Genomic DNA, 49,744 nt, shown 5'->3' with positions numbered 1-49,744 from the left:
ACGGGGGGGGGGGGGGGGGGGGGGGGGGGGGGGGGGGGGGGGGGGGTTTCCCCCCCCCCCGACGTTGTTCCGCCCCAGGGCCTCTCGTTCGGATCATGCCGGGCTCGCGGGGTCCGGGATCCGGCCTGATCCGAACGAAAGACCTTAGGGCCGGCGGCCCGCGATGAGGCGCAGGCCGAGCGCCCGGTCCTCCCACCCTATGCGGATGTGGCTCAGGCCCGCCTCCCGCAAGGTGTGCGTCACCTCGTCGTCGTTCGGGGCGGTGGCGTCCGTGACGGTGAGGGCCAGGTGCAGGGCGGCGGCGCCCAGGGGGCGCTTGGGGGCGAGGGGGCAGGGCAGGACGAGCCAGCCGCCGGGCACGAGTGCCCGGGTCGCCGACATCACGGCCTTGCGCAGGGCGTCCGTGGTCAGGCCGCCGACGGGCAGCCAGGCCAGGGCGAGGCGGTCGGCCCGGGCGAGGTCCGTGTCGTCGAGCACCGGCACGAACGGGATCTGCCGGGTCAGCTCGGCGGCGGACCTGCCCTCGTCATCGGCCGTGCAGCCCACCCACGCGCCGGGGCGGTCGAGGGCGACGGCCAGCCCCTCCAACCGCCCGAGCAGGGAACTCACCAGCACGTCCGCGAGCACCGCCGCCTCACCCCCGCACCCCGGCACCGACTCCCGCCCCACCCCTCGCACCCCGGCCCGCAGCAGGGCACCCCCGGCCAGGGCCCGTCGCAGACGCGCGGCGAACGCCAGGGTCCGCCCGCCGCCCACGACGACCCGTTCCAGCCCCGGGGCGAGGACGTAGCGCTCGTCGTCGCTCCGCGCGTCCCGCCGTACGACACCGGAGTCCGCCAGCAGTGCCAGCAGTTCCTCGGTGAACGGCTCGGGCAGATCCGCGGCCGCCTCCCGCGCGGTGCGCGCCCGCAGCAGCCGTGTCAGCAGCCCCGACTCGTACGCCACGACACACGCGACGAACCTCCACGCCCCGGCGGCCACCTTCTCGAGCTGCCCTTCGAACAGCCCCTCCGGCCCGACCGGCAGCACCTCGGGAGCCCGCCCGGCCCGGACATCGGCGACCAGCGCGTGCGCACGGTCGAGCAGTGCGCCCACCCGCGTCCGCGCCTCCGCCTCGGTCGCGGGCAGGCGCGCCGCCTCCAGCAACGCCGCCACAGGCCCGGCGAACTCTTCCGTTCCTTCCCCCGCCGCCACCGCGTGCAGCACCCACCACTGGTCCGCCCGTACGGTGACGGCCCGTTCCGCCGCCTCCTCGCGGACGCGGTCACCCTCCAGGGCCGTGATGGACCGCTGGCCCAGCTGGATCAGGAGGGTCTCCTGGGAGCCCTGGCCGGAGACGAGGCCGAGGACGTCGCGGGTGAAGCGTTCCCAGGGGAAGGTGGACATGTAGGCCTCGCCGCCCTGGAGGCCCATGACGAGGTGGCTGATGCGCAGCGCGCAGTCGGCGGCCTGGTGTTTGGCGACCGTGGCGAACTCGTCGAAGTGGGGGTCGCGGTCGGGGGAGCGGGTGCCGTCGAGGGCGCGGTAGACGCTCGCCCGGGCGCTCTGGAGCAGCATCCGCATCTCGCCGACCGACCGCTCGACGTTGGTGTACTCCAGCACAGGCCGTCCGCCCCGCCGCCGCGCGGACAGCGCCTCCACGCACGTGTCGACGACGCCGTCCAGCGCGCCCAGCACCCCGCACGCGCTCATCGTGCGGCGGATCCGTGCGTAGGTGTTGAGTTCGCTGAGCGCGTCCGCCCGCCACACCAGCCGCCACTGCGGCAGCCGTACGTCGTGCAGCAGCACCTGACCGAGGCCCATGGTGTGCAGGCCCATGGTGTCCATGGGGAGCGCGGTGACCCCCGGGTCGTCCTTCTCGACGGCGAAGGCCAGCATGTCGTTGGAGGCCTCGTCGCGCAGGAAGAGCAGGAACAGGTCGGCGAACCTGGCCCCGGCCAGGAACCGTTTCGCTCCGTTGAGCACCCACGCGCCGCCCTCCAGGCGGGCGGTGGAGCGGTAGTCGTAGGGGTCGAGGTTCTCGTAGGCGCCCTGGACCCCGAAGCGGCGCCCGGCCATGAGGTCCGGCACGTACCGGTCGATGAGTTCGCGTCGGCCGCTCGACAGGAGCAACTCGGCGATCTCGACGCTGATGTCCAGCAGGACGGCGAAGCCGGGGTCGCGGGAGAGGCGGGCGATCTCCTCGACTACCACGCCCCAGGCGAGCTTGTCCCGCCCTTCGCCGCCGACCTCCTCGGGCAGTGAGAAGCGCAGCAGTCCGAGCTCGCCGGCCCGCTCGAACAACCGTCTGTCGAGGGACCGCCGGGTGTGGTTGCGGAAGTGGGTGCCGGGGTTGGCGTCCTCCAGCACGAAGCGCGCGAACCGCTCGCGGGCCTCGCGCCGGGCCTCGCTGACCTCCGCGTCGAGGGTGCGGTGCCCCGGGACGCCCCGGTTCATGATGTCGACCGCATGGGCCCGCGTGGTCACGCCGTCGCCTCCCGGACCGCGCGCGTGAGGTCGGCCAGGGTCTCGTCGCCGAGGAAGCGTTCCAGCGGGATGTGGGCGCCGGTGCGCTCCTCGACCTCCACGGAGAGCTGGGCGGCGGTGAGCGAGTCGAGGCCGAGTTCGGCGAGCGTGCGCTCCAGTGGCAGTTCCTCGTCCCAGCCGAGGAGTTCGAGCAGGAGCGGGACCAGCCAGTCGTCCACGGGCTCGACGGCGTGGTCAGCGGCCTTGGCGGGTGTCGTGGTGATGGCGTACTCCTACGAGGTCGGTGCCCGGTGCTGCGGCGCGAGCCGCAGGGGTACGAGCGAGAACGCGCGGTCGGTGTCGTCGAGGTCCTCCAGTCGGCGCACCAGCAGCTCCTCGGCCGCCGGGTCGGGCTCGACGGGCTGCCCGAGCCGGGCGAGGACCCGGCGCAGCGCGACCGAGAGCCAGGCGGGCTCCGCCGCGAGGCCGCCGAGCGCGGTGCGGCGGTGCAGCCAGGTGTGCAGACAGCAGGCGGCCGCGTGCACCAGGCAGTGCCGGCGCGCCGCCTCGTACGTCTCGTCCGTGCGGTGGGCGCCGCGCGCGTGCAGCACGGCCCGTGCCTCGTCGCGGACGGGCAGGAGACGGCGGGCGAGCTTGGCCGACTCCGCGTCGTCGAGGGCCTCGACCGTCTCGTCGAGCAGGTCGACCACCTCGTCGGCGCCGCCGAAGGTGAGCGAGGGGCGCTGTTCCCGCGGTGCGGGGGAGGTCACCGGGTCGCCGAAGCCGTACAGCAGGGGCAGGGGCAGCTTCGCGGACGCCCCGCGCCGGCGGGCCGCGCCGCTCACCTGCGCTCGCACGGTGTCGAGTTGGACGAGCTCTGTGCCCTCGAACACCGGCGTCACCGCCAGATCCCGGCGCAGTTTCTGGAAGGCTCCGCCCGCGACGCCCTCACGGAGGTAGGCGCGGGCGCTGAGCACCTCGGCGCTCGCGGCCACGCTGTCCACGCACAGGCCCGGTACGACGTACTTCGCCACCGCGGACCACAGGGCCGTCCGCTGCCTTGCCACGTCGAGGGCGCGGGCCGCCGCCAGTTCGGTGCACTCGGCCACCAGCAGGTCGGCGAAGCCGCGCGCGAGGAGCGCCCGCACCGGGGGCAGCGCCAGCGCGGGCCGTCCGTAGAGCATGCGGCTGCGGGCGTGGCGCAGGGCGATGCGCAGGGCGGTGTCGGCCGCGCCGAGACCGGCGGCGCCGACGAGGGTGCGGGTGAACTGGAGCATCCCCGAGACCATCTCGATGCCACGGCCAGGTCGGCCGAGCACGGCGTCGGCGCCGACGCGGCACCCGTCGAGGACGAAGCCGCTGAGGTCGTGCCCGCGCAGACCCAGGGTGCGCACCTTGGGCAGCCTGCGCACGCCCGTGTCGCGGAGGGTGTCGAAGTCCAGCAGGAACAGCCCGTACGAGGGGTCGGAGGCGGCCAGGACGGTGGCGAACGACGAGCGGCTGCCGTTGCCGACCAGCCACTTGCGCCCGTTCAGCACGTGTCCGTCGGGGTGCGGGACGGCGCGGGTGGCCGTGGCCAGCAGATCGCTGCCCGCGGCCTCCTCGCTGATCCCGGCGGTGCCCCAGGCGCGGGCCAGGACCAGCTCGGCGACCCGGCGCCGCTGTCCCTCGTCGCCCCAGATCCACACCGGCGCGGCCGCGAGGAACGTGGAGCCGAGGCCGATGGAGACGGCCAGGTCGCGCCGGGAGACCGCGCGGACCACGGCGGTCAGCCACTCGAAGGAGTCGAGCCGGCCGCCGTCGGAGACCGGGACCAGGTCCCGGTGGAGTCCCGCGGACCAGGCCGCCTCGTACGCCTCGGTGGGCTCGCTCTCGGACTCGTCGGCGCGCACACCCCCGGCCAGTGACATCCCGGTGTCCGGGTCGAACGGGCAGCCGAGCGCCTGCTCCAGCGCCTCCGCGCGTTCGAACGTGGAGGTCATACCCGCTCCACCACGATCGCGTACGGCTCCCCGTCGGCCTCCCCGTCGGGGGCGATCTCGTGGACGAAGGCCAGCTCCTCACCGTGCCGGTACGCGGTCGTGCGGACCTGGAGCAGGTCCCACAGCTGACCGGCGCGCAGCCAGGTGACGTCGACGCGCCGGATGCCGTCGGCCAGCGCGCGGCGCAGCAGCGGGGCCTCGCCGCCGTGCCGGAGCACGAGTTCCTCCCGGGCGCCGCCGGCGAAGCCGAGGGTCTCGGCCCAGTACCACTGGTCGGCGACCTCGCACTGGTGGCGGTGGACCCGTACGGGCACGGTGCCCTCGGCGAGCTTTTCGCCGTCGCGCCGGAGGGTGGCCCACAGCGAGCGGACGGGCGAGAGGTGCGGGGTGCGCTCCACCTCGTCGTCGCGGAAGGCGGCGACCACGGTGTCCGGCAGCGGGGCGGGCGCCCCGGAGAGCGCCTCGTCGCCGCTGAGCCGCAGGGGCACGGAGGCGGCCCGGCTGCGCACCGCGACCCCGGCGGGGCCGGTGAGCGTCATCTCCACCTCCAGCTGCGACGAACGTGGGCCGCGCACCCGCGCCCGCACGTCGACGAGGGCCTCGTCGGCGTCCAGGAACCGCAGCGGCCGGTCGTACTCCAACTGCCAGGACCACAGCACGAATCCGACCCGGTGCTCACGCACCAGGACGCGGTGGCTGCACACGTGGTCGCGCAGCCAGCGGGTGCCCGCCTGGAAGGCCAGCCGCGCGACCGAGACGGTCTGCAACTGCGTCGGAGTGAACAGGCTCGCGTCGAGCACGGCCTCGAACGTGGAGCTGCGCGGCATCAGTCCCTAGCCTCCGGAGATGGCGGTGACGATGTCGACGCGGTCGTCCTCGGTGGCCTCGTGGTCGAGTTCGTCCTGGGTGAGCCGCTCGCCGTTGAGGGCGATCAGATGGGTCGCGCGCACGGCGCCCTCGCGGTCGAGCAGGACCTCGCCGAGGTTCGGGTAGCGCTCGGTGAGCCGGTCGAGTCCGGCGCGCACGGTGTCGCCGTCGACCTCGATCTCGGTCCGGTAGTCGGTGAAGCGGAGCAGGATGCCCCTGACCTTGACGATCATCGCCCGGCCCCTTCGTAGATGCGGTCGTCCCGTCTGCCCGCGGGCCGGGTCTGCTGCCGTCGCGCCAGCTCCTCCAGCTCCCCGGCGAGGTACTGCCGACGGGCCAGCCACCGCTGCACCTTGCCGCTGGAGGTCTTCGGCGTCGTGCGCGGCCGCACCAGCACCACGGCGTACGGCGCCACACCCACCTCCGTCGACACCGCCCGCCTGATGCCGTCGAGCACCGCCGTGTACCGCTCCTCGTCGGCCGGGTCGGCCTCGTAGATCACCACCACGCGTTCGGGCTCCCCCGCCGCGCCCTCTACGGCGAACGCGGCGCCGCAGTTGCGCCGGATCCCGGGGACCGCGGCCTCGCAGGCCCGCTCGATGTCGACCGGGTGGTGGTTGCGCCCGTTGACGACGATCAGGTCCTTCAGCCGTCCTGTCACGAACAGCTCCCCGTCCGAGAGGAACCCGAGGTCACCGGTGCGCAGATACGGTCCGTCGCCGTCCACCGTGGTCGCGCCGAACGTCTCGGAGGTCTCCTCGGGCCGCCGCCAGTAGCCGTCGGCGACACCGGGGCCGGCGACCCAGATCTCGCCGACCGTGCCGTCCGCGAGCGGCTCCCCGCTGACTTGATCGACGATCAGCAGCCGGGTGTCCGGGCCGGGCGGTCCGCAGCTGACCAGCGTCCGCGCGTCCGTCCCCGGGGCGGCGCGTCGGGCCTCGCCCCGCGTCTCCAACGCGTCGCGCCCGATGCGCGCCTCGCGCCACCCCTCGCCCGGCGTGCCGCCGGTCACGAACAGGGTCGCCTCGGCGAGCCCGTAGCACGGGTAGAACGACTCGGCGCGGAATCCCTGCGGGCCGAAACGCTCCACGAACCGCGCCATCGTGTCCGCCCGCACCGGCTCGGCACCGGTGAAGGTCAACTCGACCTGCGACAGGTCCAGCCCCTCGGCGTCGGCGTCCGTCACACGGCGCAGGCAGAGGTCGTACGCGAAGTTGGGGGCACCGGTGACCGTCGCGCCGTACCGGGAGACCATGCGCAGCCAGGCGGCCGGGCGGCGCAGGAACGTCACGGGGGACATCAGCGTCATGGGCACGCCCATGAACAGCGGGGTGAGGATGCCGCCGATCAGCCCCATGTCGTGGTAGGGCGGCAGCCAGAGGGCGCCGGTGGTGTCCGGGCGGATCCCGAACCCCCGCGCGATCTCACGGCAGTTGCCGAGCAGCCGGTCGTGACCGAGCATCACACCGCGTGGCAGCGAGGTGGAGCCCGAGGTGTACTGGAGCAGCGCGAGACGTCCCGGAGCAGGGGCGGTCACGGACCCGGCGCCGTCGAGCGTGTCGGTGGCGAGCAGCCGGGGGGCTCGATCCTCGACCGCGGTCGCCAGCCAGTCGGCGATGAGCGGGGCGATGCCCGACGTGGTCAGGACGGTGTCGGCGCCGGCGTCCTCGATGATCGCCGCGAGCCGGGGCAGGGTGCGCGCCAGCCGGAACGGGTCCGGCGGGAAGGCGGGGACCGCGGGGACCGCGGCGTAGAAGCAGCCGAACAGCCCGGCGAGGTAGTCCAGGCCGGGCACGTAGAGCAGCAGGGCGGGCTCGGGCCGGTCCTTCGCGCGTGACAGGAGTCCGGCAGCCACTGCGCGGGCCCGCTCGTCCAGTTGCGCGTAGGTGATCTCCTGGGCGCTCTCGTCGTCGGCGACGAACCGGTAGGCGAGGGCGTCCGGCGTGCGCAGGGCCCGCTCGTGCAGCAGGTGCGCGAAGCTGTGGCCGGTGATGTCCGGGGCGTCGAAGCTCGGGGCGTCGAAGCTCGGGTCAGGGACAGCTGACATGGGGAGCCTGTTCCTCCGCGAGAGTGCGCCACTTGTCCGGCCGGCCGACCCACTCCTCGCCGTCGGCGAGCGGTGCGACGTCCGTGGTGGCCAGGGGGAGCCGCGTGGCCAGGCGGGCGTTCCACTCGAGGGCCGGCTGGAGCTCCGGGGGGAGTTCCTCCTCGGGGTAGATCGCGTCGGCCGGGCACGCCTCCACGCAGTTCCCGCAGTCGATGCACTCCTCGGGGTCGATCACGAGGAACGTGTCGCCCTCGCGGAAGCAGGCGACGGGGCAGTAGGTGATGCACTCGGCGAACTTGCAGCGCACGCACTGCTCGGTGACGACGTGGGTCACGCGACGCCCTCCTGGTGTCCGGTCGGTGCGGCGAGCAGCCCGGGGTGCCCGTCCACGAAGCGGTGTCCGGCGTCGAGCCCGATCTCGTACGCCTTGGCGAGTCCTTCGGCGGTCGCGGTGGCGTAGTCGACGCCCAGGCTCTTCAGGTCCTCCTCCGGCTTGACGACGAGGACGCGGGCCCCGTCGAGCTCGGAGCCGTCGACGATCTCCTCGGACGCGTAGAGGTCGCGGAAGAGCGGGAACGGGTCGGAGCCGATCGCGATCAGCACGCCCACGCCCCGGGCGGCGACCTCGCGGGCCGGGCAGGAGCAGGTGTACGAGGCGTCGACGTACGGCTCGCCGTCCACCTCGGCGGGGATCGCCCAGGCGTGCAGCATGCGTGTCGAGGCGTAGGCGACGGCGTCGTAGTTCTCCGGTGTCAGGCGCGGGCGGCCGTCGCCGGGCTCGGCCTGCGTGGAGAAGACGACCGGGGCCAGGTTCTGCTCGACCCAACCGCGGTCCCCGGTGAAGACGTTGCGCAGCAGCTGCCTGCCGAGGGCCTTCGCGCCGGGGCCCTGGGTGGTCTCGGCGGCGGCCGCGTCGGTGACCTTGCTGGTGGCGAGCAGGTACTCCGGGGCGCCGGGCCCGAAGAGGCCCTCGCGCAGGGTGGGCCCGTACTCCGCGATGCTGTCGAGCACCACGCTGCTCATGCCCTTGTCGACGGCGGCAGCGGCGGCGCCCAGCCAGTAGTCCACGCCGACCTGGCGGGCCCGGCCGACAGCGGCGAGGCCGCCGGACAGCCCCGAGGACGAGGCCGTGCCGTAGACGTCCGCGCGCAGTCCGCGCTCCTCGAAGGCGGACAGCACACCGTGGCCGTAGACCCCCTTGAGCATGCCCGAGGCGACCGCTATGCCCAGGCGCGGTGGGGTGTTCGTGCCGGTCATGGCCGCGCCCCCTTCCCGGGGGCGGGCGTCTCGGCGGTCTCGGTGGGCCAGTTCTTCAGGAGCTCGGCGTCGATCACCGAGCCCAGGGAGTCCTTGATCCACTGGTTCGGGCCGGGCTGCCGGTCCGCCACGGTCTGCGTGGGACGGGGGGCGGGATACGAGAGCGTCATGTCGTCCTCCAAGCGGGAGTGCTGACGGTGGCACATTAGCACGACCGTGCGTTTACTTTTCTAGACCCATGCGCCAGACTGATCCATAAATATGAGCGAACGATCGTGCTAACATCTCGCTCCCACTGAACCATCTGGAGGCTTGCCATGGATCTCGCTACGGCGGCCGTCGATCCGGTCCTGAGCGCCGAGGGGGAGAAGATGTTCGATCTCTTCCGACGGCCCCAGGGGCGCAGCAGGCCCCGGCCCGACGAGCGGGCGGTCACCGAGAGCGCGCGGACCGGCGAGTTGGGCATCGACGGCAAGACGGTCGTCACCTACGCCTGGGGCAGTGGAGAGCGCCCGGTGCTGCTGGTGCACGGCTGGGAGTCGCGCGCCTCCCGCTACGCCAAGCTCATCACCCGGCTCGTCGAGCTCGGCTACAGCCCGGTGTCCTTCGACGCGCCGGGGCACGGGGCGTCCGAGGGCGACAGCACGACCCTTGTGGAGTACCGCGCCATCATCGCCCGACTGCACGCCGCGCACGGCGGCTTCGAGGCCGTCGTGGGCCACTCCTTCGGTGTCCTCGCCACCTTCCTGGCGCTGCCGGAGGGGCTGCGCACCGACCGGATCGTGGCGATCAGCTCCGTGCCGGACTTCTCGTACCTGGTCGACTCGTTCTGCGCCCACATGGCGCTGGGACCGCGGCTGGAGGACGAGATCCGCCACCGTCTGGAGCGGGACCTGTACCCGGGCGAGGACATGTGGACGCGTTTCTCGCTCCTCCACCACGCCGCGCAGGTGCGCGTCCCGCTGCTGCTGATCCACGACGAGAACGACGAGGCGGTCGGCGCGGAGCAGGCGGAGCGGATCGCCGGGGCCTTCGAGGGGCGGGCGCGCCTGGTCGTCACCCGCAGGCTCGGACACCGGCGGATTCTCGGTGCCCCCGTCGTGGTCGACACGATCTCCGGCTTCCTCACCGGTGAGGAAGCCGCATCCAACGGGCGGAAGGTCGAGGTGACGGCAGGATGAGCAGCCTTCTCGCGGGCAAGCGCGTCCTGGTGACGGGCGTCCTGATGGAGTCCTCGATCGCCTTCCACGCCGCCCGGCTCGCCCAGGAGCAGGGCGCCGAGGTGGTCCTCACCGGATACGGCCGGCTCGGCCTCGTCGAGCGGATCGCCCGGCGGTTGCCGCGGCCGGCCCCGCTCATCGAGCTCGACGTCCAGGACAAGGGCCACCTGGAGAGCCTCGCCGGCCGGATCCAGGAGCAGGTGGGCGGCGACGCGCGCCTCGACGGCGTCGTGCACTCCATCGCCTTCGCCCCGCAGGACGCGATGGGCGGCAACTTCCTCGCCACCGGCTGGGACTCCGTCGCGACCGCGGTCGAGGTGTCCGCGTACTCCTTCAAGTCGTTGGCCATGGCGTGCCTGCCGCTCATGGAGGAGCGCGGCGGGTCGATCGTGGGCCTCGACTTCGACGCGAGCACGGCCTGGCCGGCGTACGACTGGATGGGCGTGGCGAAGGCGGCCCTGGAGGCCACCTCCCGCTATGTCGCCCGTGACCTCGGCCCGCGTGGCATCCGCTGCAATCTCGTCGCGGCCGGCCCGATCAAGACGATGGCCGCCCGGCACATCCCCGGCTTCGAGACCTTCCGCGAGGTCTGGGAGACCCGCGCCCCGCTCGGCTGGGACCTCTCCGACCCCGAACCGACGGCCCGCGCCGTCGTCGCCCTGCTGTCCGACTGGTTCCCCCGCACGACGGGGGAGATCGTGCATGTCGACGGCGGTGTGCACGCCGTCGGAGCGTGACGGCGAGCGCGGGGCACCAAGGGCGGAGGCCCGCTCGGGTGAGCGGGCCCCCGCCCTGTTTCCGGCTCGCGCCGGGGCGTTATGGAGTGGCCGGCAGCAGTGACCAGTCGGTGGCGGCGGTCCGCAGACGGTTCAGCACGGCCTTCTCCGCCTTCTCGTAGCAGGTGAAGTCGTCGTGCAGGACGGACTCGGCGTTCGCCATCTCCAGGAACGCCACGAGCTCGAAGACGAGCTGCGGGACGTCGGTGTCCTCCGCGAGCTCACCCGCCAGCTGGGCCTCCCGCGCGGTCTGTTCCAGGTACGAGAACCAGTTGGAGCGTGCCGCGGCGAGCGTGTCGTGAACCTTCCCCTCGCGGGCGTCGTACTCGGCGGAGACCGAGTAGAAGAAGCAGCCGCCGGGGAAGACCCGCTCTCGGGAGTACGTCAGCCACGCCGTGCACAGACGCCACAGGCGGCCGATGCCCGCCGGCAGATCGCGCGCGGGCTGGACCACGTGCTCCAGATACACGGTGATGGCCGTACGGATCGTCGCGAGCTGGAGGTCCTCCTTGGAGCCGAACAGCGCGAACACACCGCTCTTGCTCAGGTTCAGCTCGCTTGCGAGCTGTCCCATGGACAGCGCCGCGAGACCCTCCACCGAGGCGATCTCCACCGCGCGTCTGAGGATCAGTTGACGGGTCTGGTTGCCGCGCGCGATCCGGCCGTCGGCCTGCGTTCCTGCCACGCCCATGTGCACCTACTCTCCTGGGGCCGGGCTTTCTCGGCACCGTTGAGGCGTCAACATTGTAGCGAATGAGCGGACGTTCGTGCGGTTATTGATCGCAGAACCGGAATCGCTCAGTCCATGACGGCCGCGTGCGGGTCCGTCTCGCCGGCCGGGCTCGGGCCCTGGGCGACGAAGTCCAGGACGGTCCGTACGACCTCCGCGTCACCGAGGATCCGCCGGTGCCCCAGTCCGCTCGTGACGATCAGTCGTGCCTGGTCACCGAAGGCCTCGGCGATCCGGCGGCCCTGCGTCACCCTGATCCTGGTGTCGTCCTCGTCGTGGATCACCAGGAGCGGTGCGCGCACGATCCCGGTCATGTTCGTGAGGGAGAACGGCACCTCGTCGAGAGGCATGTCGGGGAAGAGATTCGCGCGGATCTCGTCGTGCAGCCGCGCCTTGAGCCCGTCGCGGACCTTGAGCTCGGAGGAGAACTCCTCGACCAGGTAGTCGAAGTCGCAGACCCCGCTGATGGTCACGATCTTCTGTGCCTTCACCCCGTGCTTCAGCCCGTAGAACGACCCCAGCACCCCCATCGAGTGGGCGATCAGGCACTCGAACGTGCCGTACTGGTCGTGCAGCGCGGCGACGATGTCGCGGTACTCGAGGATCGTGGTGCTGCGGCCCCCGGCGTCGCCGTGGCCCGGGGCGTCGAAGGTGACGACGCTGTGGCCGCGGTCGAGCAGCCCCGGGACGAAGTCGGACAGCCGGGAGGCACGCGACTGCCAGCCGTGCACCAGCAGCACGGGGCGGCTGCCGTCACCCCAGCGGTAGGTCACCGCGTGCTTGCCGCCGCCGACGTCCACGCGGTCGACACTCGCCTTCTCGAACAGCTCGCGCTCGGAGGACCGCAGCCCACTGCGCACGAGCGGCATGTGGAACAGCGTGAACGCGCCCTTGCCCGCCAGCCGTCCCGAGACAAGGGAGGCGGTGTTGAGGACGGTGCTCGCAACTGCCTCGGTGGGTTTCATGCTCGCTGCTCCTCGATCAGGCGTCAGAGACCTGATATATTAGCACGACCGACCGTACAGTTTTAGGTGTCGTGTGCGAGGAGACGCCATGCCGGCCCCGATCTGGTTCGCCCCGTGGAAGTCCGGCCCGGCCGAGCGCACGGCGCTCGGCGACGACCGCCCCGGCGACGGCCTGGGCGGCGCGGCCGTCGTGAGCGTCACCGACTTCGCCCCGCACCGCCCCTGGACCGCCGTCGGCGTCAACATCGCAGGCGTCGCACTGCGCCGGACCTGGGACGACGTCGAGGGCGCGGTCGGACTCTGGCTCTGGTCCGTCCCCGGCCTCCTGCGCTCGCGCTCCGGGTCGGTCTCCGTGTGGCGCGACGAAGAGGCGCTGCGGGGCTTCGTCGCCCGCCACGACCACGTACGCATCATGCGCACCTACCGGGACCGCGGCGACCTGCGCTCGACGACCTGGCACACGGACCACTTCGACAAGGACGCCACCCAGGAGGCGGCGCGCGGTGTCATCGCGGGTTGGTGCGCGCGGGCGGCTTCCTAGAGTCTGCGCCGGGGGCCTCCTCCGGTGTTCTACGCGCGCCGGTGGCCGAGTTCGATGTCGTGGTCGTCGACGCCGTGGCCGTTCAGGGTCAGCGCGGTGGCGACCGGCGGATATCCCGTGGCGATGACCGTGTACGCGCCCCCGTCGAGGTCCGTGAAGGCGTACGCCCCGTCCGTGCCGGTGGTGGAGGTGCCGACCACGTTGCCCACCGCGTCGACGAGCGTCACGCGCGCGTCGGTCAGCGGCCCGTGCGAAGTGCTGACGACACCCTGGACCCGGGCTCCGGCGTCCAGGTCGACCTCCACGCGGGTGAGCCCCGTGGCGCCGATCTCGACGGGCAGGGCGCGCGGCCGGTGCCCGGCGGCGTTGACGGCGACCGTGAGGGGGCCCGGGACCAGGTCGGCGAAGGTGAAGTCGCCCTGGTCACCGGTGGTGTGGGTGGCGAGCAGGTCACCGCGCACGTCGGTGACGAGGACCAGGGCGTCCTTGACGGGCAGCCCGGTCCGCGCGGCCCGCACGGTACCGGTGAGACCGCTGCTGCCGCTCAGCAGGACGTCGTACGCGACCGGCTCGTCGTCGCTCACCACGACCGTGGACGCGCGCGGCTGGTGGCCGTCGGCGGAGGCGATCAGCACGTAGCCGCCGGGGCCGGGCGCGTCGACGACGAAGGAACCGTCGGAGCCGGCGGTCGTACGGGCCAGCTGGCGGCCGGTGAGGGAGATGAGGGTGAGAGCGGCGCCGGGGACGGGACTGTCGGTGGTGGCGCGGATGTGGCCCTGGATCGGGATGCCGGCGCTTGGGGTGCCGTCGCTTGGGGTGGGCGTGGCGGCTTCGGTCGGTGACGCGGGCGCCGGGGCGGGTTCCCCGGCCGGTGCGCCCTTGGTCCGAAGCGGGACCTCCTTGATGAACAGGCAGAAGAACAGGGAGACCAGGGCGAAGGGCGCGGCGTAGAAGAAGATGTCGGCGATGCCGTGGCCGTAGGAGCTCTCGACGAGTGCGCGCAGCGGGCCGGGCAGGGTGTGGACGTCCGGGATGGTGTCGGAGCCGGAGGAGCGGAGCGCGGTGGCGTACTTCGGGTCGAGGTCGGCGAGGCCGTCGGTGAGGTAGTGGCGGATGCGGTGCGCGAGGACCGCGCCGAGCGCCGAGGTGCCCAGGGTGCCGCCGAGGGAGCGGAAGAAGTTCACCGTGGAGCTGGCGGCGCCCAGGTCGCCGGCCTCCACCTGGTTCTGCGCGGCCAGGACCAGGTTCTGCATCATCATGCCGACGCCGAGGCCGAGCAGCGCCATGAAGATCGCGACGTGCCAGTACCCGGTGTCGTAGCGGACGGTGCCCAGCAGGCCGAGACCCGCGGTCACCAGGGTGCCGCCGGAGAGCAGCCAGACCTTCCAGTGGCCGGTGCGGGTGATGATCCGGCCGGAGACCGTGGAGGCACCGGCGAGGCCGACGATCAAGGGGATGGTCATGATGCCGGACATGGTCGGCGACTTGCCGCGGGCCAGCTGGAAGTACTGGCTGAAGTAGAAGATCCCGACGTACATCGCGACACCGACGAAGAGTGAGGCCAGGGCCGCCAGGGCGATCGTGCGGTTGCGGAACAGACGCAGCGGGATGATCGGCTGGCTCGCCCTCGTCTCCCTGAGCAGGAAGAGCGCGAGCAGCGCGAGCGTGCCGCCGACCATGCTGTACGTCTGCCAGGACAACCAGTCGTACTTGTCGCCGGCGAAGGTCACCCACAGGAGCAGCAGGCAGACCCCGGAGGTGATGAAGAAGGCGCCCGCCCAGTCGACCTTGACCTCGCGGCGGACCACGGGCAGACGCAGGGTGCGCTGGAGGACGATCAGGGCGAGGACGGCGAACGGTACGCCGATGTAGAAGATCCAGCGCCAGCCGAGCCAGCTGGTGTCGGTGATGACCCCGCCGATCAGCGGTCCGCCGACCATCGCGGTGGCGAACGTGGCGCCGAGATAGCCGTTGTAACGGCCGCGCTCGCGCGGAGGGACCATCGCCGCGAGGACGATCTGCGACAGCGAGGTCAGACCGCCCATGCCGAGGCCCTGGACCGCGCGGCAGGCGATGAGCATCCCGGGGTTCTGCGACAGGCCGGCCACCGCGGAAGCGCACACGAAGATCAGCAGCGCCAACTGGACCAGCAGTTTCTTGGAGAACAGGTCCGCCAGCCTGCCCCACAGCGGGACGGTCGCCGTCATCGTCAGGAGGGAGGCGGTGACCACCCAGGTGTAGGCGCTCTGGCCGCCGCCGAGGTCGCTGATGATGTGCGGCAGCGCGTTGGAGACGATCGTCGACGACAGGATCGCGACGAACATGCCGAGCAGCAGGCCGGTCAGCGCTTCCATGATCTGCCGGTGTGTCATCGGCGCCTCGGCGGAGGTGGACCTCGTCGTCATCGGCGGCATCGGCTTCCTTCGCTGTCGTGCAGCTGTTGTGCATGCACGGGGCAACTGAATACTTCATTCAGTTAGTTGCTGTAGGCAAAGGATTTTGCCGAGGGTTGGCTCAAAAACTGCGTAAAAGAGATGGGGGGCGTGCGAGCGCGATGACGGGGAAGTCGGTTGACGGGTGAGGGTTGTGTGATGGGGAGGAGCCCCGGCTGGGACGCCGGGGCTCCTCTGCGTGTCGGCTCTGTCTCGGCTGCCGGGTATGTATCGGGGTTGTATGGGGGCCTGTGTCGCGGCCTGCAACGGAGTCTGTGTCGCGGCCTCTCGGGGTTTTCCACAGCTGCGGGGTTGTCCACAGGGTCTGACGCGTTTCGGCCACGGGTTGTACGGTCGGCACGAGTTGATGTTCGCGTCGCGGTTGATGTCCGCTTCGCGCTGATGTCCGCGTCGCGGTAGGCGCATGTTCGGGGGAGGCGGTCGAAATGACCGAGGTCGGTGGTACGGGAGTGTCGGAGCCGGGGCGTCGGCTCCCGCGGGTCGGAGGGTTCGCCGAGTGGCCCGCCAAGGGATCGCACAAGGGAGAGGGGCAGGGCTCGCCCAGTTCGCCCAGCTCGCCCGGCTCGCCCAAGGAAGAGGGAAAGGCGTTGCGGCGGCGCGTCCCGCGCGGGTCGCACAGCACCCTCGACCTGGACTCCTCCCGCCCGGACGCGGTCGCGGCGGTGGCGGAGTCCAGCCAGGGCCGCCTCCCCGAGCTCACGCCGATCCGGGTGGGCCGTATGGCGGCCACCCCGTTCGCGTTCCTGCGCGGCTCCGCGGGCCTCATGGCGTACGACCTCGCCCGCACCCCCATGACCCGGATCCGCGCCCAGATCTGCGGTGACGCCCACGCGGCGAACTTCGGCCTGTACGGCGACGCGCGCGGCGACCTCGTCATCGACCTGAACGACTTCGACGAGACGGTCGACGGCCCGTGGGAGTGGGACCTCAAGCGGCTCGCCGCGTCCCTCGTGCTGGCGGGCCGGGAGGCCGGCGCCGACGAGGACACCTGCCGCAAAGCGGCGCACGGCACGGTCGGCGCCTACCGCCGCACCATGCGGCTGCTGGCCAAGCTCCCGGTCCTCGACGCGTGGAACGCCATCGCGGACGAGGAGCTCGTCTCCCACACCGACGCCCACGATCTGCTCGGCACGCTGGAGCGGGTCTCCGAGAAGGCGCGGGCCAACACCAGCGGGCGCTTCGCGGCGAAGTCCACCGAGCCGACCGGGGACGGCGGCCGGCGCTTCGTCGACGCCCCGCCCGTGCTGCGGCGCATCCCGGACGCGGAGGCGGCCGCGGTGGCCGCGTCCCTGGAGTCGTACCTGACCACGCTCTCCGAGGACCGCCTCCCCCTCCTGGCCCGCCACGCCGTGCACGACGTCGCCTTCCGCATAGTCGGCACGGGCAGCGTGGGCACCCGCTCGTACGTGGTGCTGCTCCTCGACCACCGAGGCGAACCGCTGGTGCTCCAGGTGAAGGAGGCGCGGGCGTCCGCCCTGGTCCCGCACCTGTTGAGCGCCGGTTTCGAGGCGCCGTCCGTCGACCACGAGGGGCGCCGCGTGGTCCTCGGCCAGAAGCGTATGCAGGTGGTCAGCGACATCCTGCTGGGCTGGACGACGGTCGACGGCCGGCCCTTCCAGGTCCGTCAGTTCCGCAACCGCAAGGGCAGCGTCGACCCCGCCGCCCTCGCCGCCGACCAGATCGACGACTACGGCCGCATGACCGGTGCCCTCCTGGCCCGCGCCCACTCCCACAGCGCCGACCCGCGCCTGATCGCCGGCTACTGCGGCAAGAGCGAGGAACTCGACGAAGCGATCGCCGACTTCGCCGTCGCCTACGCCGACCGCACCGAAGCCGACCACGCGGAACTGGTGCAGGCGGTGCGGGAGGGAAGGATCGCTGCGGAGATGGGCGTATGACGAGGAGGGTGATCGGCGGGGACGGTCGACACTCTGAGAGGCGACTGTGGCGACTCGAGTGGCGACTGTGGCGACTCGAGTGGCGGCTGGAGTGGTGGCTTGAGAGGCGGCTTGCGATGAGGGGCGCCCTGTGAAGTACGTCGACCTCGACGCGTTGCTCGGCGGGATGAGGGGCGGCATCGATCCCCGCCCCTACCTGGAGCGGCTGCCCGTCCTCGCGGACCGCCTGCCCCCGGGGGCGCGCGCGTTCGCCACCGACCCCGACCACTACGACTTCGGGGGCAAGCGGTGTGTGAAGGACCTCAAGCCCCGGGAGGCCCGCCGCACCGGCGACGACACGATAGAGATCCACTTCGGCCACAACTGCTGGAAGCACGACGAGGACCTGGTCATCCGGTACACAGGCGTCTCCCGCTTCCAGGCGGACGTCCTCGATGTCTGCGACCTTGCCGACCTCGGGGACGTCATCCTCGACGAACTCCTGCCCCACCCCGACGGCTGCACCCACGAGATCGCCTGCCGCCCCGGCAACCTCCTCGTGGCCTGCCGCGACCTCACGGCGGAATGGGTGGCGGTGGACTGCCCTGAGGCACGGGAGGCGTGAGAGAGCAGATGACACGACAGGCGACACGGCGCCTCGGCTCGCCGTGACCGGTGGACTTGGGTGGTCGCCGCGGCCGTGGCCTACGCTGTTCGAGTGACGACCCCGGAAGCTGAGCAGTCCCGTCCCGAGGAGCGGCTGGAGCGGGCCGTGCGGGCCGCGGAACAGGCGTTGATCGAGTACGAGATCGCGGTGGAGACCTTCCGCGTCGAAGTCGAGAACTTCTCGCGCCTCCACCACCAGAAGCTCGGCCCCATGTACGCCCGCCTCGACGAGCTGGACGCCCAGATCGCCGAAGCCAGGGCCGCCCGCACCGGCGACCCCGAGGACCGCCGCAAGGCGGACGAGGCCCGGGCCCGGGTGCTGCCGATGCCCGGCGTCGACGAGCTGTTCCACGGCTGGATGGACGGCGAGGGCCTGTACCCGGAGGCCGTCGCGATGCTGACGGACCAGCCGGTGCAGCCCCCGCAGCGGGTGCGGCCCAGCGAGGAGGCCCGCAAGCTCTACCGCGAACTGGCCCGCAAGGCCCACCCCGACCTGGCCCAGGAGGACGCGGAACGCCGACGGCGCGAGGAGTTCATCACCCGCGTCAACGCCGCCTACGCCCGCGGCGACGAGGCCCTGCTGCGACAACTCGCCGAGGAGTGGGCGGCCGGTCCCGTGCCGAAGGAGTCCGGCCCGACACCCAGCGAGGAGCTCTACGCCCGCCTCGAATGGCTGGCCCAGCGCAAGGAGATGCTCACGCTCGTCGCGAAGGAACTGGAGGAGGGCCCGATCGGCGGGATGCTCCGCCTGGCCCCGGACGACCCGGACCGTCTCCTGGACGAGATCGCCGACAAGCTCCTGGCCGAGGTCGCCGAGCGCGAGGCCGAACTGGCGGCGATGCTTCCGTAAGCCCCTCCCTCGGGCTTTTCCGTCAGGCGTTTCCCTCGGGTGTGCCTCGGGGAGCAGGTCGGCCCGCGCCGTGCTCCCCGTCCGTCGGGTAGCGTCGGAGGCATGAGTTTCGGAGCTGGTGTGCCCACGGTCGAGGTCGGCGACCTCAAGGACGGCGACTTCCTGCTGGACGTCCGCGAGGACGACGAGTGGAAGGCGGGGCACGCCCAAGGCGCCCTGCACATCCCCATCAGTGAGTTCGTGGCCCGCTACGGCGAGCTGACCGAGGCCGCCCCGCAGGACGGCCGCGTCCATGTGATCTGCCGTTCCGGCGGCCGCTCGGCCCAGGTCACCATGTACCTCGTCCAGCAGGGCATCGACGCCGTGAACGTCGACGGCGGCATGCAGGTGTGGCAGGCCGCAGGCCGCCCCGTCCTCACCGACGACGGCCAACCGGGCCACGTGCTCTGAGGCTCGTCAGCCGAGGGGGTGGGCCGCGAGCAGGTCGCCCAGTGCTTCCTCGTACGCCGCGGCCGGGCCGAGCGCCAGCTCCAGGTGTTTGGCCCAGGCGTGGTACCGGTGCAACGGGTACTCCACGTCCGCGCCGAACCCGCCGTGCAGATGCTGTGCCGTCTGCACGACCCGCCGTACACCTTCCGCCGCCCAGATCTTCGCCACGGCGACGTCACCGGAGGCGGGCAGTGCTCCCGGCGCCCCCGAGGCGATCCGCCACGCGGCCTGCCACAGCGTGGCCTCCATCGCCCGCAGGTCGATGTACCGGTCGGCGGCCTGCACGGCGACGGCCTGGAACGTCGCGACGGGGAACCCGAACTGCTCCCGCTTACCGGTGTACTCACCGGTCATCCGCAGCACGTTCTCCCCCAGCCCCAGCGCCAGCGCACACGTCCCCGTCGTCAGCAGCTCCCGCAGCCACTCCCACGCCCCGTCGGCCTCGATGACGTTCCGGCCCGTGATCCGCGCGGACTCCAGCCGCAGCTCTCCGAGCCGCTCGCCGGTCGTGGAGACCTGCTCGGCGACGACGACCCCTTCGTGGACCCGCGGAACCAGGGCGAGAACGCTCCGGTCGGCGCCCGTGTGCGCGGGGACGAGGACGAAGTCGGCGTTGTGGGCCCACGCCACCGCCGTCTGCACCCCGTCCAGCACCCACACCCCGTCCTCCTGCCGCGCGGTCACCGCCCGCTCGGCCGGGTCATGACCGGTGCGGCCGTGCGCGGCGACGGTCAGCACGACCTCACCCCGCCCCGCCCGCGCGAGCAGTTCCTCCCTCAACTCCTCGCCCGCGTAGGCCTGTACGGCCGCGGCGGCCGCGCTGCTCTCCAGCAGCGGCACCCGTGCCAGCACCTTCGCCGACTCCCGCAGCACCAGACACAGCGCGATGGCGTCGAGACCCGCCCCGCCGAACTCCTCCCCGAGCAGCAGGCTCAGCAGATCCGCCTCGGCGAGCCTGGCCCACAGCGCCCGGTCGAAGTCGTCGGCCACGGCCCCCCGAGTCAGCGAGGGACTGGGCACGCCGTCGGGCGCGACCCCGGCGAACACCCCCCGCGCCGCCTCGGCCGCCGCCTGCTGTTCCTCGCTGAAGGTGAAGTCCACGGTCCTGTCCTCCCGGCGGATCCACTGACCTGACGGCCCGTCAAGATAGAACAGGTTCTAGAAGAAGGGAATGCCCTCAGCCCGGGCGACACGGGAGGCCTGGGGGCTCGGCTCAGCGGTCGAAGTCCAGCTCTACCCTCTCGGTCACCGGATGCGACTGGCACGCCAGCACATACCCGGCCTCCGTCTCCTCCCGCTCCAGCGCGAAGTTGCGGTCCATACGCACCTCACCGGAGACCAGGAAGGCCCGGCAGGTGCCGCACACCCCGCCCTTGCAGGCGTACGGCGCGTCGGACCGGTTGCGCAACACCGTCTCCAGGAGCGACTCCCCGTCCTGCACCGGCCATGTCCCGCCGCGCCCGTCCAGCCGGGCGGTCACCGTGCTGTGGGCAGGTGCCGCTGCCGAGGGTGTGGAGACGACGGTGTCCACGTGGAAGATCTCCTCGTGGATCCGGGCCCGGGGCACGCCGAGGTCCCGCAGCGCGCGCTCCGCACCCTGCACCAGCCCGTACGGCCCGCACAGGAACCACCCCGCCACCCCCTCCACCGGCAACAGCGCGGGCAGCAGCCCGCTCAGCCGCTCCCGATCGAGCCGCCCCGACGGCAGCCCCGCCTGCTGTTCCTCCCGGGAGAGCACCGTGACCAGCTGCAACCGCTCCGGGTAGCGGTCCTTCAGGTCGGCGACCTCCTCCAGGAACATCGTCGAGGCGGACGTCCGGTCACTGCGGATCAGACAGAACCGGGCCCCGGGCTCCCGCGCCAGCAGCGTCGACACGATCGACAGCACCGGCGTGATCCCGCTGCCGCCCACGATCGCCGCGTACACCCCGGGCGCCGGGTCGAGCGTGAACCGCCCCGCCGGTGTCATCACCTCCAGCTCGTCCCCGACGTTGATCTCCTTCAGCGCGTACGTCGAGAAGGATCCGCCCTCGACCAGCCGCACCCCCACCCGCAGCGCCCCCGGCCCCTCCCCGTCGGGCGCGGGCGCGGGCGAGCAGATCGAGTACGTCCGCCGTATCTCCTGCCCGTCGACCACGCGCCGCAGGGCCAGGTGCTGGCCCGCCGTGTGCCGGTACTCCTCGCGCAACTCCGGCGGCACCGTGAGGGTGAGGGCGACGGAGTCGTCGGTGAGCCGGTCCACCGCGGCCACCGGGAGCGGGTGGAAGCGCGCCATCACAACTCCTTGAAGTGGTCGAACGGTTCACGGCAGTCCCGGCAGCGCCGCAGCGCCTTGCACGCGGTGGAGGAGAAGCGGCTGAGCAACTCGGTGTCTGCGGAGCCGCAGTGCGGACAGCGGATGGGTTCCTCCGGCTCGCCGGTCCCGTCCTGCACGCCGAGCCTGTCCTGCTCGACGAGGTGGGTGCGCGTCGGTCCGGAGTGTGTGCGCGTCGGGCCCAGAGCCAGGGCGACCGGCCCCACCGGTCCCGACGGCGCCGCCCCCGTCCGGACGCGCGGGGGCGCGATCCCGAACTCCCGCAGCTTGCGGCGTCCTTCGGCCGTGATGTCGTCCGTCGACCAGGCGGGCGTGAGCACCGTGCGCACGGTGACCTCCCGCACGCCGTGCTCGTGCAGCACCCGCTCGATGTCCACCGCCATCGCCTCCACGGCCGGGCACCCCGTGTACGTCGGGGTCAGCTCGACCTCGACCGTGTCGGCGTCGCGCACATGCACCGCACGCAGCACGCCCAGCTCCCGCAGGGTGAGCACCGGCAGTTCGGGGTCGGGCACCGAACCGGCGACCGCGAGGAGCTCCGCCTCCAGCGGGGTGACCGTCACCATGACGCCCCCGGGTGGCTGCGGTGCAGGTGCTGCATCTCGGCGAGCATCCGCCCGAAGGGCTCGGTGTGCACCCCCTGGCGGCCGGCGCCGGCCGTCCACGCCCCGGAGCGCGGCCCCTCGGGGACGATCAGGGTGGACCGTCGCAGCACGGCCCCGACGGACTCCAGCCAGGCGGCCTCCACCGCCTCCGCCTCCTCCCCACCGACGCCGTCGACACCGTCGATGTCCAGGCCCTCCACCGGCTGGAACATCTCGCCGGTGAACCGCCACAGCGCGTCGCAGGCCCGCTGCATCCGCGCGTGACTGTCGTCCGTGCCGTCGCCGAGACGCAGGGTCCACTGCTCGGCGTGGTCGCGGTGGTAGGCGACCTCCTTGACCGCCTTCGCGGCGAGCCCGGCGAACGGGCCGTCGCCGCCCGCGAGGCGCGCGTACAGCAGGTGCTGGTAGGTGGAGAAGTACAGCTGGCGGGCGATGGTGTGGGCGAAGTCGCCGTTCGGCTGCTCCACCAGCTGGAGGTTGCGGAAGGCCCGCTCCTCGCGCAGGTACGCCAGCTCGTCCTCGTCGCCGGCCATCGACAGCAGGACGCGGGCCTGGCCGAGCAGGTCCAGGGCGATGTTGGCGAGGGCGACCTCCTCCTCCAGGACGGGGGCGCGGCCCGCCCACTCGCCGAGGCGGTGGGAGAGCACCAGGGCGTCGTCGCCGAGGGCGAGCGCGGCGGCTGTGGGAACCGTGGTGGTCGTCACAGGTGCTTCACCCCCTCCGGGATCTCGTAGAACGTCGGGTGGCGATAGGGCTTGTCGGCGGCCGGCTCGAAGAAGGGGTCCTTCTCGTCGGGGGAGGAGGCCGTGATCGCTGAGGACGGCACGACCCAGATCGAGACGCCCTCGCCGCGCCGGGTGTACAGGTCGCGGGCGTTGCGCAGGGCGAGCTCCGCGTCCGGTGCGTGCAGGCTGCCGGCGTGGGTGTGGGAGAGGCCTCGGCGGGAGCGCACGAAGACCTCCCACAGGGGCCAGTCGGTGTTCGGCATGCTCAGTTCGCTCCCGTCTCACCGGAGCGACCGGCGCCGGTGTGCTTGGCCGCGTGGGCCGCGGCGGCCTCCCGTACCCAGGCGCCCTCGTCGTGGGCCCGCCTGCGCTGACTTATCCGCTGTTCGTTGCACGGGCCGTTGCCCTTGAGGACCTCCCGGAACTCCGTCCAGTCGATCGGCCCGAAGTCGTAGTGCTCCCGCTCCTCGTTCCACTTCAGGTCCGGGTCCGGGAGTGTGAGGCCCAGCGACTCGGCCTGGGGGACGCAGATGTCCACGAAGCGCTGGCGCAGTTCGTCGTTGGAGTGGCGCTTGATCTTCCAGGCCATCGACTGAGCGGAGTGCGCCGACTCGTCGTCGGGCGGGCCGAACATCATCAGGGACGGCCACCACCAGCGGTTCACCGCGTCCTGTGCCATGGCGTGCTGCTCCGGGGTGCCGCGGCTGAGGGCCAGCAGCAGCTCGTACCCCTGGCGCTGGTGGAAGGACTCCTCCTTGCAGACGCGGACCATCGCGCGGGCGTACGGACCGTAGGAGCAGCGGCACAGGGGCACCTGGTTGGTGATCGCGGCGCCGTCCACCAGCCAGCCGATGGCGCCGACGTCGGCCCAGGTCAAAGTGGGGTAGTTGAAGATGGAGGAGTACTTCTGGCGGCCGGTGTGGAGCTTGTCCAGCAGCTCCTCGCGGCTCGTGCCCAGGGTCTCGGCCGCGCTGTAGAGATACAGGCCGTGGCCTGCCTCGTCCTGGACCTTCGCCATCAGGATGGCCTTGCGGCGCAGTGAGGGCGCGCGCGTGATCCAGTTGGCCTCCGGCTGCATGCCGATGATCTCGGAGTGGGCGTGCTGCGCGATCTGCCGGACGAGGGTCGCTCGGTAGGCGTCGGGCATCCAGTCCCGCGGTTCGATGCGCTCGTCGGCGGCCACGGCGGCGTCGAAGGCACGCTCGTGCGCCTCGGTGCCTGTGTCCGCGCCTGTGCCCGCGGTGCCGTCCTGGGCGCCGTACGCCGGTGTGCCGGCCGTCTGGTGCGCGGCTGCTGTCGCCATGAGGTCCCCCTCGACCTTCGGGTCTGCCCGGTCCTTCTCCCGACCGATCGTTCGGTCCGTGCGATTCCATGGTGGGACGGCCGTCGTAAGGTGTCAACCGCTGTGGATAACCTGCTGGCCTCCCCTGTGGACAACTCGTGGGTCCCGTGGGTGTGGACAACCGCTCGGCACCGGTCGGCTGTGAGAAGTACGGCAGGGGCTGTGCCGGGCCGGTGGGCCTGAGTACCGTTCCGTGCGAGCGCCGACGGTGGAGTCGCGGGCCCGCGGAACGGGCCGGGATCGGGAAACGGGGCGGAATGGACGCGTACGGCGGAACGGACGCCCAGGAGGACTCGGGCGCCGCGCACGAGCCGCAGCCTCAGCACGGCTCGACCCCCGGCGTTCCCCCACAGGCGCGGGCCGTCCGCGACCACCCCGCCAGTCCCGGCCACGACCACACCGACGGTCCCGTCCAGGACGCCCCTGCCGCTCTGCCCGCCGACCACCGACCGGCTCCGCCCCCCGAAGCCCGCACCGGAGTCGCCGCCCTCTCGCCCCGCTACCAGATAGGCGTCGCCCTGGCGCTGGCGGTCGTCGCGGTCACCGTCTGTGTGCACATCGGCATGGTGTTCCTGCACGTCGCGCCGTCGAACACGGTCACCAAGCGGCACGGCAAGGCCATAGACGACTGGGTCTACCCCGAGTTCGAGCAGAACTGGAAGCTGTTCGCGCCGAACCCGCTCCAGCAGAACATCGCCGTCCAGGTCCGCGCCCAGGTGAGCTCGCCGAACGGCGACCTCCGCACCACCGGCTGGTACGACCTTTCGGCCGAGGACGGCCGGGCCATCGAGGGCAACCTGCTGCCCAGCCACACCCAGCAGAACGAGCTGCGCCGCGCCTGGGACTACTTCGTCGCCACGCACGGCGCCGACAATCGCCCGGTGGGCCTGCGCGGCTCCCTCTCCGAGACGTATCTGCGCCGCATCGTGGTGCTGCGCCTGTCCCGCGAGGGCGTGGCCGGCGCGGACGGTGTCCTCGAACGTGTCCAGGTCCGCTCCAGCACCACCAACGTGCGCCCGCCCGAATGGAGCCGGGAGCAGATCTCGCTCAAGCCGACGTACCGCGTGATGACCTGGTGGTCGGTCCCCGCGGACGAGGCGAAGGGGGGCGTCAAGTGAATCGCTTCGCCCTGTCGGTCTCCGCCGCCATCGCCCGCGTCACCGAGTCGGTGCTCGGGCCGTACCAGACCGCGGTCGTCCGCATCGGGTTCAGCGCGACCTGGCTGTTGTTCCTGCTGCGCGAGCTGCCACATCGTCAGGAGCTGTACGGTCCCGACGGGCCGTGGAGCTGGGACCTCGCCCAGCAGCTGACCGGGAGCAACGGTGCCTTCACCGTGCTGATGTGGTCGGACGGGCGGGTCTGGTTCGAGATCGTCTACGCGCTCGCCGTCCTCTCCAGCGCGCTGCTGCTGCTCGGCTGGCGCACCCGCACGATGGCCGTGGTGTTCATGGTCGGTGTGCTGTCGCTGCAGAACCGCAGCGTGTTCGTCGGCGACGGCGGCGACAACGTCCTGCACCTGATGGCGATCTACCTCGTGTTCACGCGCTGCGCCCAGGTGTGGTCGCTCGACGCGCGGCGGGAGCGGCTCGCCCGTGAGGCACGCGCACGTGGAGAGCGGGTGGTGGACCGGGTAGGCCCGGTCCTGTGGGGAGCGTTCGGGCTGGTGCTGCTCGCCTCGACCCTCGCCGGGAAGCTGGGCGAGAACTGGCTGTCGGACGTGGACGACTCGGGTCGGCCGGCACCGGTCGGCCTGGTCATGGCCTTCGCCGCGGGCATCGGCGGGCACGGACTGCTGCCGACGATCCTCTGGGGAACGTGGGTGATACAGGCCCTGTGGTGGGTCGTCGGGCGCCGCGCGAAGACCGCCGAGCCGCGGATCCTGCTCGACGTGATCGCCAACGTCGTCCACAACGGCGCCCTGCTCGTGATCATGGCCGAGGCCTGCCTGATCTACGCCACGGCCGGCTGGTACAAGATCCAGGGCTCGCGCTGGCAGGACGGCACCGCCGTCTACTACCCCCTGCACCTCGACTACTTCACGCCCTGGCCCGCTCTCGCCGACCTGCTCTCCGCCAGCGGTACGCTCGTGCTGCTCGCGACGTACGGAACCGTCGTCGTGCAGGTCGCCTTCCCGTTCACCCTGGTCAACCGGCGGGTCAAGAACGTGCTGCTGGCCGCCATGATGACCGAGCACACCGTGATCGCCGTGGTGCTCGGACTGCCGTTCTTCTCCCTGGCGATGATCACGACGGACGCCGTCTTCCTCCCCACCTCGTTCCTGCGCCGCCTGGGCGGATGGGCGGCACACGCGCGTGGACGGCTGTTTCCCCGCGACGGTCGCACGCCGCCGCGGCAGGACACAGTCGCCCCGGAGAACCCCGAGCACGCGCCCGTAGGCTTCACCCCATGACCGACCCTGTGAGCGCCTGGCACCGGCTCGCCGATTCGTCCGTACTGCTCGACGGCTTCCACGCCCTCAAGCACGCCGTGCGGTTCGGCGCCGACGTCCCGGTGGCGGTCACCGCCGACCGGCGGGCGGCGCTCGCCCTGGCCAACGAGCTCGCCCCGGACGTACGCGACACCCTGGACGCGCTCCTGACGGAGGTCCCGGAGTCGACGTACCGGGCCCTCGTCCCGCGCCCGCACCCCACCGCCGTCGCCGCGCTGGCCGTACGGCCCTCCCGCGAGGCCAATCTCGACCGGCTGGGCCTTGCGCCCCGCCCCGCGCCCGTCGTGGTCCTCGACAACCCGCGCAACCTGGGCAACGCGGGGGCCGTGATCCGGCTGGCGGCCGGTTTCGGCGCGACCGGGGTCGTCACCACCGGCACCCTCGACCCCTGGCATCCCACCGTGGTGCGCGGGGGGGCGGGACTGCACTTCGCGACCGCCGTGGAGCGGCTGACGGTGGCCGAGCTGCCGCCCGGGCCGGTGTTCGCGCTCGACCCGGAGGGCGACGACATCCGGGGCGTGAAACTCCCGGACGACGCCGTCCTCGCCTTCGGCTCGGAGCGCAGCGGCCTGTCGGCGGAGCTGCGCGCGCGCACCGACCACCTGCTGGCGCTGCCGATGCGCCCCCAGGTCTCCAGCTACAACCTCGCGACCAGCGTGGCCATGACGCTGTACCACTGGAGCGCCACCGGGGGCGCGCCCACCGCCGTAAGGGCCTAGGGTCTTTCGTTTGGATCAGGCCGGATCAGGGAGCGGGGTCCGGTGCCGGGGCCCGCGAGCCCGGCATGATCCAAACAGAGGCCCTAGGCCTCCCGGCGCACCTCCACCACCCGGAAGCGGTTCGCGACGAACGCGCCGTCGGTGAGCGCCGCGTTGGCCGCCGGGTTGCCGCCCGAGCCGTGGAAGTCGGAGAAGGCGGCGGTCTGGTTGACGTACACCCCGCCGGTGAGGTTGAGGGAGAGCTGGGCGGCCTCCTCCAGGCAGACCTCCTGCACGGCCTGCTCGACCTCGTCGTCGGTCGTGTACGCGCCGACGGTCATCGCGCCCTTCTCGCGGATGGTCCGCCGCAGCAGCTCCACCGCGTCCGCCGCCGAGTCGACCGCGACAGCGAAGGAGACCGGGCCGAAGCACTCGCTCATGTAGGCGGCCTCGTCGTCGGCCCCCTCCCAGTATTTCCGCGCGCCGTCCAGCTTCACGATGACGGGCGTGCGCACGACCGCGCCCGGGAACTCCGGGTTGCTCACCTCACGGGAGGCGAGAGCGACCTCGCCCAGGCCGGCGGCGGCCTCCAGACGGGCCTTCACGTCGGGGTTGACGATGGCGCCGAGCAGGGCGTTCGCGCGGGCGTCGTCGCCGAGGAGTCCGTCGACCGCGCGCGCGAGGTCGGCGACCACCTCGTCGTAGGTCTTCGGGCCCTCGTCGGTGCGGATGCCCTCCCGCGGGACGAGCAGGTTCTGCGGGGTGGTGCACATCTGGCCGCTGTACAGCGACAGCGAGAAGGCCAGGTTGGCGAGCATCCCCTTGTAGTTCGCGGTCGAGTCGACGACCACCGTGTTGACGCCGGCCTTCTCGGTGTGGACCTGCGCCTGGCGGGCGTTGGTCTCCAGCCAGTCGCCGAACGACGTCGAACCGGTGTAGTCGATGATCCTGATCTCGGGGCGGACCGCGAGCGTCTTGGCGATGGCCTCGCCGGGCCGCTCGGCGGCCAGCGCCACCAAGTTCGGGTCGAAGCCGGCCTCGGTGAGCACCTGGCGCGCGACCTGCACGGTGAGGGCGAGCGGCAGCACCGCGCGCGGGTGGGGCTTGACCAGGACCGCGTTGCCCGTCGCCAGGGAGGCGAACAGGCCCGGGTAGCCGTTCCACGTCGGGAAGGTGTTGCAGCCGATGACCAGGGCGATCCCGCGCGGGATCGGCGTGAACCGCTTGGTGAGGGCGAGCGGGTCGCGCTTGCCCTGCGGCTTGGTCCACTCCGCCGTGTCCGGGGTGCGCACCTGCTCCACGTACGCATACGCCACCGCCTCCAGGCCGCGGTCCTGGGCGTGAGGGCCGCCCGCCTGGAACGCCATCATGAAGGCCTGGCCGGAGGTGTGCATGACCGCGTGCGCGAATTCGTGCGTCCGGTCGCTGATCCGCTTCAGGATCTCCAGACAGACCACCGCGCGCATCTCCGCGCCCGCGTCCCGCCAGGCCCGCTGACCGGCCTTCATGGCGGGCAGCAGCGTGTCGACGTCCGCGTGCGGGTAGGTCACGCCCAACTCGATGCCGTACGGCGATGCCTCGCCGCCGACCCAGTCGTCCGTGCCGGGCTGGCCGAGGTCGAGGCGGGTGCCGAGCAGGGCGTCGAAGGCGGCCTTGCCCGCCGCTGCGTCCAGACTGCCGTTCTCGCCGTAGGCCTTGGGGTGTTCGGGGTGCGGGGACCAGTACGCGCGCGTGCGGATCGCTTCCAGCGCCTGGTCGAGGGTGGGCCGGTGCTTGGCGATCAGATCGTGCGCGGTGAGTTCGGCGGCCATGCGGGACCAACTCCTCGTCTCAAGAACTCTTCGTCGAGCTCATGACCTGGGCGGAAACCTGGGCGGGAACGGGCGGACAGAGTTAGAGTAACCGAACGATCGGTCGGGACAAGGGGGCCTGCCGCATCTGTGGAAATCCCCGTGCGGGAGGATCGCGCACATGACAGCACTCGACCTCAGCAGCCCCGTGGCCGTCGTCGGCACCGGCACCATGGGCCAGGGCATCGCCCAGGTCGCGCTGGTCGCCGGCCACCCTGTACGGCTGTACGACGCCGTCCCCGGGCGGGCCCGGGAAGCGGCCGCAGCGATCGGCGCACGCCTCGACCGGCTCGTCGAGAAGGACCGCCTCACCGGCGCCGACCGCGACGCGGCACGCGCCCGGCTCACGGCCGCCGAGAGCCTCGACCGGCTCGCCGACTGCGCGCTGGTTCTCGAGGCGATCCTGGAGCGGCTGGACGCCAAGCAGGAGCTGTTCCGCGCGCTGGAGGACGTCGTCGCCGACGACTGTCTCCTCGCCACCAACACCTCGTCCCTGTCCGTCACCGCCATCGGCGGCGCCCTGCGCAACCCGGGCCGCCTCGTCGGCCTGCACTTCTTCAACCCGGCGCCGCTGCTGCCCCTGGTCGAGGTCGTCTCCGGGTTCGCCACCGACGTCACGTCGGCCACGCGCGCGTACGAGACCGCACGAGCCTGGGGCAAGACACCGGTGGCCTGCGCCGACACCCCCGGCTTCATCGTCAACCGCATCGCGCGGCCCTTCTACGCCGAGGCCTTCGCGGTCTACGAGGCCCAGGGCGCCGACCCCGCCACCATCGACGCCGTGCTGCGCGAGTCGGGCGGCTTCAGGATGGGCGCCTTCGAGCTCACCGACCTCATCGGGCAGGACGTCAACGAGTCCGTCACCCACTCCGTGTGGCAGTCCTTCTTCCAGGACGTGCGCTTCACACCGTCCCTGGCCCAGCGCAGGCTGGTCGAGTCGGGCCGCCTCGGCCGCAAGAGCGGACAGGGCTGGTACGACTACCGCGAGGGCGCCGAGCGGTCCGAGCCGCACACCGCGGAGCCCGCGCAGCCGCCCGCGTACGTCGTCGCCGAGGGCGGCCTGGGCCCCGCCTCCGAACTGCTCGCGCTGATCCGTGAGGCGGGCGTCCAGGTCCGCGCGGAGGACGAGGACCACGGCACCCGCCTGGTACTGCCGTCCGGCGGACAGCTGGTGCTCGCCGACGGCCAGACCTCCGTGGAGTTCCGGGACGTCGTCTACTTCGATCTCGCCCTCGACTACCGCAGGGCCACCCGCATCGCCCTGTCCGCCTCCCAGGACACCTCCCCGCAGACCCTCGCCGAGGCCATCGGCCTCTTCCAGGCCCTCGGCAAGGACGTCAGCGTCATCGGCGACGTCCCCGGCATGATCGTCGCCCGTACGGTCGCGCGGGTCGTCGACCTGGCGCACGACGCCGTCGCCAAGGGCGTGGCCACCGAGGAGGACATCGACACCGCGATGCGCCTCGGCGTGAACTACCCCCTCGGCCCCTTCGAATGGAGCCGCAGGCTGGGCCGCAGCTGGGCGTGCGCCCTCCTCGACGACCTGCACCAGCGCGACCCCTCCGGCCGCTACGCGCCGTCCCTCGCGCTCTACCGCCACGCTTACGCCACCGAAAAGCGGGAGGGCACCTCATGACCACGGCCAAGCGCGACACGTACACCCCGGAGACGCTGCTGTCGGTCGCGGTGCGGGTCTTCAACGAGCGCGGCTACGACGGCACCTCCATGGAGCACCTCTCCAAGGCGGCCGGCATCTCCAAGTCGTCGATATACCACCACGTTTCCGGCAAGGAGGAACTTCTGCGCCGCGCCGTGAGCCGGGCGCTGGACGGCCTCTTCGCGATCCTCGACGAGGAGGACGCGCGCGTGGGGCGTCCCGCGGACTGCCTGGAGTACGTCGTGCGGCGCATGGTCGAGGTGCTCATCGCCGAACTGCCGTATGTGACGCTGTTGCTGCGCGTGCGCGGCAACACCGACGCCGAGCGGTGGGCCCTGGAGCGGCGCCGCGACTTCGACCACCGGGTCGCCGAGCTGCTGAAGGCAGCCGCCGCCGACGGGGACGTCCGTGGCGACGTGGAGGTGCGGCTGGCCACCCGGCTGGTCTTCGGGATGATCAACTCGATCGTCGAGTGGTACCGCCCCGACGGTCGGGGGATGCGAGAGAGCGACGTGGCCGACGCCGTCGCGCAGCTGGTCTTCGGGGGGCTGCGCTCGAGCGAGTGATCAGCCGTGGGGCTCCAGGTCCTCCTCCTCGAACACGAGCAGCGTGCGGGTGCTGAGGACTTCGGGGATCGCCTGGAGCCGGGTGAGTACCAGCTCGCGCAGAGCTCTGTTGTCGGGCGTGTGCACCAGCAGCAGCACGTCGAAGTCGCCTCCCACGAGGGCGATGTGCGCGGCGCCGGGCAGCCGGACGATCTGCTCTCGCACCGTGCGCCAGGAGTTCTGGACGATCTTCAGGGTGATGTACGCGGACGTGCCCTGCCCCGCGCGCTCGTGGTCGACGCGCGCCCCGAAGCCGCGTATGACGCCGTCCTCGACGAGCCGGTTGATCCGCGCGTAGGCGTTGGCGCGGGAGACGTGGACCCGTTCGGCGACCGACCGTATCGACGCCCGGCCGTCCGTCTGGAGCATGCGCAGGATGTCCTGGTCGATGGCGTCCAGGGGGCGCGGGGCCGGCAGTCGGACGCCGGTGTCCGGGAGGGGGGTGCCGGTGTCCTGGCCCTCGGCCATTTGTTCAGGTGCCATGTCCCCCCGCCTTCCTACCATGGACGTACTGCGTCCATCTCAGGCTGTGCAGAACCGTTTGTCCACAGCCTGGAGGTGCCTGTAGCCAAAATGTGCCGACGACCGAACAATCGGTAGGTGAGGCGCACCACTCATGGCGCCTCCCGGAGCCGCTCCCACGAGGAGGTCCGTCATGACGGTCATGGAGCAGCGGGGCGCATACCGGCCCACGCCGCCGCCCGCCTGGCAGCCCCGTACCGACCCCGCGCCACTGCTGCCCGACGCCGAGCCGTACCGCGTCCTCGGCACGGAGGCGGCCGCGAAGACCGACCCTGACCTGCTGCGCCACCTGTACGCGCACCTCGTGCGCGGCCGCCGGTACAACGCCCAGGCCACCGCCCTCACCAAGCAGGGCCGCCTCGCCGTCTACCCGTCCACCACCGGCCAGGAAGCCTGCGAGATCGCCGCCGCCCTCGCCCTTCAGGAGCGGGACTGGCTCTTCCCCAGCTACCGCGACACGCTCGCCGCCGTCGCACGCGGGGTGGACCCCGTCGAGGCGCTGACCCTCCTGCGCGGCGACTGGCACACCGGCTACGACCCCCGCACGCACCGCGTCGCCCCGCTGTGCACCCCCCTCGCCACCCAGCTCCCGCACGCGGTCGGCCTCGCCCATGCCGCCCGCCTGAAGGGTGACGACGTGGTCGCGCTCGCCATGGTCGGCGACGGCGGCACCAGCGAGGGCGACTTCCACGAGGCACTGAACTTCGCCGCCGTGTGGCGGGCCCCGGTCGTCTTCCTCGTCCAGAACAACGGCTTCGCGATCTCCGTCCCGCTCGCCAAGCAGACCGCCGCCCCCTCCCTGGCCCACAAGGCCGTCGGATACGGCATGCCGGGCCGCCTGGTCGACGGCAACGACGTGGCCGCCGTCCTGGAGGTGCTGACCGACGCCGTACGGCACGCGCGTGCGGGAGGCGGCCCCACCCTCGTCGAGGCGGTGACCTACCGCATCGACGCCCACACCAACGCCGACGACGCCACCCGCTACCGCGGCGACACCGAGGTCGAGACCTGGCGCGCGCACGACCCGATCCAGCTCCTCGAGCACGAACTGACCGAGCGTGGACTCCTCGACGACGACACCAGGCAGTCCGCGCGGGACGCCGCCGAGGCGATGGCCGCCGACCTGCGCGAACGCATGAACAAGGACCCGGTGCTCGACCCCATGGACCTGTTCGCCCACGTGTACGCCGAGCCCACCCCGCAGCTGCGTGAACAGCAGTCGCATTTGCGTGCCGAGCTCGAGGCGGAGCAGGAAGGGACCCACTGATGACCACCGTCGCCGTCAAGCCCGCCACCATGGCGCAGGCCCTCACGCGCGCGATGCGCGACGCCATGGCGGCCGACCCGACCGTCCACGTGATGGGCGAGGACGTCGGCACCCTCGGCGGCGTCTTCCGGGTCACCGACGGCCTCGCCAAGGAGTTCGGCGAGGACCGCTGCACGGACACGCCACTGGCTGAGGCGGGCATCCTCGGTACGGCCGTCGGCATGGCGATGTACGGCCTCCGGCCGGTCGTGGAGATGCAGTTCGACGCGTTCGCCTACCCCGCGTTCGAGCAGCTCATCAGCCACGTCTCCCGGATGCGTAACCGCACGCGCGGCACCATGCCGCTGCCGATCACCGTCCGCGTCCCCTACGGCGGCGGCATCGGCGGCGTCGAGCACCACAGCGACTCCTCCGAGGCGTACTACATGGCGACCCCGGGACTCCACGTGGTCACGCCCGCCACCGTCGCCGACGCCTACGGCCTGCTGCGCGCAGCCATCGCCTCCGACGACCCGGTCGTCTTCCTGGAGCCCAAGCGCCTGTACTGGTCGAAGGACACCTGGAACCCGGACGACCCACAGACGGTCGAACCGATCGGCCGCGCGGTCGTGCGCCGCCCGGGCCGCAGCGCCACGCTCATCACCTACGGCCCGTCGCTGCCCGTCTGCCTCGAAGCCGCGGAGGCGGCCCAGGCCGAGGGCTGGGACCTCGAAGTCGTCGACCTGCGCTCGCTGGTGCCCTTCGACGACGAGACCGTCTGCGCCTCGGTCCGGCGCACCGGACGCGCCGTGGTCGTCCACGAGTCGGGAGGGTACGGCGGGCCGGGCGGGGAGATCGCCGCCCGGGTCACCGAGCGCTGCTTCCACCACCTGGAGGCGCCGGTGCTGCGCGTGGCCGGGTTCGACATCCCGTACCCGCCGCCGATGCTGGAGCGCCACCACCTGCCCGGCGTCGACCGGATCCTGGACGCCGTGGCGCGCCTGCAGTGGGAGGCCGAGAGCTGATGGCACAGGTGCTGGAGTTCAAGCTCCCCGACCTCGGTGAGGGGCTCACCGAGGCGGAGATCGTCCGCTGGCTGGTCCAGGTCGGCGACGTCGTCGCCGTCGACCAGCCGGTCGTCGAGGTCGAGACGGCCAAGGCGATGGTCGAGGTGCCCTGCCCCTACGGCGGCGTGGTCACCGCCCGCTTCGGCGAGGAGGGCACGGAACTGCCCGTCGGGGCGCCCCTTCTGACGGTGGCGGTGGGCCCGTCGGCCTCCGGCGGGGACGCGGGGGAGTCGAGCAAGGGCTCGGGGAACGTGCTGGTGGGCTACGGCACCTCGGAGGCCCCCGCCCGCAGGCGCCGGGTACGACCGACGACGCAGCTTGCCCCGACGGCGCAGGCGGCCCCGACGGCGCAGGAGGTACCGACGGTGCCGGCCCTTTCGACGGCGCCCCCGCTGCTCGGCGCAGACGCCCCCGTGCCCGTCATCTCTCCGCTAGTGCGGCGGCTCGCCCGCGAGAACGGGCTGGACCTGAGGGCGCTCGCCGGCTCCGGACCCGACGGGCTGATCCTGCGCGCGGACGTGGAGCAGGCCCTGCGCGCAGCGGCCGCACCCACCCAGGTGACCGCACCCCAGCCGTCGACCGCCCCCGCGGCCGGCACCCGCATCCCCCTCAAGGGCGTCCGGGGCGCCGTCGCCGACAAGCTCTCCCGCAGCCGTCGTGAGATCCCCGACGCCACCTGCTGGGTGGACGCCGACGCCACGGAGCTCATGCGGGCGCGGACGGCCATGAACGCGACGGGCGGGCCGAAGATCTCCCTGCTCGCGCTCCTCGCCCGGATCTGCACGGCGGCCCTCGCCCGGTTCCCCGAACTCAACTCCACCGTCGACACCGAGGCCAGGGAGGTCGTCCGGCTCGACCACGTCCACCTCGGCTTCGCCGCGCAGACAGAACGGGGGCTCGTCGTCCCCGTCGTACGGGACGCGCACGCGCGAGACGCCGAGGCGCTCACCGCGGAGTTCGCGCGGCTGACCGAGGCCGCCCGCGGGGGCACACTCACGCCCGCCGAACTGACCGGCGGCACCTTCACGCTCAACAACTACGGCGTGTTCGGCGTCGACGGCTCCACCCCGATCATCAACCACCCCGAGGCGGCCATGCTCGGCGTCGGCCGCATCGTCCCCAAACCATGGGTGCACGAAGGGGAACTGGCGGTACGCCAGGTCGTGCAGCTCTCCCTCACCTTCGACCACCGGGTGTGCGACGGCGGCACGGCGGGCGGCTTCCTGCGGTACGTGGCGGACTGCGTGGAACAACCGGCGGTACTGCTGCGCAGCCTTTGAGTTCATACTCGAGGGATGACCTCGCACGAGCCTCCCGGTGCTCCCGGCACCGACGACCGCCACGGTTATGACGCCGTCGTGCTCGCCGGTGGCGGGGCCCGGCGGCTCGGCGGGGCGGACAAGCCCGGGGTCCGGGTGGGCGGCCGCGCGCTGCTCGACCGGGTGCTCACGGCCTGCGCCGGCGCGCGCACGACCGTCGTCGTCGCCGACCCCCGGCCCACCGTGCGGCCCGTGCGCTGGGCCCGCGAGGACCCACCCGGCGCGGGGCCGGTCGCCGCCCTCGCCGCCGGACTGCACCAGACCACGGCGGACCACGTCGTCGTCCTCTCCGCCGACCTGCCCTTCCTCGGGGACGGCACGGTACGGCGGCTGCTGACCACGCTGCGGGCCGACGACGCCGACGGCGTGCTCGTCGCCGACGCCGACGGCCGCGACCAGCCGCTCGTGGCCGCGTACCGAGTGCCCGCGCTGCGCCGCAGACTCGCGGCCCTCACCGACGAGCCCGGCGGGCTCACCGGGCTGCCCCTGCGCCGGCTGACCGCAGGACTCGATCTCACGCGCGTCCCCGACCCCGTCGCCGCCTTCGACTGCGACACCTGGGACGACATCGCCACCGCCAGGGCACGTATCAGGGAGCATGGTCACGTGTTGGATGAATGGATTTCCGCAGTCAAGGACGAACTGGGCATCGACCTCGACGTCGACACCGGCGTCCTGCTCGACCTCGCCCGAGACGCCGCCCACGGTGTGGCACGCCCCGCGGCGCCGCTGACCACCTTCCTTGTCGGCTACGCGGCCGCGCAGGCCCAGGGCGGCCCCGAGGCCGTCGCCGACGCCGCCCGCAAGGCCGCGGCACTGGCGGTGCGCTGGGCCGACGAGGACACCGAGACCAAGCCCGACGCGACAACCGAGGCCCAGCCCGACCTGGCCCCCGACGCCACCCCGGACGCCCGCCCGGACGCCGGATGACCGCCCCCGGCATCCAGGGCGGGCAGGACGCCGAGGACCTCGACGTCGAGGAGGTGCTCGCCCTCGTGAACGAAGCCAACGGCCCCGCTCGGGCCTACGGAGACCACGGCTCCCCCCCGGCACACGGCGGCCAGGGCCCCACACGGGCCCCCGGTGACCACAGGCCGTCGCGGACCCCCGGCGACCAAGGTCCCGCGTCCGAGCCCACCACCCCACGCTCCTCCCACCGTCCGGACGCCCACCACAAGGCCACCCCCTGGCCCGAGGCCCAGGCGATCGCCGCGCGGGCCGCCCAGGCCGCCGCCCGCCGCCGCACCCCTGTCTCCGTGCCCCTCGCCGACGCCCTCGGCCTGGTGCTGGCCGCCCCTCTGACCGCCCTCACCGACCTCCCCTCCTTCGACACCTCCGCGATGGACGGCTGGGCGGTCGCGGGGCCCGGCCCCTGGGACGTCCGCGAGGAGGGCGTCCTTGCCGGGCACGCCGCCCCCGAGTCTCTCGCCGACGGCGAGGCCGTCCGTATCGCCACCGGCGCCCGCATCCCCCCGGACACCACCGCGGTGTTGCGCAGCGAGCACGGCCGCACCGACGACAAGGGCCGACTGCACGCGGCCCTCCCCCAGGACTCCGGCCGAGCGGGAAGAACGCCCACACTGGGGCACGGCCAGGACATCCGCCCGCGCGGCCAGGAGTGCCGCAACGGTGACCAGCTGCTCCCGGTCGGCACCCTGGTGACCCCGGCCGTCCTCGGCCTCGCCGCGGCCGCCGGGTACGACACCGTCGCGGCCGTTCCCCGGCCCCGGGTCGAGGTCATGGTCCTGGGCGACGAGCTGCTCACCGAAGGGCTGCCGCACGACGGCCTGATCAGGGACGCACTCGGCCCGATGCTTCCTCCCTGGCTCCGTGCGCTGGGTGCCGAGGTCACCGCCGTACGCCGGATCAGCGACGACGCGAAGGCGCTGCACAAGGCGATCACCAGCAGCGACGCCGACCTGATCGTCACCACGGGCGGCACCGCGGCGGGCCCCGTCGACCACGTCCACCCGACCCTGCGCCGCATCGGCGCCGAACTCCTGGTGGACGGCGTCACGGTACGCCCCGGCCACCCCATGCTGCTGGCCCGCACCAGGGAGGACCAGCACCTCGTCGGCCTGCCCGGAAATCCCCTCGCGGCCGTCTCCGGCCTGCTCACGCTCGCCGAACCCCTGCTGCGCACCCTCGCGGCACGGCCCGCCCCGGAGCCGTACACCCTGCCGCTCCAGGACGCGGCGCACGGTCACCCGTACGACACCCGGCTCATCCCCGTCGTGCTGCGCGGCGACCGTGCCGTGCCGCTGCACTACAACGGTCCGGCCATGTTGCGTGGCATCGCGGCGGCCGACGCCCTCGCGGTCGTACCACCGGGCGGCGCCCGGCCCGGTCAGGAGGCGGAACTGCTCGACCTGCCCTGGGCGAGCGCCGGAATCGGCGTGTGTTTCACGTGAAACACCATCTGCCCTGTTTCACGTGAAACCTCGCATCCGCCGCCTCTCTACTCGGCAGTCGCCCGGGGGCGGCTCACCGTGATCACACGGTCTCCCCGACGGAGCTCGGACAGCTTCGGATCGGCGAAGTTCAGCACCTGCCGGTCCCGCACGACGGCCACGACCAGATCCGCGCAGGCGCGGGGCGTTCGCCCCACCTCCTCGCTCGTCACAGGACGTTCGATGAGGTCGAGGCCGCTGCCGAGGGTCATAAGGTCTTCGAGGGTCCTGGCCACGGCCGGGCTGACCATGGAGACACCCAGCAGGCGGCCGGCGGAGCTGGAGCTGGTGACGACGGTGTCCGCGCCGCTCTGCTTGAGCAGCGGGACGTTCTCGTCCTCGCGAGCGGCGGCGACGATCGTGGCTCGTCGGTTCAGCTGGCGGGCGGTCAGCGTGACCAGAGCCGCCGTGTCGTCGCGTTGCGGTGCGACGATCACCCGGGAGGCGCTCTGCACCTCGGCCTTCAGCAGCGTCTCCGAGCGGGTGGCGTCCCCGGTCACCGACACCATCCCGTCGTCGCCGGCCACCTGCGCCGCCTTGCGCTGCGCGTCCACGACGACGATCCGGTCCTTGGGGATGCCCTGTCCGATCAACGTCTCCACGGCGTGGCGCCCCTTGGTTCCGTATCCGACGACCACGACGTGGTTGCGGGTGCGGCCGCGCCAGCGGTGGATGCGGACCTGCTGACGGGTGCGCTCGGTGAGGACCTCGAGGGTGGTGCCGACCAGGATGATCAGGAACAGCACGCGCAGCGGTGTGATGACGAGGATGTTGGTGAGCCGGGCGGCGTCGCTCACCGGGGTGATGTCGCCATAGCCGGTGGTGGAGAGCGTGACGGTGGCGTAGTACGCCGAGTCGAGGAGGTCGACGGAGTTGTCGGAACTGTCCCGGTAGCCTTCGTGGTCGACGTAGACGAGCAGCGTGGTGAGCGCCAGAACCAGCAGGGCCAGGGCCAGGCGGCGCAGGACCTGTTGGAGCGGGGGGATGCCGGTGCGTGCCGGCATCGTGATGAAGTGGCTGGCCTCCTGCTCGTCGCGGGCCTCTCTGCGGGAGCCGTACCAGAGGGACCGGAGGAGCGGCAATCTCCTCGCCCTGGAAGGCTGTTGCTCGTCGTCCCGCATCGCGTGCCCCCTGTGGTGGTGATCCGAACCGTGGGCACCATGGTTGCGGACGGGGCGCACCCGCTCATAACAGCAACACGTTCCCGGGCCGGGGACGCGTCGAGAACACGGGAGGCCTCCCTTGCGCGACCACACCGTCGTCGTCGGCTTCGGCACGAAAGGACGGTCCGCGATCCGGACCGTCTGTGCGGTGGGCCTGCGGAAGGAACAGGTCGTCGTCATCGACCCCAGCACGAAGGCGATCGAGACGGCGAGGGCCGAGGGCTTCGAGGGCGTGGTCGGGGACGCGACGCGCAGCGATGTCCTGCGGCGGGCCGAGGTGCAACGGGCGAGAAAGATCATCATCGCGACCCAGCGCGACGACACCGCGGTGCTGGTGACGCTGACCGCCCGCCAGCTCAACCGAGGCGCGACCATCGTGGCGGCGGTCCGTGAGGAGGAGAACGCGCCGCTGCTGAAGCAGTCGGGCGCCGACGAGGTCATCACGAGTGCCGGCGCGGCCGGCCGCCTGCTGGGGCTGTCCGTGCTCAGCCCCGCCGCGGGCGCGGTCATGGAGGACCTCATGAGCCAGGGCAGCGGGCTCGACATCGTCGAACGGCCCGTCACCAAGGCGGAGACGGGCCTGAGTCCGCGCGAGACGGACGACCTGGTCGTCAGCGTCGTACGCGGACACCGGGTGCTGGGCTACGACGATCCGGCCATCGGGGTGCTGGAGTTGACGGACCGGGTCATCACGATCGTGCGAGTGTCGCCGTCCGCCCGGCGGGACGAGCGGCACTGAGCGCTACTTGCGGTTGTACAGCCGCATCGTGACCGGTCCGAAGACGAGCACGAACAGGCCCGCCCACCCCAGCGACCAGGCGATCTCGTCGGTCGGCCAGTCGCCCCCCATCAACTCGCGCACCGCGGACGCCAGATGGGTGACCGGGCTGTTGTTGACGAACGCCTGCAGCCAGCCCGGCATGGTGCGGGGGTCGACGAAGACGTTGGAGAGGAAGGTGAGCGGGAAGATCACCATCATGCTGACGCCCATCACCGACTTCTCGGTGCGCAGCAGCAGTCCGAACATCGTCCAGATCCACGAGAACGCGAACGAGAAGACGATCAGCAGGGCGATCCCCGCGACCACACCCGCGACCCCGCCGTCGGGCCGGTAGCCGAGGATCATGCCGACGGTGAGCATGACGACGGACGCGATGGCGTAGCGCAGGGCGTCGCCGAGCAGATAGCCGACCATCGTGGCCGGACGCCAGATCGGCAGCGAGCGGAAGCGGTCGAAGACGCCCTTCTCGATGTCCGTGTTGACCGAGACGCCGGTGTACATCGTGATCATCACGACCGACATCACGAGGATGCCGGGCAGCAGGAACTGGATGTACTCCTTCGGCGAGCCGGCCAGCGCCCCACCGAACAGGTACGTGTACATCAGCACCATCATGATCGGGAAGGCGGTGACGTCGAAGAGCTGCTCCGGTACGTGTTTGATCTTGAGCACGGCCCGCCAGCCGAAGGTCAGGGAGGCGGACCACGCGCTGGGCCGCGGCGGCCGTTCCTTGGCGACGAGCAGGGCGGTCAGCGACTCGGTGCTGACGGGGGCGAGGTCCTGGGTGTCGGTCGTCGTCGCGGTGCTCATGCCGCCACCTCGTCCTTCGCGTCGCGCGTGTCGTGTCCGGTGAGGGCGAGGAAGACCTCGTCCAGGCTGGGCTGGCCCAGCGAGAAGTTGTCGACGGTGATGCCGGCGCGGGCCAGTTCTCCGAGGGCCCGCGCGGCCTGCTCGGCGGCCTTTTCGCTCGCCGCCGCGCCGAGCCGGGCCGTCAGCGCCACCGGATCGGGCTCCGGCTGCACGTCCGCGTCCAGCGCCAGGCGCAGCACTCGCTCGGCCTCCGCCCGTTGCGCCGGATCGCGCAGCCGTAGATGGACGGATCCGGCGCCGACGGACGCCTTCAGTTCGCCCTTGGTGCCCTCGGCGATCACCCTGCCGTGGTCGATGACCGCGATCCGGGACGCCAGCTGGTCGGCCTCGTCCAGGTACTGCGTGGTCAGCAGCACGGTGGTCCCCTGCGCGACCACGGCCCGCACGATGTCCCACACCTGATTGCGGCTGCGCGGGTCGAGACCGGTGGTCGGCTCGTCGAGGAAGAGCAGGTCGGGAGTGTTGAGGATGGACGCGGCGATGTCGATGCGGCGCCGCATGCCGCCCGAGTAGTGCTTGACCTGCTTTCCCGCCGCGTCCGTGAGCCCGAAGGCCTCCAGCAGCTGCCCGGAGCGCTCCCTGGCGGCCTTCTTGTGGTGACCGAGCAGCCGGCCGAGCAGGACGAGGTTCTCGGTGCCGGTGAGGTCCTCGTCCACGGACGCGTACTGCCCGGTGAGGCTCACCCGGGAGCGCACGGCGTCGGCGTCCCGTACGACGTCGTGCCCGAAGACATGGGCCTCGCCGCCGTCGGGCCTGAGCAGTGTGGCGAGCATCTTCACGGTGGTGGTCTTGCCGGCGCCGTTCGGGCCGAGGACGCCGTAGACCGTGCCGGTGGGCACGGCCAGGTCGACTCCGTCGACGGCCCGCGTCTCGCCGAACGTCTTGACCAGTCCCGCGGTCTCGATGGCCAGGCCTGACGTGTGCTGGCTCATGGTGAGCTGTCCTTCCGCGTACAGGGGTGACGCAGGGAAAGACCTTCACCGTCCCGCGGACTCATCGGTGATCGCACGTGGAATTTCCGGAGGAGGCCCTTCGACGCATGACGGGTAGCGTCCTTCTCATGTATGCGATCACGATTCCCGAACCCGGTGGACCCGAGGCGATGGTGTGGGACGAGGTGGCCGATCCGGTGCCCGGGGAGGGCGAGGTTCTGGTCGAGGTGGTGGCCAGCGCCGTCAACCGGGCCGACATCATGCAGCGGCAGGGCTACTACAACCCGCCGCCCGGCGCGTCCGTGTATCCCGGCCTGGAGTGCTCGGGCCGCATCGCCGCGATCGGTCCCGGTGTGTCCGGCTGGGCCGTCGGTGACGAGGTGTGCGCGCTGCTCGCGGGCGGCGGTTACGCCGAGCGGGTCGCCGTCCCCGCCGGGCAGCTGCTGCCCGTGCCCGAGGGCGTCGGCCTGAAGGAGGCCGCGGCGCTGCCGGAGGTGGTCTGCACGGTCTGGTCGAACGTCTTCATGATCTCCCACCTCCGCCCTGGCGAGACCGTGCTCGTGCACGGCGGCTCCAGCGGCATCGGCACCATGGCGATCCAGCTGGCCACGGCCGTCGGCGCGAAGGTCGCCGTCACGGCGGGTTCCAAGGACAAGCTGGAGTACTGCGCCGGGCTCGGCGCGGAAATCCTGATCAACTACCGCGAGCAGGACTTCGTCGCCGAGATCGAGCAGGCCACGGACGGCGCCGGTGCCGACGTCATCCTCGACAACATGGGCGCCAAGTATCTCGAGCGCAACATCCGTGCCCTCGCCGTCAACGGCCGGCTCGCGGTCATCGGCCTGCAGGGCGGCGTCAAGGCCGAGCTGAACATCGGCGCGCTGCTCAGCAAGGGCGCCGCGATCAGCGCGACCTCGCTGCGGCGCCGCTCGCTCGGCGAGAAGGCGGCCATCGTCACGGCTGTGCGCGAGCACGTCTGGCCTCTCCTCGCCGACGGCCACGTCCGCCCGGTCATCGACCGTGAGATCCCGATGAGCGACGCGGCCACCGCCCACCAGGTCGTGGAGGAGAGCAGCCACGTCGGCAAGGTGCTGCTGGTCACGCCCCAGGCCGGGCTCTAGAGACGACACGGCCACGGGCCGGGCTCTGGAGACGACACGGTCCCAGGCCGGGCTCTGGAGACGACGCGGCCCCAGGCCGGGCTCTGGAGACGACGCGGCCCAAGGACTCTAGACGCGGCGCAGCCGCAGGGCGAGGAAGGCGAGGCCGAGGCCGAGGCCGATCAGGAGCAGTCCGCTGCCGAGGGGCAGGATCCGCAGCACCCGTCCGACGGGCTGCTCCTCGGTGGAGTCGGCCCCCGGTGCCTCGGAAGGCACGAGCCCGGCCTCGCCGGGCGGCTCGGCCGGGGGAGGAGGGTCCTCCTCGCCGACGTCCGAACCGACGGACTCGTCCTCGTCGTTCTCGTCGCTCTCTTCGACACTCCGCCCCGGCCGTACCTTCCCCTCCCCGGCCCGGCTCCCGGCCCGGTCCGGGGCGGAGGGGGGCGCGGACGGGGTGTCGTACGAAGAGACGCTGGCGTACGACGGACCTCCCTGCAGCAGCAGGAAAACCACCCCCACCACGCACAACCCCCGTCGCCATGGAGTCACGCCCGTGACCCCCTCCCGGTGTCCAGTCGTCAAGAGAAAGACGGCACAAGCCTGGCATCACTCAGTAATCAGGGCACTCCGGACTGCGCCGAACGGAAATGGTGGATCACCCTTCACCGGGGGCACCACGGTGGTGAGGTGTAGGCGTGCGAGAGAATGGCGGCATGGAGATGCCGAGGAACGAAAGATCGCCGGAGAACGCCCAGCGGATCCTGGTCGTAGGCCAGGACGGCATGGCACTCGGCGGCATCGACGCAGACGAGGACTCCCGCGAGATCCCCGTGACGGAGCAGGTCGAGCAGCCGGCCAAGGTCATGCGGATCGGCAGCATGATCAAGCAGCTCCTCGAAGAGGTGCGCGTGGCTCCCCTGGACGAGGCCAGCCGGGTCCGGCTCAAGGAGATCCACGCCAGCTCGGTCAAGGAGCTGGAGGACGGTCTGGCGCCGGAGCTGGTCGAGGAGCTGGAGCGGCTCTCCCTGCCGTTCACGGACGAGGCGACCCCGAGCGACGCCGAACTGCGGATCGCACAGGCCCAGTTGGTCGGCTGGCTGGAGGGTCTGTTCCACGGCATCCAGACCACCCTGTTCGCCCAGCAGATGGCCGCGCGCGCACAGCTGGAGTCGATGCGCCGTGCCCTCCCGCCGGGCGCCTCCCACGAGGGCGGCGACGACCCGCGCGCGGGCGGCCGTTCGGGCGGGCCGTACCTCTAGGTGCGAAAGTCCCGCCCGCCCTTCGGCGGATGACGGGACGTTCGCAACACGCTCTGGACGACTCCACATACATGAAGGGCCCGGCGACCGACGCCGGGCCCTTTCGCGTGCTGTTCGTCAGGAGGGCGGGTTGCCCGTGGACACGTTAAGCACGATGTCCGGCATGTCCTTCGGGTCGACGTCGGTCCCGGCGGGCGGGAACTGCTCCATGACCGAGCCGTCGCCGTAGGTGTTCTCGTCGACGTCCTTGAGCGACAGCTTCCAGCCCGCCGCCTGGGCGCACTCCTTGACCGACTGGATGTACTTGAACTTGAAGTCCGGGATCTGGATCTTGTCCGGGTCGTTGTACGACTCCTGCGGCTCGCTGCACTCCGTCGAGTCGATCGACTTCGACGTGTCCGGCGGGCGGTAGCCCGCCGCCTTCGTCGCCGACGTCGTGGGGCTCGCGCTGTTGTCCCCGCCCGCTTCCTCTTTGCCGCTGCCCCCGTTCAGCGCCAGAGCGGCGATCAGACCGCCGACCGCGAGGACGGCCACCACGACCGAGCCGATGATGACCGGCCGGTTGCTCTTGCGCCCGCCGGACCCCGAGCCACCGCCGGAGCCGGAGGGCGACCCGGCCACGGTCTGCGGGGTGATGTTGTACGGCGAGGGAGTCTGCGGCCCGTACGGCGACGGTGTGGGCGTCTGGTAGCCGCCCTGCTGCGGATAGCCGTACGCCGGGGAGGGCGTCGGAGCGCCGTACGGGTTCGGCGTCGGGGCGGGCTGGTACGGCGTCTGGACGTTCCCCTGGGGCGCCGGGGCTGCCTGGTCGACCGGCGGGAACACCGCGGAGCCGACGCCCGCGCCGCTCTGCGTGGGGGCGCCCGGGACGATGCTCGGCGGGGCCGGCTGGAAGGAGGCCGCCACGCGCAGGCACTCGTCGCGCATGGACACGGCGGTCGGGAAGCGCTCGTTCGGGTTCTTCTTCAGCGCGCGGGTGATGAGCGCGTCCACGGCCGGCGGCAACGCCCGGTTGATCGACGAGGAGGCCACCGGCTCCTCCTGCACGTGCGCGTACGCGATCGCCAGCGGGGAGTCCGCGTCGAACGGCAGCCGCCCGGTGACCAGTTGGAAGAGCATGATGCCGACGGAGTACAGGTCGCTGCGTGCGTCCACGCCCCGGCCGAGGGCCTGCTCCGGCGAGAGGTACTGCGGGGTGCCGACGACCATGCCGGTCTGTGTCATCGACGTGACGCCCGACTGCATGGCGCGGGCGATGCCGAAGTCCATCACCTTGACGACGCCACGCTTGGTCATCATCACGTTGCCGGGCTTGATGTCGCGGTGCACCAGCCCCATCTCGTGGCTGATCTCCAGCGCGGCGAGCACATCAGCGGTGATCTTCAGCGCCTTGTCGGCGGGCATCGCGCCGAACTGCCGCACGTCCTCGTCGAGCACCGAGCCGAGGGGGCGGCCCTCGACGTACTCCATGACGATGTACGGCATCGTCATGCCGTCGACGTCGTCCTCGCCGGTGTCGAAGACCGAGACGATGTTCGTGTGCGTGAGCTTGGCCACGGCCTGGGCCTCGCGGCGGAAGCGCTCGCGGAAGGCCTGTTCGCGGCCCAGCTCGGTGTGGAGTGTCTTGATCGCGACCTGGCGGTCGAGCACCGAGTCGTAGGCGAGATGCACCGAGGCCATGCCGCCCTCGCCGAGCAAGTCGCGCAACTGATAGCGGCCGCCGGCGAGTGACCGCCCCGCGTACCGGCCCTGTGCGGCGTCCTGGCTCATGTTCTCGCGTCCCCCATTGGCCTTCGGCGCCGGCGATTGTCGTTGATCGAATGCGCCATTCCCGGCCAAGTCTGCCCCAGGGCACTGACACGTCAAGCTCGGTGCCCGTTCCGTGACCGTACGCGAAAGAAGCGTCGCGCAAGCGTTACAGCGGACCTACGCCCGGTACACAGAATTTGCACGACAGCGCCTGCTAACGGTTTCATGGCCGGTCTGTCTCGGACCGGTCGCCGGGGTCTTCCCGAACCGGAGGCTTGCGCGGAGGCTGTAGCGTGGCCGACGGAGACCGTAACAACACCGCGCGTACCGCGGGCAGAAACGACGGCGAGGACTGATGGCACAGCAGCAGCGCGCTCAGGGCCCGTCCGACCCCGAGGCGGCTGGCGGCGGTATGTCAGACGCGCCTGAGCTGTGGGGTAACGGCGGGCTTGTCGGGGACGGCCGGTACAGGTTGACCGGCAGACTCGGCCGGGGCGGCATGGCCGAGGTGTTCGCGGCCGAGGACGTACGCCTCGGACGCACCGTGGCCGTGAAGCTCCTGCGGGCCGACCTCGCCGAGGACCCCGTGTCCAAGGCCCGCTTCACACGCGAGGCACAGTCGGTGGCGGGCCTCAACCACCACGCGATCGTCGCCGTGTACGACTCCGGCGAGGACGTCGTGGGCGGCCAGTCCGTGCCGTACATCGTGATGGAGCTGGTCGAGGGCCGCACCATCCGTGACCTGCTGCTGAACGCCGAGGCCCCCGGCCCGGAGCAGGCCCTGATCATCGTCTCGGGTGTCCTGGAGGCGCTGGCCTACTCGCACCAGCACGGCATCGTGCACCGCGACATCAAGCCGGCCAACGTCATCATCACGCACAACGGCGCCGTCAAGGTGATGGACTTCGGCATCGCCCGCGCCCTGCACGGCGCGTCCACGACGATGACGCAGACCGGCATGGTCATGGGCACCCCGCAGTACCTCTCCCCCGAGCAGGCCCTCGGCAAGGCCGTCGACCACCGCTCCGACCTGTACGCGACGGGCTGCCTGCTGTACGAACTGCTCGCGCTGCGTCCGCCGTTCACCGGCGAGACCCCGCTGTCGGTGGTCTACCAGCACGTCCAGGACATCCCGGTGCCCCCGTCCCAGACCTCGGAGGGCGCGTGCCCGCCGGAGCTCGACGGACTTGTCATGCGCTCTCTCGCCAAGGAGCCGGACGACCGCTTCCAGACCGCCGAGGAGATGCGCGGGCTGGTCCAGTACGGGCTGCAGATGCTGTACGACCAGGGCGGCCACACCGGCACCTGGGACACCGGCCCCGTCACGTCGCACGGCGGCCGGCAGACCCCGGCCGGGGGCTTCGCGAGCACCTCGGTGATGCCGCACCCCGGCGACGCCTCCGGCACCACGCAGATCCCGCAGCCGATCCTGCCCACCGGGTACGGCGGCGGTGACGACGGCGGCTTCGAGGGGCACGGCAACCGGGGCAGCGGCCGCGGCAAGCTGTGGATTCTTGCCGTTCTCGCGGTGATCGCCGTCGCGGCGGGCGTGGCGCTGGCGCTGAACAACGGCGGTTCGGGCAAGGGCGGCGGCGAGACCACGAAGTCGCCGACCCAGAGCCAGACGACCAAGGAGAAAGAGCCGTCCAAGTCGCCGAGCGAATCGGTGAGCGAAGAGCCGAGCGACGAGGACACCTCGGGCGACGACACCGGTTCGGGCTCCGGCTCGTACTACTCGCCGTCGCCCCGCCCGTCCTACACGCAGTCCCCGTCGCCCAGCGGCCAGCCGAGCGACGTGCCGTCGGACGTGCCGAGCCCCACGCCGCCGTCGAACCCGGCGACCCAGTCGCAGACCCCGCCGAGCGACCCGGAGACGCCCCCCGCGGACGACGGTGGCACGGAGAACGGCGGCACGACGACCGGCGTCGGAAGCGGAGGCCTGGGCGGCTGAGGCCGAGGCCGAGCCGATCATCAGTCGACACACACGCGCGTGGAGCCTCGATGGGGCTCCACGCGCGTGTGCGTTGCGCCGAAGCAGGTGCTTCTCCCCTGCTGGCCGAAAGACGCGGAGAACAAAGCTCCCGATTTCTCCTCCTCTGCGGCCGAAAGAGTCGTTCATGAAGTCTTCCCGTCGCCGGGGTGACCGGGATAACGTGCCGGTGTTCCGGCCCCCTGTCAGGCGGTGACCAGAGCCGTGACCAGCGGCTTCTCCGGGCATCTGCGAAGTACTCGGATTTCCAAGTAAAAATACTTGGAGATCCAATCAAAAACGCAGGTCAGGAGGGGTTTCACAGAAATGTGAAGCACTGGGTAACGTGATGGATGCAGGGCGCTCGCCGGGGCACCTGTCACGCCTGTTCCCGGCCGAGTGGCACCCACCCCGTGCAACGGGTGTCGGAAACAGGTGAGCCGCACTGGATCCCGGCAATCCCGGGGGCCGGACCGACGGAGGAGCACACGTGACCGTGGAGAGCACTGCCGCGCGCACACCGCGACGCAGCGCCGGGAGCAAGGCCGGCACCGCCGGTGCCAAAGCAGCCGGCACCACCGGTACCAAGCGCACCACCCGCACGACCGCCAAGAAGGGAACCGCAGCCCAGCAGGGCGCCGACCCCGAGCTCGTGCAACTGCTGACGCCCGAGGGCGAGCGCGTCAAGAACGCCGACTACGACACGTACGTCGACGGCTTCACCCCCGAAGACCTCCGCGGCCTGTACCGCGACATGGTGCTCACCCGGCGCTTCGACGCCGAGGCCACCGCCCTGCAGCGCCAGGGCGAGCTGGGCCTGTGGGCCTCGCTGCTCGGCCAGGAGGCCGCCCAGATCGGCTCCGGCCGGGCCCTGCGCGACGACGACTACGTCTTCCCGACCTACCGTGAGCACGGCGTCGCCTGGTGCCGCGGCGTCGACCCGACGAACCTCCTCGGCATGTTCCGCGGCGTGAACAACGGCGGCTGGGACCCCAACAGCAACAACTTCCAGCTGTACACGATCGTCATCGGCTCCCAGACGCTGCACGCGACGGGCTACGCCATGGGCGTCGCCAAGGACGGCGCGGACTCGGCGGTCATCGCCTACTTCGGCGACGGCGCCTCCAGCCAGGGCGACGTCGCGGAGTCCTTCACCTTCTCCGCGGTCTACAACGCCCCGGTCGTCTTCTTCTGCCAGAACAACCAGTGGGCGATCTCCGAGCCCACCGAGAAGCAGACCCGCGTCCCGCTCTACCAGCGCGCCCAGGGCTACGGCTTCCCGGGCGTCCGCGTGGACGGCAACGACGTCCTGGCCTGCCTCGCGGTGACGAAGTGGGCCCTGGAGCGGGCCCGCGCCGGTGAGGGACCGACGCTGGTCGAGGCGTACACGTACCGCATGGGCGCCCACACCACCTCCGACGACCCCACCCGCTACCGCCACGACGACGAGCGGGCGGCCTGGGAGGCGAAGGACCCGATCCTGCGGCTGCGCCGCTACCTCGAGGCCTCAAACCACGCGAACGAGGGATTCTTCGAGGAACTGGAGGCGGAGAGCGAAGCGTTGGGCAAACGAGTGCGCGAAGCGGTCCGTGCCATGCCGGACCCGGACCACTTCGCCATCTTCGAGAACGTGTACGCGGACGGGCACGCGCTCGTCGACGAGGAGCGTGCGCAGTTCGCCGCCTACCAGGCTTCGTTCGCGGACGTAGAGGGGGGTCACTGAAATGGCTGAGACCGTCAAAAACATGGCCATGGCCAAGGCGATCAACGAGTCGCTGCGCCGTGCCCTGGAGGCCGACCCCAAGGTCCTCATCATGGGCGAGGACGTCGGCAAACTCGGTGGCGTCTTCCGCGTCACCGACGGCCTGCAGAAGGACTTCGGCGAAAGCCGCGTCATCGACACCCCG

The 49,744-nt window shown here is 71.8% G+C and carries 46 protein-coding genes and 2 pseudogenes; 23 read left to right on the top strand and 25 right to left on the bottom strand.

Going from position 1 to position 49,744, the window contains the following annotated elements; all coding sequences use genetic code 11:
- Positions 1–144: 144 nt before the first annotated feature.
- Genes AC067M_RS21545 through AC067M_RS21505 form a run of 9 tightly spaced genes read right to left on the bottom strand, consistent with a single transcriptional unit; the run spans position 145 to position 8,768 of the window.
- Complete coding sequence (locus AC067M_RS21545; protein WP_478698620.1) at positions 145–2,466, bottom strand: acyl-CoA dehydrogenase family protein; 2,322 nt, start codon at positions 2,464–2,466, stop codon at positions 145–147.
- Positions 2,463–2,684 carry an acyl carrier protein gene (locus tag AC067M_RS21540; RefSeq protein ID WP_478698619.1) on the bottom strand — a complete coding sequence of 74 codons (222 nt, stop codon included), beginning with the start codon at positions 2,682–2,684 and terminating at the stop codon, positions 2,463–2,465. The genes AC067M_RS21545 and AC067M_RS21540 overlap by 4 nt, the downstream gene beginning before the upstream one ends.
- Positions 2,685–2,738: 54 nt before the next feature.
- A complete protein-coding gene (locus AC067M_RS21535) occupies positions 2,739–4,427 on the bottom strand; it encodes an acyl-CoA dehydrogenase family protein (protein WP_478698618.1) in 1,689 nt (562 codons plus the stop codon).
- Positions 4,424–5,254 (bottom strand): acyl-CoA thioesterase family protein, encoded by an 831-nt coding sequence (locus AC067M_RS21530; RefSeq protein WP_478698617.1) that lies wholly within the window; start codon positions 5,252–5,254, stop codon positions 4,424–4,426. Before AC067M_RS21530 ends, AC067M_RS21535 begins: the two co-directional genes overlap by 4 nt.
- 6 nt (positions 5,255–5,260) lie before the next feature.
- Positions 5,261–5,527 (bottom strand): MoaD/ThiS family protein, encoded by a 267-nt coding sequence (locus AC067M_RS21525; protein ID WP_133928084.1) that lies wholly within the window; start codon positions 5,525–5,527, stop codon positions 5,261–5,263.
- Positions 5,524–7,341 (bottom strand): fatty acyl-AMP ligase, encoded by a 1,818-nt coding sequence (locus tag AC067M_RS21520; protein ID WP_478698616.1) that lies wholly within the window; start codon positions 7,339–7,341, stop codon positions 5,524–5,526. Before AC067M_RS21520 ends, AC067M_RS21525 begins: the two co-directional genes overlap by 4 nt.
- Positions 7,325–7,675 carry a 4Fe-4S dicluster domain-containing protein gene (locus AC067M_RS21515; RefSeq protein WP_478698615.1) on the bottom strand — a complete coding sequence of 117 codons (351 nt, stop codon included), beginning with the start codon at positions 7,673–7,675 and terminating at the stop codon, positions 7,325–7,327. The genes AC067M_RS21520 and AC067M_RS21515 overlap by 17 nt, the downstream gene beginning before the upstream one ends.
- Entirely contained in the window at positions 7,672–8,598 is a 927-nt protein-coding gene (locus AC067M_RS21510; RefSeq protein ID WP_478698614.1) for a hypothetical protein, read from the bottom strand. The genes AC067M_RS21515 and AC067M_RS21510 overlap by 4 nt, the downstream gene beginning before the upstream one ends.
- Complete coding sequence (locus tag AC067M_RS21505) at positions 8,595–8,768, bottom strand: hypothetical protein (protein ID WP_478698613.1); 174 nt, start codon at positions 8,766–8,768, stop codon at positions 8,595–8,597. Before AC067M_RS21505 ends, AC067M_RS21510 begins: the two co-directional genes overlap by 4 nt.
- 147 nt (positions 8,769–8,915) lie before the next feature.
- Here AC067M_RS21505 and AC067M_RS21500 point away from each other — a divergent pair, with 147 nt between their 5' ends.
- Positions 8,916–9,779 (top strand): alpha/beta hydrolase family protein, encoded by an 864-nt coding sequence (locus AC067M_RS21500; protein ID WP_478698612.1) that lies wholly within the window; start codon positions 8,916–8,918, stop codon positions 9,777–9,779.
- Positions 9,776–10,555: an enoyl-ACP reductase FabI gene (gene fabI, locus AC067M_RS21495; protein ID WP_478698611.1), complete on the top strand. Its 780-nt coding sequence runs from the start codon at positions 9,776–9,778 to the stop codon at positions 10,553–10,555. Before AC067M_RS21500 ends, fabI begins: the two co-directional genes overlap by 4 nt.
- Positions 10,556–10,634: 79 nt before the next feature.
- Here the strand turns inward: fabI and AC067M_RS21490 are convergent, their stop codons facing one another.
- On the bottom strand, positions 10,635–11,279 hold the full coding sequence (locus tag AC067M_RS21490) for a TetR/AcrR family transcriptional regulator (protein ID WP_478698753.1): 645 nt from the start codon (positions 11,277–11,279) through the stop codon (positions 10,635–10,637).
- A 113-nt stretch (positions 11,280–11,392) separates the two neighbouring features.
- Positions 11,393–12,289: an alpha/beta fold hydrolase gene (locus AC067M_RS21485; RefSeq protein ID WP_478698610.1), complete on the bottom strand. Its 897-nt coding sequence runs from the start codon at positions 12,287–12,289 to the stop codon at positions 11,393–11,395.
- Between the two features lie 88 nt (positions 12,290–12,377).
- Here AC067M_RS21485 and AC067M_RS21480 point away from each other — a divergent pair, with 88 nt between their 5' ends.
- Positions 12,378–12,830 carry a hypothetical protein gene (locus AC067M_RS21480; RefSeq protein ID WP_478698609.1) on the top strand — a complete coding sequence of 151 codons (453 nt, stop codon included), beginning with the start codon at positions 12,378–12,380 and terminating at the stop codon, positions 12,828–12,830.
- Positions 12,831–12,859: 29 nt separating this feature from the next.
- Here the strand turns inward: AC067M_RS21480 and AC067M_RS21475 are convergent, their stop codons facing one another.
- Positions 12,860–15,202 (bottom strand): MFS transporter, encoded by a 2,343-nt coding sequence (locus tag AC067M_RS21475; RefSeq protein WP_478698752.1) that lies wholly within the window; start codon positions 15,200–15,202, stop codon positions 12,860–12,862.
- A gap of 506 nt (positions 15,203–15,708) precedes the next feature.
- Between AC067M_RS21475 and AC067M_RS21470 the strand changes: the two genes are divergently transcribed.
- The 4 genes from AC067M_RS21470 to AC067M_RS21455 all read left to right on the top strand — a co-directional run bounded on the left by AC067M_RS21470 (position 15,709) and on the right by AC067M_RS21455 (position 19,126).
- Entirely contained in the window at positions 15,709–17,181 is a 1,473-nt protein-coding gene (locus AC067M_RS21470; RefSeq protein ID WP_478698608.1) for a DUF2252 domain-containing protein, read from the top strand.
- A 130-nt stretch (positions 17,182–17,311) separates the two neighbouring features.
- Entirely contained in the window at positions 17,312–17,785 is a 474-nt protein-coding gene (locus tag AC067M_RS21465; RefSeq protein WP_478698607.1) for a hypothetical protein, read from the top strand.
- Positions 17,786–17,878: 93 nt separating this feature from the next.
- Complete coding sequence (locus tag AC067M_RS21460; protein ID WP_478698606.1) at positions 17,879–18,676, top strand: hypothetical protein; 798 nt, start codon at positions 17,879–17,881, stop codon at positions 18,674–18,676.
- A 120-nt stretch (positions 18,677–18,796) separates the two neighbouring features.
- Entirely contained in the window at positions 18,797–19,126 is a 330-nt protein-coding gene (locus AC067M_RS21455) for a rhodanese-like domain-containing protein (RefSeq protein WP_478698751.1), read from the top strand.
- A gap of 6 nt (positions 19,127–19,132) precedes the next feature.
- Here the strand turns inward: AC067M_RS21455 and AC067M_RS21450 are convergent, their stop codons facing one another.
- The 6 genes from AC067M_RS21450 to paaA form a co-directional block, all read right to left on the bottom strand.
- The gene (locus tag AC067M_RS21450; RefSeq protein ID WP_478698605.1) at positions 19,133–20,266 is read right to left on the bottom strand and encodes an acyl-CoA dehydrogenase family protein; all 1,134 of its coding nucleotides are present in this window, start codon (positions 20,264–20,266) and stop codon (positions 19,133–19,135) included.
- 112 nt (positions 20,267–20,378) lie between these two features.
- A complete protein-coding gene (locus tag AC067M_RS21445) occupies positions 20,379–21,440 on the bottom strand; it encodes a 2Fe-2S iron-sulfur cluster-binding protein (protein ID WP_478698604.1) in 1,062 nt (353 codons plus the stop codon).
- On the bottom strand, positions 21,440–22,045 hold the full coding sequence (gene paaD / locus AC067M_RS21440; RefSeq protein WP_478698603.1) for a 1,2-phenylacetyl-CoA epoxidase subunit PaaD: 606 nt from the start codon (positions 22,043–22,045) through the stop codon (positions 21,440–21,442). The genes AC067M_RS21445 and paaD overlap by 1 nt, the downstream gene beginning before the upstream one ends.
- Positions 22,039–22,788, bottom strand: coding sequence for a 1,2-phenylacetyl-CoA epoxidase subunit PaaC (paaC, locus tag AC067M_RS21435; RefSeq protein ID WP_478698602.1), 750 nt, complete (start codon positions 22,786–22,788; stop codon positions 22,039–22,041). The genes paaD and paaC overlap by 7 nt, the downstream gene beginning before the upstream one ends.
- Complete coding sequence (gene paaB / locus AC067M_RS21430; protein ID WP_133928100.1) at positions 22,785–23,072, bottom strand: 1,2-phenylacetyl-CoA epoxidase subunit PaaB; 288 nt, start codon at positions 23,070–23,072, stop codon at positions 22,785–22,787. The genes paaC and paaB overlap by 4 nt, the downstream gene beginning before the upstream one ends.
- A 2-nt stretch (positions 23,073–23,074) precedes the next feature.
- On the bottom strand, positions 23,075–24,112 hold the full coding sequence (gene paaA / locus AC067M_RS21425) for a 1,2-phenylacetyl-CoA epoxidase subunit PaaA (RefSeq protein ID WP_478698601.1): 1,038 nt from the start codon (positions 24,110–24,112) through the stop codon (positions 23,075–23,077).
- 296 nt (positions 24,113–24,408) lie between these two features.
- Between paaA and AC067M_RS21420 the strand changes: the two genes are divergently transcribed.
- Genes AC067M_RS21420 through AC067M_RS21410 form a run of 3 tightly spaced genes read left to right on the top strand, consistent with a single transcriptional unit; the run spans position 24,409 to position 27,319 of the window.
- Positions 24,409–25,269 carry a DUF5819 family protein gene (locus AC067M_RS21420; protein ID WP_478698600.1) on the top strand — a complete coding sequence of 287 codons (861 nt, stop codon included), beginning with the start codon at positions 24,409–24,411 and terminating at the stop codon, positions 25,267–25,269.
- On the top strand, positions 25,266–26,561 hold the full coding sequence (locus AC067M_RS21415) for an HTTM domain-containing protein (RefSeq protein WP_478698599.1): 1,296 nt from the start codon (positions 25,266–25,268) through the stop codon (positions 26,559–26,561). The genes AC067M_RS21420 and AC067M_RS21415 overlap by 4 nt, the downstream gene beginning before the upstream one ends.
- On the top strand, positions 26,558–27,319 hold the full coding sequence (locus AC067M_RS21410; protein ID WP_478698598.1) for a TrmH family RNA methyltransferase: 762 nt from the start codon (positions 26,558–26,560) through the stop codon (positions 27,317–27,319). The genes AC067M_RS21415 and AC067M_RS21410 overlap by 4 nt, the downstream gene beginning before the upstream one ends.
- A gap of 83 nt (positions 27,320–27,402) precedes the next feature.
- Here the strand turns inward: AC067M_RS21410 and paaN are convergent, their stop codons facing one another.
- A complete protein-coding gene (paaN, locus tag AC067M_RS21405) occupies positions 27,403–29,109 on the bottom strand; it encodes a phenylacetic acid degradation protein PaaN (RefSeq protein WP_478698597.1) in 1,707 nt (568 codons plus the stop codon).
- 160 nt (positions 29,110–29,269) lie between these two features.
- On the opposite strand from paaN, the gene AC067M_RS21400 reads away from it, so the two are divergent.
- A complete protein-coding gene (locus AC067M_RS21400) occupies positions 29,270–30,784 on the top strand; it encodes a 3-hydroxyacyl-CoA dehydrogenase (RefSeq protein ID WP_478698596.1) in 1,515 nt (504 codons plus the stop codon).
- Positions 30,781–31,371, top strand: a complete 591-nt coding sequence (locus tag AC067M_RS21395) for a TetR/AcrR family transcriptional regulator (protein ID WP_478698595.1) — start codon at positions 30,781–30,783, stop codon at positions 31,369–31,371. Before AC067M_RS21400 ends, AC067M_RS21395 begins: the two co-directional genes overlap by 4 nt.
- Here AC067M_RS21395 and AC067M_RS21390 read toward each other — a convergent pair whose 3' ends face one another.
- Positions 31,372–31,878 carry an Lrp/AsnC family transcriptional regulator gene (locus tag AC067M_RS21390; protein ID WP_478698750.1) on the bottom strand — a complete coding sequence of 169 codons (507 nt, stop codon included), beginning with the start codon at positions 31,876–31,878 and terminating at the stop codon, positions 31,372–31,374.
- A gap of 187 nt (positions 31,879–32,065) precedes the next feature.
- On the opposite strand from AC067M_RS21390, the gene pdhA (AC067M_RS21385) reads away from it, so the two are divergent.
- Genes pdhA (AC067M_RS21385) through AC067M_RS21365 form a run of 5 tightly spaced genes read left to right on the top strand, consistent with a single transcriptional unit; the run spans position 32,066 to position 37,975 of the window.
- Entirely contained in the window at positions 32,066–33,199 is a 1,134-nt protein-coding gene (pdhA, locus tag AC067M_RS21385) for a pyruvate dehydrogenase (acetyl-transferring) E1 component subunit alpha (protein WP_478698594.1), read from the top strand.
- The gene (locus AC067M_RS21380) at positions 33,199–34,203 is read left to right on the top strand and encodes an alpha-ketoacid dehydrogenase subunit beta (protein WP_478698593.1); all 1,005 of its coding nucleotides are present in this window, start codon (positions 33,199–33,201) and stop codon (positions 34,201–34,203) included. The genes pdhA (AC067M_RS21385) and AC067M_RS21380 overlap by 1 nt, the downstream gene beginning before the upstream one ends.
- Entirely contained in the window at positions 34,203–35,525 is a 1,323-nt protein-coding gene (locus tag AC067M_RS21375; RefSeq protein WP_478698592.1) for a dihydrolipoamide acetyltransferase family protein, read from the top strand. Before AC067M_RS21380 ends, AC067M_RS21375 begins: the two co-directional genes overlap by 1 nt.
- Before the next feature lie 15 nt (positions 35,526–35,540).
- Positions 35,541–36,494 carry an NTP transferase domain-containing protein gene (locus AC067M_RS21370; RefSeq protein ID WP_478698591.1) on the top strand — a complete coding sequence of 318 codons (954 nt, stop codon included), beginning with the start codon at positions 35,541–35,543 and terminating at the stop codon, positions 36,492–36,494.
- Positions 36,491–37,975 (top strand): molybdopterin molybdotransferase MoeA, encoded by a 1,485-nt coding sequence (locus tag AC067M_RS21365; protein ID WP_478698590.1) that lies wholly within the window; start codon positions 36,491–36,493, stop codon positions 37,973–37,975. Before AC067M_RS21370 ends, AC067M_RS21365 begins: the two co-directional genes overlap by 4 nt.
- Before the next feature lie 47 nt (positions 37,976–38,022).
- Here the strand turns inward: AC067M_RS21365 and AC067M_RS21360 are convergent, their stop codons facing one another.
- The gene (locus tag AC067M_RS21360; protein WP_478698589.1) at positions 38,023–39,135 is read right to left on the bottom strand and encodes a potassium channel family protein; all 1,113 of its coding nucleotides are present in this window, start codon (positions 39,133–39,135) and stop codon (positions 38,023–38,025) included.
- A 112-nt stretch (positions 39,136–39,247) separates the two neighbouring features.
- Here AC067M_RS21360 and AC067M_RS21355 point away from each other — a divergent pair.
- Positions 39,248–39,916, top strand: a pseudogene (locus tag AC067M_RS21355) (potassium channel family protein); the annotation flags it as partial.
- A gap of 3 nt (positions 39,917–39,919) precedes the next feature.
- On the opposite strand, the gene AC067M_RS21350 reads toward AC067M_RS21355, so the two are convergent.
- Complete coding sequence (locus tag AC067M_RS21350; RefSeq protein WP_478698588.1) at positions 39,920–40,768, bottom strand: ABC transporter permease; 849 nt, start codon at positions 40,766–40,768, stop codon at positions 39,920–39,922.
- The gene (locus AC067M_RS21345) at positions 40,765–41,760 is read right to left on the bottom strand and encodes an ATP-binding cassette domain-containing protein (protein ID WP_478698587.1); all 996 of its coding nucleotides are present in this window, start codon (positions 41,758–41,760) and stop codon (positions 40,765–40,767) included. The genes AC067M_RS21350 and AC067M_RS21345 overlap by 4 nt, the downstream gene beginning before the upstream one ends.
- 128 nt (positions 41,761–41,888) lie before the next feature.
- Between AC067M_RS21345 and AC067M_RS21340 the strand changes: the two genes are divergently transcribed.
- Positions 41,889–42,881, top strand: a complete 993-nt coding sequence (locus AC067M_RS21340; protein WP_478698586.1) for an NAD(P)H-quinone oxidoreductase — start codon at positions 41,889–41,891, stop codon at positions 42,879–42,881.
- A gap of 108 nt (positions 42,882–42,989) precedes the next feature.
- On the opposite strand, the gene AC067M_RS21335 is transcribed toward AC067M_RS21340, so the two are convergent.
- The gene (locus tag AC067M_RS21335) at positions 42,990–43,382 is read right to left on the bottom strand and encodes a hypothetical protein (RefSeq protein WP_478698585.1); all 393 of its coding nucleotides are present in this window, start codon (positions 43,380–43,382) and stop codon (positions 42,990–42,992) included.
- Positions 43,383–43,573: 191 nt separating this feature from the next.
- Here AC067M_RS21335 and AC067M_RS21330 point away from each other — a divergent pair, with 191 nt between their 5' ends.
- The gene (locus tag AC067M_RS21330; protein WP_133928118.1) at positions 43,574–44,119 is read left to right on the top strand and encodes a bacterial proteasome activator family protein; all 546 of its coding nucleotides are present in this window, start codon (positions 43,574–43,576) and stop codon (positions 44,117–44,119) included.
- A 117-nt stretch (positions 44,120–44,236) separates the two neighbouring features.
- Here AC067M_RS21330 and AC067M_RS21325 read toward each other — a convergent pair whose 3' ends face one another.
- A complete protein-coding gene (locus AC067M_RS21325) occupies positions 44,237–45,889 on the bottom strand; it encodes a protein kinase domain-containing protein (RefSeq protein ID WP_478698584.1) in 1,653 nt (550 codons plus the stop codon).
- Positions 45,890–46,223: 334 nt separating this feature from the next.
- Here AC067M_RS21325 and AC067M_RS21320 point away from each other — a divergent pair, with 334 nt between their 5' ends.
- The 3 genes and pseudogenes from AC067M_RS21320 to AC067M_RS21310 form a co-directional block, all read left to right on the top strand.
- Entirely contained in the window at positions 46,224–47,819 is a 1,596-nt protein-coding gene (locus AC067M_RS21320; RefSeq protein ID WP_478698583.1) for a protein kinase domain-containing protein, read from the top strand.
- A gap of 508 nt (positions 47,820–48,327) precedes the next feature.
- Positions 48,328–49,560 carry a pyruvate dehydrogenase (acetyl-transferring) E1 component subunit alpha gene (pdhA, locus tag AC067M_RS21315; protein ID WP_478698582.1) on the top strand — a complete coding sequence of 411 codons (1,233 nt, stop codon included), beginning with the start codon at positions 48,328–48,330 and terminating at the stop codon, positions 49,558–49,560.
- A 1-nt stretch (position 49,561) separates the two neighbouring features.
- Positions 49,562–49,744 (top strand): annotated as a pseudogene (locus AC067M_RS21310) (alpha-ketoacid dehydrogenase subunit beta); the annotation flags it as partial.

The organism is Streptomyces sp. NPDC043427 (assembly GCF_056436655.1).
This window is presented reverse-complemented; position numbering and strand designations above follow the sequence as displayed.

What these genes read in the sequence shown, in the direction of transcription:
- AC067M_RS21535 (WP_478698618.1), bottom strand. Translation starts at nt 4,427, where the DNA reads ATGACCTCCACGTTCGAACGCGCGGAGGCGCTGGAGCAGGCGCTCGGC.
- AC067M_RS21530 (WP_478698617.1), bottom strand. Translation starts at nt 5,254, where the DNA reads ATGCCGCGCAGCTCCACGTTCGAGGCCGTGCTCGACGCGAGCCTGTTC.
- AC067M_RS21525 (WP_133928084.1), bottom strand. Translation starts at nt 5,527, where the DNA reads ATGATCGTCAAGGTCAGGGGCATCCTGCTCCGCTTCACCGACTACCGG.
- AC067M_RS21520 (WP_478698616.1), bottom strand. Translation starts at nt 7,341, where the DNA reads ATGTCAGCTGTCCCTGACCCGAGCTTCGACGCCCCGAGCTTCGACGCC.
- AC067M_RS21510 (WP_478698614.1), bottom strand. Translation starts at nt 8,598, where the DNA reads ATGACCGGCACGAACACCCCACCGCGCCTGGGCATAGCGGTCGCCTCG.
- AC067M_RS21505 (WP_478698613.1), bottom strand. Translation starts at nt 8,768, where the DNA reads ATGACGCTCTCGTATCCCGCCCCCCGTCCCACGCAGACCGTGGCGGAC.
- AC067M_RS21500 (WP_478698612.1), top strand. Translation starts at nt 8,916, where the DNA reads ATGGATCTCGCTACGGCGGCCGTCGATCCGGTCCTGAGCGCCGAGGGG.
- fabI (WP_478698611.1), top strand. Translation starts at nt 9,776, where the DNA reads ATGAGCAGCCTTCTCGCGGGCAAGCGCGTCCTGGTGACGGGCGTCCTG.
- AC067M_RS21485 (WP_478698610.1), bottom strand. Translation starts at nt 12,289, where the DNA reads ATGAAACCCACCGAGGCAGTTGCGAGCACCGTCCTCAACACCGCCTCC.
- AC067M_RS21480 (WP_478698609.1), top strand. Translation starts at nt 12,378, where the DNA reads ATGCCGGCCCCGATCTGGTTCGCCCCGTGGAAGTCCGGCCCGGCCGAG.
- AC067M_RS21475 (WP_478698752.1), bottom strand. Translation starts at nt 15,202, where the DNA reads ATGACACACCGGCAGATCATGGAAGCGCTGACCGGCCTGCTGCTCGGC.
- AC067M_RS21470 (WP_478698608.1), top strand. Translation starts at nt 15,709, where the DNA reads ATGACCGAGGTCGGTGGTACGGGAGTGTCGGAGCCGGGGCGTCGGCTC.
- AC067M_RS21445 (WP_478698604.1), bottom strand. Translation starts at nt 21,440, where the DNA reads ATGGCGCGCTTCCACCCGCTCCCGGTGGCCGCGGTGGACCGGCTCACC.
- paaD (WP_478698603.1), bottom strand. Translation starts at nt 22,045, where the DNA reads ATGGTGACGGTCACCCCGCTGGAGGCGGAGCTCCTCGCGGTCGCCGGT.
- paaB (WP_133928100.1), bottom strand. Translation starts at nt 23,072, where the DNA reads ATGCCGAACACCGACTGGCCCCTGTGGGAGGTCTTCGTGCGCTCCCGC.
- paaA (WP_478698601.1), bottom strand. Translation starts at nt 24,112, where the DNA reads ATGGCGACAGCAGCCGCGCACCAGACGGCCGGCACACCGGCGTACGGC.
- AC067M_RS21420 (WP_478698600.1), top strand. Translation starts at nt 24,409, where the DNA reads ATGGACGCGTACGGCGGAACGGACGCCCAGGAGGACTCGGGCGCCGCG.
- AC067M_RS21410 (WP_478698598.1), top strand. Translation starts at nt 26,558, where the DNA reads ATGACCGACCCTGTGAGCGCCTGGCACCGGCTCGCCGATTCGTCCGTA.
- paaN (WP_478698597.1), bottom strand. Translation starts at nt 29,109, where the DNA reads ATGGCCGCCGAACTCACCGCGCACGATCTGATCGCCAAGCACCGGCCC.
- AC067M_RS21400 (WP_478698596.1), top strand. Translation starts at nt 29,270, where the DNA reads ATGACAGCACTCGACCTCAGCAGCCCCGTGGCCGTCGTCGGCACCGGC.
- AC067M_RS21395 (WP_478698595.1), top strand. Translation starts at nt 30,781, where the DNA reads ATGACCACGGCCAAGCGCGACACGTACACCCCGGAGACGCTGCTGTCG.
- AC067M_RS21390 (WP_478698750.1), bottom strand. Translation starts at nt 31,878, where the DNA reads ATGGCCGAGGGCCAGGACACCGGCACCCCCCTCCCGGACACCGGCGTC.
- pdhA (WP_478698594.1), top strand. Translation starts at nt 32,066, where the DNA reads ATGACGGTCATGGAGCAGCGGGGCGCATACCGGCCCACGCCGCCGCCC.
- AC067M_RS21380 (WP_478698593.1), top strand. Translation starts at nt 33,199, where the DNA reads ATGACCACCGTCGCCGTCAAGCCCGCCACCATGGCGCAGGCCCTCACG.
- AC067M_RS21375 (WP_478698592.1), top strand. Translation starts at nt 34,203, where the DNA reads ATGGCACAGGTGCTGGAGTTCAAGCTCCCCGACCTCGGTGAGGGGCTC.
- AC067M_RS21370 (WP_478698591.1), top strand. Translation starts at nt 35,541, where the DNA reads ATGACCTCGCACGAGCCTCCCGGTGCTCCCGGCACCGACGACCGCCAC.
- AC067M_RS21365 (WP_478698590.1), top strand. Translation starts at nt 36,491, where the DNA reads ATGACCGCCCCCGGCATCCAGGGCGGGCAGGACGCCGAGGACCTCGAC.
- AC067M_RS21360 (WP_478698589.1), bottom strand. Translation starts at nt 39,135, where the DNA reads ATGCGGGACGACGAGCAACAGCCTTCCAGGGCGAGGAGATTGCCGCTC.
- AC067M_RS21350 (WP_478698588.1), bottom strand. Translation starts at nt 40,768, where the DNA reads ATGAGCACCGCGACGACGACCGACACCCAGGACCTCGCCCCCGTCAGC.
- AC067M_RS21345 (WP_478698587.1), bottom strand. Translation starts at nt 41,760, where the DNA reads ATGAGCCAGCACACGTCAGGCCTGGCCATCGAGACCGCGGGACTGGTC.
- AC067M_RS21340 (WP_478698586.1), top strand. Translation starts at nt 41,889, where the DNA reads ATGTATGCGATCACGATTCCCGAACCCGGTGGACCCGAGGCGATGGTG.
- AC067M_RS21330 (WP_133928118.1), top strand. Translation starts at nt 43,574, where the DNA reads ATGGAGATGCCGAGGAACGAAAGATCGCCGGAGAACGCCCAGCGGATC.
- AC067M_RS21325 (WP_478698584.1), bottom strand. Translation starts at nt 45,889, where the DNA reads ATGAGCCAGGACGCCGCACAGGGCCGGTACGCGGGGCGGTCACTCGCC.
- AC067M_RS21320 (WP_478698583.1), top strand. Translation starts at nt 46,224, where the DNA reads ATGGCACAGCAGCAGCGCGCTCAGGGCCCGTCCGACCCCGAGGCGGCT.